The 57,671-nt window shown below is 32.0% G+C and carries 50 protein-coding genes and 1 pseudogene (2 of these 51 cut by a window edge); 24 read left to right on the forward strand and 27 right to left on the reverse strand.

All coding sequences use genetic code 11. The features are described from left to right. The 4 genes from LQ608_RS09540 to LQ608_RS09555 all read right to left on the reverse strand — a co-directional run. Window positions 1–161: the 5' end (the start) of a YfiT family bacillithiol transferase gene (locus LQ608_RS09540; RefSeq protein WP_208143477.1), read on the reverse strand. It extends 352 nt beyond the left edge of the window; the window shows 161 of its 513 coding nt (coding positions 1–161); the start codon lies at window positions 159–161; its stop codon lies off the left edge, out of view. 339 nt (window positions 162–500) lie between these two features. Further along, a complete protein-coding gene (locus LQ608_RS09545; protein ID WP_239751544.1) occupies window positions 501–2,849 on the reverse strand; it encodes an immune inhibitor A domain-containing protein in 2,349 nt (782 codons plus the stop codon). A 522-nt stretch (window positions 2,850–3,371) separates the two neighbouring features. After that, window positions 3,372–3,890, reverse strand: a complete 519-nt coding sequence (locus LQ608_RS09550; protein WP_239751546.1) for a transcription repressor NadR — start codon at window positions 3,888–3,890, stop codon at window positions 3,372–3,374. A gap of 1 nt (window position 3,891) precedes the next feature. Beyond that, entirely contained in the window at window positions 3,892–4,983 is a 1,092-nt protein-coding gene (locus LQ608_RS09555) for a cysteine desulfurase family protein (RefSeq protein ID WP_239751548.1), read from the reverse strand. Between the two features lie 87 nt (window positions 4,984–5,070). Here LQ608_RS09555 and LQ608_RS09560 point away from each other — a divergent pair, with 87 nt between their 5' ends. The 3 genes from LQ608_RS09560 to nadA are packed head-to-tail and all read left to right on the forward strand — an operon-like array spanning window position 5,071 to window position 8,530. Beyond that, window positions 5,071–6,645, forward strand: coding sequence for an L-aspartate oxidase (locus LQ608_RS09560; RefSeq protein ID WP_239751550.1), 1,575 nt, complete (start codon window positions 5,071–5,073; stop codon window positions 6,643–6,645). Continuing rightward, the gene (nadC, locus tag LQ608_RS09565; RefSeq protein ID WP_239751551.1) at window positions 6,596–7,429 is read left to right on the forward strand and encodes a carboxylating nicotinate-nucleotide diphosphorylase; all 834 of its coding nucleotides are present in this window, start codon (window positions 6,596–6,598) and stop codon (window positions 7,427–7,429) included. The genes LQ608_RS09560 and nadC overlap by 50 nt, the downstream gene beginning before the upstream one ends. Next, the gene (nadA, locus tag LQ608_RS09570) at window positions 7,430–8,530 is read left to right on the forward strand and encodes a quinolinate synthase NadA (RefSeq protein WP_239751554.1); all 1,101 of its coding nucleotides are present in this window, start codon (window positions 7,430–7,432) and stop codon (window positions 8,528–8,530) included. It begins immediately after the preceding gene. A gap of 127 nt (window positions 8,531–8,657) precedes the next feature. Here the strand turns inward: nadA and fadH are convergent, their stop codons facing one another. From fadH to LQ608_RS09600, 6 genes are all read right to left on the reverse strand, one after another. Next, complete coding sequence (fadH, locus tag LQ608_RS09575; protein WP_239751556.1) at window positions 8,658–9,422, reverse strand: 2,4-dienoyl-CoA reductase; 765 nt, start codon at window positions 9,420–9,422, stop codon at window positions 8,658–8,660. Between the two features lie 189 nt (window positions 9,423–9,611). Beyond that, entirely contained in the window at window positions 9,612–10,949 is a 1,338-nt protein-coding gene (locus LQ608_RS09580) for a hypothetical protein (protein WP_239751557.1), read from the reverse strand. 597 nt (window positions 10,950–11,546) lie between these two features. Continuing rightward, window positions 11,547–13,007 (reverse strand): D-xylose transporter XylE, encoded by a 1,461-nt coding sequence (gene xylE / locus LQ608_RS09585; RefSeq protein ID WP_239751559.1) that lies wholly within the window; start codon window positions 13,005–13,007, stop codon window positions 11,547–11,549. 20 nt (window positions 13,008–13,027) lie between these two features. After that, window positions 13,028–14,518, reverse strand: a complete 1,491-nt coding sequence (gene xylB, locus LQ608_RS09590) for a xylulokinase (protein ID WP_239751654.1) — start codon at window positions 14,516–14,518, stop codon at window positions 13,028–13,030. A gap of 5 nt (window positions 14,519–14,523) precedes the next feature. Continuing rightward, a complete protein-coding gene (xylA, locus tag LQ608_RS09595) occupies window positions 14,524–15,846 on the reverse strand; it encodes a xylose isomerase (protein ID WP_239751560.1) in 1,323 nt (440 codons plus the stop codon). A 211-nt stretch (window positions 15,847–16,057) separates the two neighbouring features. After that, a complete protein-coding gene (locus LQ608_RS09600; protein ID WP_275583079.1) occupies window positions 16,058–17,206 on the reverse strand; it encodes an ROK family transcriptional regulator in 1,149 nt (382 codons plus the stop codon). A gap of 319 nt (window positions 17,207–17,525) precedes the next feature. On the opposite strand from LQ608_RS09600, the gene psm-mec reads away from it, so the two are divergent. Further along, entirely contained in the window at window positions 17,526–17,594 is a 69-nt protein-coding gene (gene psm-mec, locus LQ608_RS09605; RefSeq protein WP_103323307.1) for a phenol-soluble modulin PSM-mec, read from the forward strand. Window positions 17,595–17,678: 84 nt separating this feature from the next. On the opposite strand, the gene mecI is transcribed toward psm-mec, so the two are convergent. Both mecI and mecR1 read right to left on the reverse strand, forming a co-directional pair. Further along, entirely contained in the window at window positions 17,679–18,050 is a 372-nt protein-coding gene (gene mecI, locus LQ608_RS09610) for a mecA-type methicillin resistance repressor MecI (RefSeq protein ID WP_000369214.1), read from the reverse strand. Continuing rightward, window positions 18,050–19,807: a beta-lactam sensor/signal transducer MecR1 gene (gene mecR1 / locus LQ608_RS09615; RefSeq protein WP_239751563.1), complete on the reverse strand. Its 1,758-nt coding sequence runs from the start codon at window positions 19,805–19,807 to the stop codon at window positions 18,050–18,052. The genes mecI and mecR1 overlap by 1 nt, the downstream gene beginning before the upstream one ends. Before the next feature lie 96 nt (window positions 19,808–19,903). On the opposite strand from mecR1, the gene mecA reads away from it, so the two are divergent. Continuing rightward, window positions 19,904–21,913, forward strand: a complete 2,010-nt coding sequence (gene mecA, locus LQ608_RS09620; RefSeq protein ID WP_239751567.1) for a PBP2a family beta-lactam-resistant peptidoglycan transpeptidase MecA — start codon at window positions 19,904–19,906, stop codon at window positions 21,911–21,913. Between the two features lie 45 nt (window positions 21,914–21,958). Here mecA and LQ608_RS09625 read toward each other — a convergent pair whose 3' ends face one another. The 3 genes from LQ608_RS09625 to LQ608_RS09635 form a co-directional block, all read right to left on the reverse strand. After that, the gene (locus LQ608_RS09625) at window positions 21,959–22,387 is read right to left on the reverse strand and encodes a MaoC family dehydratase (protein WP_078357488.1); all 429 of its coding nucleotides are present in this window, start codon (window positions 22,385–22,387) and stop codon (window positions 21,959–21,961) included. A gap of 96 nt (window positions 22,388–22,483) precedes the next feature. Further along, window positions 22,484–23,227 (reverse strand): glycerophosphoryl diester phosphodiesterase, encoded by a 744-nt coding sequence (locus LQ608_RS09630; protein WP_000958858.1) that lies wholly within the window; start codon window positions 23,225–23,227, stop codon window positions 22,484–22,486. A gap of 523 nt (window positions 23,228–23,750) precedes the next feature. Continuing rightward, entirely contained in the window at window positions 23,751–24,920 is a 1,170-nt protein-coding gene (locus LQ608_RS09635; RefSeq protein ID WP_239751570.1) for a hydroxymethylglutaryl-CoA synthase, read from the reverse strand. A gap of 101 nt (window positions 24,921–25,021) precedes the next feature. Between LQ608_RS09635 and LQ608_RS09640 the strand changes: the two genes are divergently transcribed. From LQ608_RS09640 to brnQ, 3 genes are all read left to right on the forward strand, one after another. Then, on the forward strand, window positions 25,022–26,179 hold the full coding sequence (locus LQ608_RS09640; RefSeq protein WP_078357491.1) for a thiolase family protein: 1,158 nt from the start codon (window positions 25,022–25,024) through the stop codon (window positions 26,177–26,179). Beyond that, entirely contained in the window at window positions 26,179–27,456 is a 1,278-nt protein-coding gene (locus tag LQ608_RS09645; protein WP_239751572.1) for a hydroxymethylglutaryl-CoA reductase, degradative, read from the forward strand. Before LQ608_RS09640 ends, LQ608_RS09645 begins: the two co-directional genes overlap by 1 nt. A gap of 108 nt (window positions 27,457–27,564) precedes the next feature. Further along, a complete protein-coding gene (gene brnQ / locus LQ608_RS09650) occupies window positions 27,565–28,923 on the forward strand; it encodes a branched-chain amino acid transport system II carrier protein (RefSeq protein WP_239751574.1) in 1,359 nt (452 codons plus the stop codon). 546 nt (window positions 28,924–29,469) lie between these two features. Here brnQ and LQ608_RS09655 read toward each other — a convergent pair. From LQ608_RS09655 to pgaC, 4 genes are read right to left on the reverse strand one after another with little or no spacing between them, the layout of a single operon-like run. Continuing rightward, entirely contained in the window at window positions 29,470–30,510 is a 1,041-nt protein-coding gene (locus LQ608_RS09655; protein WP_239751576.1) for an acyltransferase family protein, read from the reverse strand. Further along, window positions 30,503–31,354 carry an intercellular adhesin biosynthesis polysaccharide N-deacetylase gene (icaB, locus tag LQ608_RS09660; RefSeq protein WP_239751578.1) on the reverse strand — a complete coding sequence of 284 codons (852 nt, stop codon included), beginning with the start codon at window positions 31,352–31,354 and terminating at the stop codon, window positions 30,503–30,505. The genes LQ608_RS09655 and icaB overlap by 8 nt, the downstream gene beginning before the upstream one ends. Beyond that, on the reverse strand, window positions 31,341–31,658 hold the full coding sequence (gene icaD, locus LQ608_RS09665) for an intracellular adhesion protein IcaD (protein ID WP_239751580.1): 318 nt from the start codon (window positions 31,656–31,658) through the stop codon (window positions 31,341–31,343). Before icaD ends, icaB begins: the two co-directional genes overlap by 14 nt. Then, a complete protein-coding gene (gene pgaC, locus LQ608_RS09670; protein ID WP_239751582.1) occupies window positions 31,610–32,854 on the reverse strand; it encodes a poly-beta-1,6-N-acetyl-D-glucosamine synthase in 1,245 nt (414 codons plus the stop codon). Before pgaC ends, icaD begins: the two co-directional genes overlap by 49 nt. 164 nt (window positions 32,855–33,018) lie before the next feature. On the opposite strand from pgaC, the gene LQ608_RS09675 reads away from it, so the two are divergent. Next, window positions 33,019–33,591 carry a TetR/AcrR family transcriptional regulator gene (locus LQ608_RS09675; protein ID WP_239751584.1) on the forward strand — a complete coding sequence of 191 codons (573 nt, stop codon included), beginning with the start codon at window positions 33,019–33,021 and terminating at the stop codon, window positions 33,589–33,591. A gap of 380 nt (window positions 33,592–33,971) precedes the next feature. After that, a complete protein-coding gene (locus LQ608_RS09680; RefSeq protein WP_157946496.1) occupies window positions 33,972–34,136 on the forward strand; it encodes a hypothetical protein in 165 nt (54 codons plus the stop codon). A 77-nt stretch (window positions 34,137–34,213) separates the two neighbouring features. Here the strand turns inward: LQ608_RS09680 and LQ608_RS09685 are convergent, their stop codons facing one another. Beyond that, a complete protein-coding gene (locus tag LQ608_RS09685; protein ID WP_239751586.1) occupies window positions 34,214–35,251 on the reverse strand; it encodes a family 20 glycosylhydrolase in 1,038 nt (345 codons plus the stop codon). A 386-nt stretch (window positions 35,252–35,637) separates the two neighbouring features. Here LQ608_RS09685 and LQ608_RS09690 point away from each other — a divergent pair, with 386 nt between their 5' ends. From LQ608_RS09690 to LQ608_RS09725, 8 genes are all read left to right on the forward strand, one after another. Further along, on the forward strand, window positions 35,638–36,258 hold the full coding sequence (locus tag LQ608_RS09690; protein WP_239751588.1) for an NAD(P)-dependent oxidoreductase: 621 nt from the start codon (window positions 35,638–35,640) through the stop codon (window positions 36,256–36,258). A gap of 463 nt (window positions 36,259–36,721) precedes the next feature. Then, a complete protein-coding gene (locus tag LQ608_RS09695; RefSeq protein ID WP_239751590.1) occupies window positions 36,722–38,284 on the forward strand; it encodes an IucA/IucC family protein in 1,563 nt (520 codons plus the stop codon). Further along, window positions 38,285–39,970 carry an IucA/IucC family protein gene (locus LQ608_RS09700; RefSeq protein WP_239751591.1) on the forward strand — a complete coding sequence of 562 codons (1,686 nt, stop codon included), beginning with the start codon at window positions 38,285–38,287 and terminating at the stop codon, window positions 39,968–39,970. Further along, on the forward strand, window positions 39,951–41,123 hold the full coding sequence (locus tag LQ608_RS09705) for an MFS transporter (RefSeq protein ID WP_239751593.1): 1,173 nt from the start codon (window positions 39,951–39,953) through the stop codon (window positions 41,121–41,123). The genes LQ608_RS09700 and LQ608_RS09705 overlap by 20 nt, the downstream gene beginning before the upstream one ends. Next, window positions 41,107–42,231, forward strand: coding sequence for an alanine racemase (locus LQ608_RS09710; protein WP_239751595.1), 1,125 nt, complete (start codon window positions 41,107–41,109; stop codon window positions 42,229–42,231). Before LQ608_RS09705 ends, LQ608_RS09710 begins: the two co-directional genes overlap by 17 nt. Window positions 42,232–42,420: 189 nt before the next feature. Then, a complete protein-coding gene (locus LQ608_RS09715; RefSeq protein ID WP_239751597.1) occupies window positions 42,421–43,350 on the forward strand; it encodes an ABC transporter substrate-binding protein in 930 nt (309 codons plus the stop codon). Continuing rightward, entirely contained in the window at window positions 43,340–44,338 is a 999-nt protein-coding gene (locus tag LQ608_RS09720) for a FecCD family ABC transporter permease (protein WP_078357505.1), read from the forward strand. The genes LQ608_RS09715 and LQ608_RS09720 overlap by 11 nt, the downstream gene beginning before the upstream one ends. Continuing rightward, window positions 44,335–45,318, forward strand: coding sequence for a FecCD family ABC transporter permease (locus LQ608_RS09725; protein ID WP_239751599.1), 984 nt, complete (start codon window positions 44,335–44,337; stop codon window positions 45,316–45,318). The genes LQ608_RS09720 and LQ608_RS09725 overlap by 4 nt, the downstream gene beginning before the upstream one ends. A gap of 837 nt (window positions 45,319–46,155) precedes the next feature. On the opposite strand, the gene LQ608_RS09730 is transcribed toward LQ608_RS09725, so the two are convergent. Next, window positions 46,156–46,692, reverse strand: a complete 537-nt coding sequence (locus LQ608_RS09730; RefSeq protein WP_239751601.1) for a putative immunity protein — start codon at window positions 46,690–46,692, stop codon at window positions 46,156–46,158. Window positions 46,693–46,877: 185 nt separating this feature from the next. Between LQ608_RS09730 and LQ608_RS09735 the strand changes: the two genes are divergently transcribed. The 3 genes from LQ608_RS09735 to LQ608_RS09745 all read left to right on the forward strand — a co-directional run bounded on the left by LQ608_RS09735 (window position 46,878) and on the right by LQ608_RS09745 (window position 49,659). Further along, entirely contained in the window at window positions 46,878–48,935 is a 2,058-nt protein-coding gene (locus LQ608_RS09735) for a heavy metal translocating P-type ATPase (RefSeq protein WP_481817136.1), read from the forward strand. Between the two features lie 15 nt (window positions 48,936–48,950). Then, window positions 48,951–49,508, forward strand: a complete 558-nt coding sequence (locus LQ608_RS09740; RefSeq protein ID WP_239751605.1) for a YdhK family protein — start codon at window positions 48,951–48,953, stop codon at window positions 49,506–49,508. 73 nt (window positions 49,509–49,581) lie between these two features. After that, a complete protein-coding gene (locus LQ608_RS09745; protein WP_325883665.1) occupies window positions 49,582–49,659 on the forward strand; it encodes a type II toxin-antitoxin system YoeB family toxin in 78 nt (25 codons plus the stop codon). Between the two features lie 71 nt (window positions 49,660–49,730). Here LQ608_RS09745 and LQ608_RS09750 read toward each other — a convergent pair whose 3' ends face one another. Then, the gene (locus LQ608_RS09750; protein ID WP_119634432.1) at window positions 49,731–51,086 is read right to left on the reverse strand and encodes a GntP family permease; all 1,356 of its coding nucleotides are present in this window, start codon (window positions 51,084–51,086) and stop codon (window positions 49,731–49,733) included. Window positions 51,087–51,295: 209 nt separating this feature from the next. Here LQ608_RS09750 and LQ608_RS09755 point away from each other — a divergent pair, with 209 nt between their 5' ends. Both LQ608_RS09755 and LQ608_RS09760 read left to right on the forward strand, forming a co-directional pair. Continuing rightward, a complete protein-coding gene (locus tag LQ608_RS09755) occupies window positions 51,296–51,550 on the forward strand; it encodes a type II toxin-antitoxin system Phd/YefM family antitoxin (RefSeq protein ID WP_239751607.1) in 255 nt (84 codons plus the stop codon). Then, the gene (locus tag LQ608_RS09760) at window positions 51,543–51,809 is read left to right on the forward strand and encodes a Txe/YoeB family addiction module toxin (protein ID WP_239751610.1); all 267 of its coding nucleotides are present in this window, start codon (window positions 51,543–51,545) and stop codon (window positions 51,807–51,809) included. The genes LQ608_RS09755 and LQ608_RS09760 overlap by 8 nt, the downstream gene beginning before the upstream one ends. Window positions 51,810–51,948: 139 nt before the next feature. On the opposite strand, the gene LQ608_RS09765 is transcribed toward LQ608_RS09760, so the two are convergent. The 4 genes from LQ608_RS09765 to dcuS all read right to left on the reverse strand — a co-directional run bounded on the left by LQ608_RS09765 (window position 51,949) and on the right by dcuS (window position 56,894). Further along, window positions 51,949–53,133 carry an NAD(P)-dependent malic enzyme gene (locus LQ608_RS09765; RefSeq protein ID WP_239751612.1) on the reverse strand — a complete coding sequence of 395 codons (1,185 nt, stop codon included), beginning with the start codon at window positions 53,131–53,133 and terminating at the stop codon, window positions 51,949–51,951. A 28-nt stretch (window positions 53,134–53,161) separates the two neighbouring features. Continuing rightward, on the reverse strand, window positions 53,162–54,511 hold the full coding sequence (locus LQ608_RS09770; RefSeq protein WP_239751615.1) for a 2-hydroxycarboxylate transporter family protein: 1,350 nt from the start codon (window positions 54,509–54,511) through the stop codon (window positions 53,162–53,164). A gap of 122 nt (window positions 54,512–54,633) precedes the next feature. Next, the gene (locus tag LQ608_RS09775; RefSeq protein WP_239751617.1) at window positions 54,634–55,347 is read right to left on the reverse strand and encodes a response regulator; all 714 of its coding nucleotides are present in this window, start codon (window positions 55,345–55,347) and stop codon (window positions 54,634–54,636) included. Beyond that, window positions 55,341–56,894 (reverse strand): DcuS/MalK family sensor histidine kinase, encoded by a 1,554-nt coding sequence (gene dcuS, locus LQ608_RS09780; protein ID WP_239751619.1) that lies wholly within the window; start codon window positions 56,892–56,894, stop codon window positions 55,341–55,343. The genes LQ608_RS09775 and dcuS overlap by 7 nt, the downstream gene beginning before the upstream one ends. A gap of 140 nt (window positions 56,895–57,034) precedes the next feature. Here dcuS and LQ608_RS09785 point away from each other — a divergent pair. Then, window positions 57,035–57,130 (forward strand): annotated as a pseudogene (locus LQ608_RS09785) (type II toxin-antitoxin system YoeB family toxin); the annotation flags it as partial. Between the two features lie 104 nt (window positions 57,131–57,234). Here LQ608_RS09785 and lhgO read toward each other — a convergent pair. Beyond that, on the reverse strand, window positions 57,235–57,671 hold the 3' end of the coding sequence (gene lhgO, locus LQ608_RS09790; RefSeq protein WP_239751621.1) for an L-2-hydroxyglutarate oxidase. 754 nt of this gene lie beyond the right edge of the window; 437 of the gene's 1,191 nt are visible here — the last part of the coding sequence; its start codon lies beyond the right edge, outside the window — the gene reads right to left on this strand; its stop codon occupies window positions 57,235–57,237.

Genomic DNA, 57,671 nt, shown 5'->3' on the forward strand with positions numbered 1-57,671 from the left:
CCTTCTCGATATGTCTTATTTAACTCTTCACTATCTAATCCATCTACAACTTTTCTTAACCGATTAGAGTAATTCCCAATTTCATCTAACCATTGCTGTATATGGTCCATTGTTACTTTTTCAGGTAATTCCAATTCTCCAATAGGAAATCTTGCATCCATGTTAATCACCCTTTTTAGTTATTTTAAATTCATCTTCATTATATGACATATTCTCTCTTTCTAGAAATTTAAACATAGAAGCGACTATGTGGCTGGGCAAAGTTGTACTAGAAAATCAAAAATTATTCTCTATTTCTTTTATCTTGTGTGAATATAACTACCCTTGCACACACTTCCCTCTACTTGTGTGAATATGGCTATCCTTGCTTACACTTCTCCCAACTTGTGTGAATTTGGATACTCTTGCTTACACTCCCCTCTACTTGTGTGAATATGGCTATCCTATGACTAAGAGGCTGAGACAAATTTGTCTCAGCCTCTTCTAGTCTTCTTAATTTATTATTTTGTAATTTTAACTTTGCCAACTGTATTATCTTTACTTTTTGCTGTTACTTCAAATTTCAAACCGTGATTTGGTAATAATACGCCTGCATCTTTTTGCCCTTTGTTTGAGTAATCTTTGCTGTCGTCGAACAGTGGGTTTTTCTTAATTTTTTTATCATGTAATTCATAGCCTTCTGCATTTTTAAGTTTCATTTGAGGCTGATGGTCTAAACTGAATGCTGCATCTCTTATTTGGAATTGTGTTGTTGCAGGATCATCTGCTACACCTTTTTTCTCCCAGTTTAATGCATTTTGATCTGCATCAACAATACTAATGAAACCTTGTCCTGGATGATTACTTACATTGTTATCAGAGAAACTCTTGTCTACATACCAAACTGTCAAACCTTTGTTATAAGACATTGTTCCGCCACCGCGTTTAATGTTTTGTAAGCCTTTATCTGGACCTGTGAAGTTTCTCCATTGTAATAAGTAATAGTTCTCGTCATATCTATTACCATCACTTTGTTCAAAGCCTTGTAATTCAAATTTAGAATCCGCTTCTGCATCATCACTTAAAATTTCTTTACCGTCATTTGATGATACTTTGATTTGGTCGATGAACCAACCTGGATTAGATTCATATTTATCAGTTACATATAAGAATCTTAGTTTTACTTTTTTACCGTCGTATTTAGATAAATCGAATTTCGCATCAACATAGCCGTTAGACTTACCGTCTATACCATTACCTTGGTTTTGTCCACTTCCTGCTGGGTCATCGTTATTTGTGATACTTCCTTTAACGTTTTCCCAATTTTCACCGTCATCTGTAGATACTTGTACGTATCCGTAATCAAATCCTTGTTCGATGTCATACCAAGTTTTGAAATTTAATTCACTCGTCTTAGCTGATGTTAAATCTAAAGAAGAAGTCATAGAGTATTGAGAATCATCATCTGCTCCGCTCCAGTAAGCCTTCTTACCTTGTGCTGGTTTTTGTATTAATGTAGATTTTTCAGGTAAATTAACTTTCAGAGCATCACTGTTTGTACCTTTAGTTGTTGCTTCATCAATTAATTCAGAAGTTTCGCCATTAAATTCAGTTGCATCAAGCTCATTACCTGTTTGCCAGTTACCACCATGTTGTTGTTGAAGCATTTCTTTCATGTATGGATCAAATCCAGTTGGTTCAGTACCTGGAATTGCACCTGCCCAACTTCCTGAAGACATAATTGACCAGAATGATACCGGTTCGCCTTTACCTGAATATTCCGTGTCGTACTCATCTGGTAAACCTAAATCATGTCCGTATTCATGTGAGAACACGCCTGCAGCACCATCTTCTGGTTGAACAGTATAATCAATAGCTGCTAATTTACCATCGAATTGGTCAAGACCTGAATCTGTACCAGGAATTGTGTACGGTTCTCCTTGCTCATCGAAATCAAGAGACCATCTATGAGACCAAATTGCATCAGTACCTAATTTACCACCACCAGCTTCTTCACCTGGACCAGAATGTACAATCATAATGTGGTCAACGATACCATCTTTTTCATCATAGACACCGTCACCATCTATATCATCACGATCCCATTGATCATAGTCACTTAAATTAATACTTGAATCTTTAGCAGCTTGTTCCAAAGCTTCTTTAATTAATTCTTTCGGCTTACCATCACTACCGCTATCATCTGGAACGTTACCACCATAATAACTTGCATCATGTTTTGCTTTATACCAACCATGTACTTGGCCGTCTACATCATAACTGCCACCAGATTGATTTTTATAATATTGTTTCATACTCATTAAGTTCTCATCGTTTGGACCTTTATAACCATTTTCTCCAAACACCATATCTTGAAAATGAGAAATCGGGTATTCGTCATAATACATATCCGTTTCGTCTTTCGTAATCGAACTGTTTGGATAGTCTGGAAATTCCATAGCAAGTACTAGTACTTTATCTTTACGCACTTTGCCATTATATTTTTCTTCTTGAACTTTATCTACACGTTTACCGTTATTTTGTTTCTTATACATTTCTTTTTTATTTTTTTCTAATTTACCAAGACGCTTACCATTATTCCCCTTGTTATATCGCTTATCAAAAAGTCCTTTATTAGGTATGTATTTTTGACGATATTGTTCACCTTTGTCATCCATATATTGCTTTAATTTTTCATCCTTTTGTTCAGGTGTATTCGAAGATTCAATCACACCTTCTTTTTCCAGCGTTTCAAGCAAACGATCTTCATTAGGCGCGACATTATTTGCAGATGCTTGAGAAGCAAAAGCAGGTAATGCAATCAGAGCACTCAACGAAGCAATTGATAATTTCTTTAAAAATAAACTCACTTTAGAAAATCCCCCTTTTTATCTAATATAAATATATTATATACAATTATCCATAAAATAGTAGAAAGAATTCAAAAAATTCTAAATTTTATTATTTAGTATATCAAAATAATACACCCCATATTAATTCGATAAGCCGAATAATATGGGGGTGCTAAGTTTAGAAATGTTGTGAGCTTGGGATGAGCTGAATCGCACGATATCTTTGGAGTCTTCGTGCGTTTTTACCAGTTTTCGCCTGAATCGCACGATATCTCTGGAGTCTTCGTGCGTTTTCACCGATTTGCACCTGAATCGCACGATATCTTTGAAGTCTTCGTGCGTTTAAACCAGTTTTCGCCTGAATCGCACGATATCTTTGGAGTCTTCGTGCGTTTTTACCGATTTTCACCTGAATCGCACGATATCTTTGGAGTCTTCGTGCGTTTTGGCTCGATTTTGTCCGAATCGCACGATATCTTCACAGTCTTCGTGCGTTTTTACCGGATTTCACCTAAATCGCACGAAGTCTTTCTCACATCGTTATTCTACTATATACTGATTTTGCTTTAAGTCTCTTACAGCATTGTCTAATATTTTTTCTGTATGTGCTGAGATTGTATGTAAATGCAGATTATCTGTAAGGTGTGCTAACATTTGGCCTTCGAATTTTTCCATTTCACTTATAAATTTATCTAAGTCTTCTTGGGTTTCAATCATGAGGTCTGCTTTTATACTGCCATAAACTGGATGATCGATTGCGACATCATTTATCATTGCGCCATTGTCTATAATGATTTGCAGTTCTTCTTCCATTTGCTCGCTATCATGTTGGCAAACGATTACGCGTTTATATGCTTTTCCTTGTGGTTCATTATTGATAACATAACCTCTGCTAGTAGAAGTTATCATATGATTTTGTGATTTGAGTATAGATATATCTTTCACAATAATTTGTCTTGATACATCAAATTGTTGGCTAAGTTGCTTCCCACTAATTGGTTCGTTTGATGTCTCAAGTAATTCCAGAATTTGTTCTCTTCGTTTAAAAGGGTTATTCATTTCACTGATCTCCTCTTACAATTGTTTTTAAGTGATCAAAACATTTATCAATATCTTCTATTGTCGTAAATTTACTAATGGATAAACGTATATATTGATCGTATGTTTTTTTCGGTATTGAGTCTATTTTAACTTGTAAACCTCTACTTAACAACGCACCATGACCGCAAGCTGTTCCTGTCGATATACATATATTTCTATTTGATAGATATTGCATTATATATTGTCCTTCATATTTTGGAGACAACAATGCAACTATATGTGGTGCACACTCTCTGTAAACTATTTGTGTAAACTCTAACTCTGTCGATTTCTTTATCATATATTGGTGCATAGATTTCATATGTTGTATGTTACTTGATAAAGATAATGCTTTTGTCATTGCTATAATACTTGGTGAATCTATTGTACCATTTTGTGTATACATTTCATGAAAGTAATATTCATTTAATGGCTTCACATATTCATGATTCATTAATAATCCACCTGAACCTTTAGTTCCATGAAACTTATGTCCCGAAAATGCATATGAACTAAATGATTGTACATCGGCAGTTTCTATTTTATGTACAGCTTGCACACCATCAACATGTATTGGAACATTATGATGTCTTGCGATCTCACTTAATGCCATTACTGGCAATATGTAACCAGTCTCTGAATTCACATGTTGAGCTATGATTAGAAGGACTTCATCTGACATCATTTCTTTAGTTTTTTCTAAATAAATCTCCCCCGTACCCTCTAAAGGTAAGTCTAAAATTTCGAATTCTGTTTTGAAATTTTCCAATGCTGCATGTACTGAAGGATGTTCATATGGAGATACAAGTATCGTCCCTCCATTTTGTCCTTTTAAATAACTATGTATCGCAATTTCATTTGCATGTGAACCACTTCGTGTAAAAATAACTTCTTTGTTTGTTGAAAAGTGTTGCTTAATATAGTGTTTACATTCATCCAACAGTTGTCTTGTATGCAGACCTCCGATATGTAAACTTTCACTATTATAATATGCTTCTCTTTGTGTATCTTGATAAACATCTAGTACTTCACTATCAACCATCGTAGTTGATGCGTTATCTAAATAAATCATTTATAATCCCCCACTTGTTATTTATCTTTTAATGTGTCAATATATTGTATATAAAATGATAACATATATGTAAAGTAAGGTGTAAACTTGAAAAAAGTTATAATTATTGGTTCTGGAATTGCTGCATTGTCTGCTATTCGCTCACTTAATGAACATACCGAGATTTATTGCATTACGAAAGATAAATTGAATACTCATAACAGTTCACTCGCACAAGGTGGTATTTGCTTTTCTAAATTTGAGGATGATGATGGACTTTCTCATATACAAGATACTTATAAAGCCGGTAATAAGCTCGGCGATATGACTGTTATTGAACCGATCATCCAACATAGTCATGAGATTATCCAGCAGATGATAGAAGAAGGTTTAACCTTTGATAAACAAGTCGATAAACATAATTTAGACTTTGCAATGGAAGGCGCTCATTCTAAGCCACGTATTCTACATATAGGCGGTGATCAAACTGGCGCATACATCACAAAATATTTAATCGAGCAGTTATCATCAAAAGACTTAACAATTTATGAAGAAACTGAAGTTGTTAATTTATTAAGAGACGATTCAAACGAAATATGTGGTGTTCTTGCTCTCGATAAACATGGAAATAAGACAGAATTTTTAGCGCATGATGTCATTTTAGCAACAGGTGGTTATAGCAATCTCTACCCAACTAACTCAAATGCATCAACAACGATAAGTTCAGGTCATATTATTGCTTATCACCATCAACTTCCGTTACGACATATGGAAATGATTCAATTTCATCCAACTTTACTAGGGACTAAAAGCAATACATACGGTCTCGTTTCAGAAGCTGTGAGAGGTCATGGAGGCTTTTTAGTGAACGATTTTGGTGAGGCATTTATGAAAAATATTCATCCTTTAGGTAGTCTAGCACCTCGAGATGTTACGAGTAGAGCCATTTTCCAACAACAAACAGAAGGTCATCAATGTTTTATAAACATAGAGCATATCGAACATTTCTCTTCACGATTTCCAACAATATACCAAAATGTCATAAGCCATTTTCCAAATGAATATCACAATCATCTTATACCTGTTACACCTGGTGCACATTACACAATGGGTGGCGTAGAAACTGATATTTATGGAAGAACGGATGAACAACATTTTTATGTAATTGGTGAGGCAAGTAACACAAACTTCCATGGTGCAAATCGTTTAGCAAGCAACTCACTTTTAGAAGGACTCGTTATGGGACACCTTTGTAGTCAAGCTATTAACCAATCTACCATTAGAGATATTTATATGACTAATTCACAATCTTTGAGCATACCTATAATGAATACTCAAGAAGTTGAAAGAATACGTCAGTTAAGCTCTGAAGTACTAGGCATTGAACGAAATGGTCATGATATGACGCAATATTTAAGTGACTTACAGATATGTTTAAAAAATTCTACAGTTACAACTCAATGGTCGAAAGATGATTGGCAAAGATATGTTGCCATTAAGACATTAGAGATGGTTTGTCTATCAGCCTTAAATCGCAATGAATCAAGAGGTGTTCACTTTAGAACGGATTACCCAAATGTTCAACAAACATTACAACATACAGATATAGAAATTTTAATGGAGGATATATTTCATGCTAAACAAGTTGCACGTACAAGAAAAACTCAAACAATTTTACCTTGAAGATAATCATTATGGTGATTTGTCGTCGAGCATTTTTGATATAAATCAACAAGGAACATTAACGCTGTTAAGTAAAGATGAAGGTATTTTTTGTGGAGAAATCATTCTTCAAGAAAGTTTCAAAATCATCGAAAGTGATATTCAAACTGATATTGCAGTTAAAGATGGAGATTCAGTTAAAAAAGGACAAGTACTTGCAGTGGTTAAAGGAAGTGTTACTACTTTACTCACTATGGAACGCATCACTTTAAATTTAATTCAACGTATGTCAGGTATCGCCACGTCTACCCATCAAATCGTTCAAAAAGTACAACATACTAACGTTAAAATTGTGGATACGAGAAAGACGACGCCAGGATTAGGTATGTTTGAAAAGCACGCTGTTCATGTAGGTGGAGGTTACAATCACCGTCGAACATTAAATGACGGATTAATGTTGAAAGACAATCATATTAGCTTTAGTAAATCAATTGATGATCTAGTATCAAAAGCTAAAAGTCATATTGGACCTATGGATAAAATTGAAATCGAAATAGAAGACGAGCAAACATTGACTAACGCTATTCAAGCAGATGTAGATATTATTATGTTCGATAATTGTACACCTGAATGGATTAAAGAACATATCACTAAAGTACCGAATCATATTCAAACAGAAGCTTCAGGAAATATTAACATAAACAATGTCGTTCAATATGCAGAAACAGGTGTTGATTACATTTCTATCGGTTCATTATTTTATGATCAACATGCATTAGATATCTCAGCAAAGGTGGTTATTTAAATGTTCAATCCTACAATAGAAAAAGCACAATCTATACCTGAAAAATACTTAAATATGACAACAGAACAACTAGAAAATAAAATTACAACCATTAAAGAAGCGCTTGGAGAGCGACTATTTATGCCGACACATCATTATCAAAAAGATGAAGTAGCACAATTCGCTGATATAATGGGAGATTCTCTTGAATTAGCACGAATTTGTAAAGAAAATACTCAAGCTCAATACTTTGTTTTTAATGGTGTGCATTTTATGGCAGAAACTGCTGATATCCTTACGAACGACAATCAAAACATCTATTTACCCGATTTATCAGCAGGTTGCTCTATGGCAGATATGGCAAATATTGATCAAGCGTTACACGGATATGATGTCTTAACGAATCGATTAGGCGATAACATACTTCCTCTTACATACGTAAACTCAACAGCAGCTATTAAAAAATTCGTCGGCGAAAATGGCGGTTCATGTGTCACAAGTGGAAATGCAGATAGTGTGATTCAATGGGCACTAGATCAAGACAAACGCATACTGTTTCTGCCCGACCAACATTTAGGGCGCAATACTGCTTTTAAATTAGGTATTAAACTAGAAGAAATGGCCGTATGGGATCCTATTCAAAAAACATTAGATTTTGACGGAAATGATGAAGATATTAGAATTATTTTGTGGAAAGGACACTGCTCTGTTCATGAAAAGTTCTATCCAATTCATATAAAGCAAGCACGTAAAAAAGACCCTAACGTCAATGTCATCGTCCATCCTGAATGTCAATTTGACATCGTACAAATGGCAGACTACGCGGGGTCTACAAAATATATTATAGATATGATAAAAAACGCACCAAAAGGCTCACATTGGGTGATTGGGACAGAGATGAATCTCGTTAATCGATTAAAAACAACATACACAGATGTTACTATAGAATCACTCAATCCACTTATGTGTTCATGTCTCACAATGAACAGAATAGACTTACCACATTTAGCGTGGTGTCTAGATAAAATTCAAGACGGACATAAAGAGAACATCATCAAAGTAGATAAAGAAACTGCATATTATGCCAAGCAATCATTAGAACGCATGTTGAGTATCGTATAAACTATCTTATGACTAAGAGGTGCAGTGAAAATAGAATTGCTTACAAAATGGAGGCTGAGACAATTAATTTGTCCCAGCCTCTAATTTGCTTTTTACAGTGAAATTTTATCATGCTCTCCACTGATATCTAAAATGGGTTTCTATTTAGCCATTGTCCACCATCCATCGTGATACAATCTCCATTTATATATTCCGCTTCTTTTGAAAATAGGAATCTAGCTAATCCTGCGATTTCTTCTGGTTGTCCCATTCTTCCTAATGGCACGCTATCTAATGTTTGTTGTTTTGCTTCTTCTGATAATGATAACTTTTTAGCTCCACCTGTATTATCTATTGGTCCTGGTGCAATGGCATTAACTGTTATACCGTATTTACTTCCCCATTCAACTGCAAGTGTTCTCGTCATTGCAAGTACACCTGCCTTAGCACTTGCTGAATGTATCACACCTGCTCCTGCAGTCCATGAATATGTTGCTACTATATTTAATATGCGCCCTTTGTGTCCACTTTTAATCCATTCTTTACCTACTGCTTGTGAACAATAAAATGTGCCATTTAAGACGATATCAATTACAGAGTTCCAACCATTTATAGATAAATCTTCTGCTGCACATAAAAAGTTTCCTGCTGCATTATTAACAAGTCCATCTATTTTACCAAATGTTTTAATCGTTTCATCTACAGTATATTGTACTCTTTCAGTATCTCGAACATCCATATCTATACAAAGAACTTGACCATCATATTGTTCCATTTCTTTTTTAGCTTCTTCAAGACGGTCTAGAGTGCGACCAGTTATAACAACTTTAGCACCATCAGCAGCAAATCGTTTAGCCATTGCTTTTCCCATTCCACTACTGCCACCTGTTACGATTATCACTTTATCTTTCATATATATTCTCCTTAATGTTACTATATTTGAATAACTAAATTTAGTAAGCGCTTACATATAGTGTACAATAAGTTAGAATAAAGAACAATTGAACAGCTGTTACTAATCAATAAGACTAGCGTCACTCTATATCACTATAATATAAAGAACCATCCAAGCTATTTAGCCTAGATGGTTCTTTGTTCTATTTTAATATCCAGATCCTACTTTATCTCCATCTTCATCGTACTCAGTTACTTCACCATCATCATCAATAATATATGATCCGGCTAAGTTACCCTCTTTATCTTCAAATGAGAATCCCCATTTACCATCGTCTGTTTTTTCAGGTTCTTTATACGTATAAGTGTCTGTATCTAAAGTTGACCCTTCATATGATTCAACTTTATCTATTACATTTTCGCGTGTTACTTTTTCAGAACTATCATCTGAATCAGAATCATCATTTGAATTTGACCCATCAAACATTTCGACAGTTTGTTCCATCTCATCATTCGATGCATTATAAAGTTTAACCACTTTAGGATTATTTATAATATCTTCAGATTTTCGCTGTGAGTAGTCATCATCTTCCAACCATCTTTCATCATGAAAATGAGATGGTACATCATAAATTGATATTGTGCCGTCTCCATTATTCTTATAAACAACTTGTCCAGCAGCTGTTGGTGTACCTGCTAGTCTTTGTACACCTTTAGGATATTTAACTGTATTTTCTTCGTTATAAGGATTTAATAGATCACCTTCTATATTTTGATGCTCAAGTTCTGCATCCATTTCACTATCTCCAGAATCTCGATAACTTGGTAAAGCTGTTAACCATACTTTGGCGTAATATTCATTACTATTTGTATCTACATTAGAAGTGTCTTCATTATTTGATGGCATTGGATCACCATACTCTATTTTATTAGCTATATTTGCTACTTTACGATTGTCTTTATATTTACTGTATAAATCAGAAATATTTAATGTTTTAGAAGTTTCACTATTCTTAACTTCATTAAAGTCAAAGATTGCACTTTGGGTCATAATATAAACAACCTCTTCTTTATTCACTCCGATAATCGTCGCATAACTCCCTTTAGATTCACTCAAACCATAGAACTTCATACCATCTGGTTTATTTTTCATCTTATTGAGTTCAGGACTTTCAGAAAGCTCTAAAGTATCAACTTGTTGTTCTTGTTTCTCACCTGCACCAGAAGTTCTAGTATATTTCCCAGATAATAATTCATCACCCGTTACAATATCAGACTCTATGCTAGGTTCAAGCATCGCCATCGCAATACTTTGTTGTTCAGTTATATTAGATTCATCCTTAATACCACTTTCATTACCATTATCTTTAGTATCTCCAGATTGCTCATTATTTGAATCACGATTGGATTTATTACTCGTTGATTCACTTTTACTATCGCTATTTGATGATTTCGTATCATCAGAATTTCCACCAATACTAAAGCTACATCCCGCAATAGTTAATGATGAAACAAGTACAATCCCAGCCAAAAACTGCTTCTTCAAAAGAACCACCCCTTAAATTTTATAATATATTTTCTAAATAAAATTATATTCGATCATTATATATTTATTACTATTGTAACAAACACTTCGTAAATTGAAATGATTATCAAATTTTGTGATAAGATATCTATGAATTATGAATATTGAAAGGAATGAAGAGAATGGGATTTAGTATTATGATTATTTCAATAATTTTAGGTATTTACTTAACTATTCAAGGAATATCTCGTAGAAGGCAAAATTTTCTATATAAGAGTTTTATTGTGATAGGCATTGCACTAATTATTTTCGCTATATATTTAGCTTTGCCCCACTAACTTTTTAAAAAATGAGGTAAGTTGTAGATTAAGTCTGGAGTTAATCGAAGAGTTCGACCATGTTGTAGATTAAGTACCTAGTTAATCGAAGAGTTCAACCATGTTGTAGATTAAGTACTGAGTTAATCGAAGAGTTTAACCATGTTGTAGATTAAGTACTGAGTTAATCGAAGAGTTTGACCATGTTGTAGATTAAGTACTGAGTTAATCTAAGACATTCTCAAAATCATCTCCATACAATGAAAGGCTGAGACAAATTAATTTGTCTCAGCCTTATTATTTAACTTCTATCTTGTATTGATTCTGTGAATACTGGTGGTTCAACATTGTCTGATGTTGTTTTGACTTTTTTATCTTTTTGCCATATTGTTTCTAACTCTTCTAATGTCTTACCTTTTGTTTCAGGGATGAATTTCCAAACGAATATTCCTGATAGTATACTCATTGCTGCGTAGAATCCGTATGTCATTGTTCCACTGATATCCATCATAAATGGATATGTTGATGTAATTGTAAAGTTTGCTAACCACTGTACGGCTACGGCTATAGCCATTGCCCCGCTTCTTATTCTATTAGGGAATATTTCTGATAATAATACCCATATAATTGGTCCCCAACTCATCATAAATGAAGCTGTATAAATAACCATGAAGATTAATGTAATGATTCCGAAGACCCCATTAGCTGTTAATACACTCATACCTATCATACCGATTGCCATTCCTGTTGATCCAATTATAAGTAATGGTTTACGTCCAAATTTATCTACATAGATTATAGCAATTAATGTAAAGATTACATTTACTAATCCCATTACTACTGTTTGCATCATTGATGTATTGCTTCCTACACCTAAATTTTCAAATATTCTTGGTGCGTAATAAAGTGCAACGTTTATACCGATAAATTGTTGGAATATTGATAGTAATATCCCGATAATAATAACTGTCTTACCGAAACTAAATAATGGTGCTTTTATTTCTTTAGTTTTACTTTTTGTAGATAATATATCATTTAATACTTTCTTAGCATGTTCACTTGATGAATATATTTTATTAAGTACATTTAATGCATCTTTATCTTTATTAACTAAAATTAAATACCTTGGTGTTTCAGGTACTAAGAATAATAATACGAAAAAGACAACTGCTGGTATTGCTTCTGTCATAAACATGTAACGCCAACCGATTAAATCAACCCATTTTTGTGGTTGACCGAATGTAATTCCATAGTTCACGAAGTATACGACTAACATACCAAATATAATTGCAAACTGATTCCAAGACACAAGTCTACCTCTTATTGAGGATGGTGAAATCTCACTAATATACATTGGTGAAATTGCAGATGCTAATCCTACACCAATACCACCTATAATACGATAGATGTTAAACATAATAAGTAATCCAAGTGATGATTCTCCAGTATCAAAAAATAGAAATTCTGGATAACCTGATAAAATAGCAGAAATTGTAAATAAAACTGCTGCTACTTGTAAAGATTTCTTACGTCCTAAACTTTTTGAAATATTTGAAGATAATATTCCACCTATGATACACCCTATTAATGCACTTGATACGGTTATACCATGTACGAAACTCCCATAATCAGCTGTAATATATTTTTGTAATGATTGTTCTGCACCAGAAATTACTGCTGTATCGTAACCAAATAATAGTCCACCAAGAGTTGCTATTAACGCAATCTTAAAGATAAACTTCTTATTATCATAACTACTCATTACCCCATCTCCCCAGTTTTTTATTTAAATTGAGTTAAATCTTTCGTTATTGGCTGAGTTGCAGTATAAATTAATTTATAGATGTTAAATAGTTTTTCATATGATTCTGTATGACTCGAAACAGGTGATACATGCTCACGATAATTAATCCAAGTTTCGTTCATATCATTGAATGAATTAAACCATTGTTCACCCATTGCTGCTAACATAGCTGCACCATATGCAGGGCCTTGTTCTTCTGTTCTTGTTGTAATTGGTACATTAAAGACATCTGCTTGAATTTGTAGCCATTCTGCATTTTTAGCACCGCCACCGATAGATACAATTTCTTTAATATCTATATCTTTACTTCTCATAATTTCAATACTTTCATTTATAGAATATGTAATGCCTTCAAGAACAGAACGTTTCATATCCAATTGAGTTGTATTTGCATCTAAGCCTATAAAGCTACCCCTAATAGATGCATCGTTATACGGTGTACGTTCACCTAATAAATATGGTGTATACATCAAACCATTTGATCCTAATTTTGATTTTGAAATATCTTGTAAAAATGTATTAAAGTCTTCAGACGGCTCAATCAATTGTTTGAGCCACTCTAAACTATAACCTGCAGAAAGTGTTACACCCATTACGTATTTTTGATTTGGTACACAATGACTGAAATAATGCATATTACCATCATTCTCGTAATTTGCACTATTCTCAATAGATAGTGCCACACCTGAAGTTCCAATACTTACAAGTTGTTTTGTTTCATCTGTAATTCCTGAACCGAGTGCTCCACAAGCATTGTCAGCTCCACCTTGATAAACATTTATTTCCCAGTCAATATTTATCTTCTCTTTAATGTCTTTTGTTAAAGTACCGCTTCTATCATGGGAAGCTATTACCTCTGGACAAATATTAGAATCAACATTTAATTGATTTAATATTTCTTTAGACCATTTTTCAGATTTAATGTTATACATAATTGTTCCAGCAGCATCTGATGGTTCTGTATAAATATTGCCAGTCAATTTATAAACAACATAGTCTTTAGGTAACATAAACTTATGAATTTTATTATAATTTTCTGGTTCATATGATTTTAACCACATTAATTTAGGAAGTGTAAATCCTTCGAGGACTGTATTTTGTGTATGTTTAAGTAACGTTTCTATACCAATAGCTTGTTTAATGTCTTCAACTTCTTGAGATGTTCGAGTATCATTCCATAAAATAGCTGGTCTTATACTATTACCATCTTCATCAACGACAACTAAACCATGCATTTGTCCTGAAAAACTAATACCTGAAATCGTTTCTTTATCAAACTTACTTAATAAGTGATTTAAACTATCTAATGTTGCTTTGTACCAAATATTTGGATCCATTTCGCTGTAACCAGATTGTGGATGCTCAGTCTTATAGCTAATACTGTGTGAATCAACTACTTTACCTTTTTTATTAACTACTATCGATTTCAATCCACTTGTACCGATATCAATTCCAATTACGAAGTTCATCATTATCAGTCTCCATTATTAATATTTAAAATATATTGATTAATTTGAGTTTTAATAACTTCTAAATGATCAGATTCATTCTCGATTTTTTTAATATTATGTGCATATTCTTCAAGTTCTTTAAATGAAGTAGTACCTTCAACAATTTGTTTGCCTATACCTTCATTAAATGATTGGTATTTTTTATTAATAATATTTTCAAAGAAATTATCTTCTATCATTTTGTAAGCTACTTTTAAACCTAATGCAAATGTATCCATACCTGCAATATGTGTTAATAATAAATCTTCTTGTTTAAATGAAGTTCTTCTAGGTTTAGCATCAAAGTTTAAACCACCTGGATTTAAGCCACCATTCTTAAGAATTTCGTACATAGCTAATGTAGTATCATACACATCAGTTGGAAATTCATCCGTATCCCAACCTAGTTGTGGATGTCCCTGGTTAGCATCAACTGAACCTAACAATTGATTATCACGTGCATATCTCAACTCGTGTTGGAAAGTATGTCCAGCTAAAGTTGCATGGTTTGCTTCAATATTAAATTTGAAGATTTTATCTAAACCATATTTTTGTAAAAATGCATGTCCAGTAGCAACATCTGTGTCATATTGATGAGAAGTTGGTTCTTTCGGTTTAGGTTCAATTAAAAATTGTCCTTCATAACCAATTTCTTCAGCATAACTCTTCGCCATTTTGAAGAAATTAGCTAAGTTATCTAATTCTAATTTCATATCAGTATTTAATAAGCTTTCGTAACCTTCACGACCTCCCCAGAATACAAAGTTTTCAGAACCTAACTTTTTAGCAATTTCTAAAGACTTTTTAACTTTTGCTGCTGCATATGCGTATACTTCAGCATTAGAAGAAGTTGCTGCACCATGAACAAAACGCTCGTGAGTGAAGTTGTTAGTTGTATTCCATAATAATTTCTTACCAGTCTGTTTCATCTTCTCTTGAATTAAATCTACAATCACATCTAAATTTTCATTAGATTCTTTTAAAGTTTTACCTTCTGGAGCAATATCTACATCGTGGAAACAGAAATATTCGATACTTAATTTTTCCATGAATTCAAAAATTGCTTCAACACGAGCCTTCGCTTTACCCATTTCATCTAAATTATCCCAATCACGCTCAGCCGTACCAACACCGAATGGATCTGAAAGGTCAGCTGTGAACGTATGCCAGTATGCAACACTAAATCTTAAATGCTCCGCCATCGTTTTGTCGCCAAGTTTTTCTTCTGGATTATAATATTTAAAACTAAATATATTATTTGAATTAGAACCTTCGTATTTTATTTTATCAACGTTAAAATATGTCATGATAATCCCCCTAGTTTTAGTTGGTTAGTTTATTAAACAAACTAACTTTAAAAACAATATAGCATAACGAAATAAATATGTAAACGCTTACTCATATAAAAATCTTTCATAACCTCCAAGACTCGTGTAAATAATTAACCTCATAAATTCAAACATCAAAAAACTGGCTACAAAGTATGTGCTTTGTAGCCAGTTTGAATTAATATGTGCTTCATGATTTTATATCTAAGTAAATATCATTAATCTGCAGTACTTTTTGGATAATTGCTAATGTTCCACCTAACAAAGTTGCAAATTTTACATTTGATGTTAATTTTATTTGAATTTCGTTACGTGAATATTGTTTGAACTGGTTCTTAATTGCTTCTAATATTTCAGGCATTTCATTGAACAATGGACAATTAATGTAAATTGCATTCGGATTAAACTGGGTGTTTAAATTATGTATTAAAACAGCAATTTTATTTATAAATTGTTCCATTTCTTCAACTACGATTGGATTTTTTTCATTATAAAATTGAATTAATTTGCTAAGCGTCATCTTCTCATTTAATTGATTACTTAAATTATGCAGTAAAGCTTCTTGTGAAAAAATATCTTCAATCTTATGAAAGATCTCCACATTATCACTAACTTTTGAGACAAGTGTTTTTCCAATTTCACCCGCTTCTCCATTTGCACCACGATACAATTGATTATTAATTATGAGCCCAGCACCTATGCCCTTATGTATACTTAAAGCAATAAGATTATTGTAGGATAAATTATGATTAAAATTACGTTCATATAACGCTGAAAGATTCGCTTCATTTTCAACTACGACCGGCACATTAGTAATCCTTCTTATCTCTTTAGCAATAGATATTCCTTCAGTTTCATGGAATGGTAAATATGTCACATGCTGCTCATTATCCACAACTCCATGTATGGAAACAGACACACCTAATAGTCCGTTATAAGTATCAAGTTTCTCCTGAATATCTATATGGTTTTTTATTATGCTTAATATACTACTAACCTTCTCATCAGGTAAATCATAAGATTCATGCTTAATGATATTACCATCAAAATAATTGTACATCACTTCAACAGAACTATAAGTTAAATCCAAAGAAATAAAATAACCATAAAGATGATTAACCTTCAGAAGAATAGGTTTTCTACCACCACTCTTCGTGCTATCACCCTCACCAACCTCATTAACAAGAGATTTATACTTTAACTTATTCAAAATACTAGAAATCGTTGCCTTATTAATCTCAAGATTTTTAGATATTTGAGTACGCGAAATATTATGATGGTTATAAATTTCCCTTAGCACTCTTTTTTCATTATCATTTATATTTAAAATATTTTCCATAATTGCCTACCCCATAAGTTATTTTGAATTTAGTTTATAGTTTATCATGTATTTTTATACCAACTATTTTAACATAAATTAAATTAAACCTTAGAACAACTTAAAACCTCACTTAGGTTATCTACTTTGTTCTTTTAATTTGATTATTATTTCAATAAATTACTTATTTCCAAAATGACGATTTTTTATGCAAAGTCGTTATATGTTTTTCAAATTTTTGACATTTATGCAATCTAAATAGCCAATTAGGGAATTTTTAACATTTTTTATATGTTTGATTTTATACTTAATGTATCTTAAATAGAAAGAGGGTATGCATATGGATTTCACTGGTGTTATTACAAGCATTATTGATTTAATCAAGACTTGCATTCAGACTTTCGGTTAATTTTTTCAACTAAAAAACAGAGGAAATATTCAACGACTTGATTGTTTCCTCTGTTTTCTATGTATTGTTGTAAACCCAACAATTTTATTTTTTATTCAATATATTTCTCAATTCTTCTATTTCATCTTGTGATAGATCTTCTTTTTCTACAAAGTTTAAGACAAGTGAATTGAAACCGCCTTTGTATACTTTGTTGATAAAGTTTTTAGATGTTTTATATTTTATATCACTTTCTTCTACAAGAGAGTAATATTGAAAAATTTTATTGTCTTTTTTACGATCTATAAATCCCTTTTTATACAATCTCGTTATAAGTGTACGAATGGTTTTTGGACTCCAGTCCTTTTGCATTTGTATTTCTTCTATTATATTATTCGCACTTGCATATTTTTTCATCCAAATAATATTCATAACTTCCCATTCTGCAGATGATATTTCATACGTTTTATTATCCATTATATTAACTCCATTTCTTTTAAAATACGCTCAGAAATTTGTTGTGCTTTTTCGCCATTCGCATTGTCTTCGCCTTTTAAATGTGTAGCAAAATAATACGTATTATCTTTCGTTTCAACATAACCTACGAACCATCCATTTGCTTCTTTGTGATTCACGATTCCTGTTCCAGTTTTACCTACATATTTATAAGTATCTTTTTGTTTCAATGTCATACTATTTTCAACTTTTTCAATAGCCTTATTATCAAAATGCATATTATGTTGTTTCATATTTTTCAACAATTTAACCTGTTCTATTGCAGAAATTTTTAATGAAGATTCATTCCAATAATTTTCATTCCCTGATATTTCTTCATTACCATATTCAATTTGATCTAAATAAGATTTAACCTCATCTTGTTTTAAATGTTTGTTTAAATTTTCGTAATACCAATTTACTGAATATTTCATTGAAGAATTTAAATTTTGATCTTGATTCCATTCTTTAAATGGATATTGATGTTTATCCCATTGTTGTTCTGTATGATTTAATGAGAGTAAATTTTGGTCGAATGCCATTAACGCTAAATAAATTTTGTAAGTAGAATTAGGTGAATATCGTTGTTTACTTTCTGGTTCATTATAAATAGAATAAGCTTGCTCCCGTTCATTATAAAGCACAAAACTTCCATCAAATCCTTTGAAATACGGAGCTAGTTGATTTAATTTTTTATATGATACATTTGTTTCATATTTGTCTTGTTGAACATGCGCAGATAGTAACGGCGCTTGTATTAAAAGCGATATACTACATACAATATACGCAACAATACGCTTGTTTCGATTAGGTTTAGGCATTGAATCATAAAGTGCAATATACTTAACACGTTCTTTAATATTTGAATTAAAACCTAGTAAATATTGTGCTGCCACATTATTTATGTGATGAGATTTTAAAATAGAGCATTTTAATATCGATTCACCATAATGTATCTGTTCATGTCGATTCAAAATTTTTAAAACGTTTCTATCACATACTTTTTCACAGTCATTGTCCATCATTGTTTTACTTATATATAGTGCAGGATTAAACCAGAATATCATTTTAAAAACAACATAAATCTGGTTGAATATTAAGTCATGACTTTTCACATGTGATAGTTCATGTAGAATAATATATTCAATTTCTTTGTCATTCATGGTTTCGACTACAACAGTTGGTAGTACAATTTGAGATTTCACTATACCAAATACCATCGGATTATCAATGTTTGAACTATAACTAATTGTTATATGCTTTTTGTAGAACTGCATCTTACTTTGACATACTTTAAGTCGTTCATTAAGATATGGCGATTCCAATGACGAACTTTTAATAATATCAATTTGTCGGAATGCCTTAATCATATAAAATAAGCACAACAAACTACCAAATACCCATATCAAAAGAATCATATACGTTATATTTGAGGTCTCAAACTGATTAACATTAATTGCTAAGTCTTTCGTAACAGATGATTGTTGACCATCTAACATATGACTAACCGAAGAAGTCGTGTCAGATACATTTCGATTCATCATATCTTTTGAAAATGTAAAATTCGATATTTTGTAAAATGGTATTAATGGAATTAACGTTGAGACGAGCACTAATAACCAAATCTTATGTGACATAATATTTTGAGTATATTTTATATAGAGCATTCTCACTAAAAAAATTACACATATCGTGAGCAATGAACTGATTATACTTAACATTAAAAATGATGATAACACCTGATACACCTCCATATCACAAAAATTATAACATTATTTTGACATAAATACTACACTTGTAATATACTACAAATGTAGTCCTATATGAGGAGGATATTGATGAAGAAGATAAAAATTGTTCCACTTATTTTAATAGTTGTAGTTGTCGGGTTTGGTATATATTTGTATGCTTCAAAAGATAAAGAAATTAATAAAACTATTGATGCAATTGAAGATAAAAATTTCAAACAAGTTTATAAAGATAGCAGTTATATTTCTAAAAGCGATAATGGCGAAGTAGAAATGACTGAACGTCCGATAAAAATATATAAAAGTTTAGGCGTTAAAGATATAAACATTCAGGACCGCAAAATAAAAAAAATATCTAAAAATAAAAAAAGAGTAGATGCTCAATATAAAATTAAAACAAACTACGGTAACATTGATCGCAACGTTCAATTTAATTTTGTTAAAGAAGATGGCATGTGGAAATTAGATTGGGATCATAGCGTCATTATTCCAGGAATGCAGAAAGACCAAAGCATACATATTGAAAATTTAAAATCAGAACGTGGTAAAATTTTAGACCGAAACAATGTGGAATTGGCCAATACAGGAACAGCATATGAGATAGGCATCGTTCCAAAGAGTGTATCTAAAAAAGATTATAAAGCAATCGCTAAAGAACTAAGTATTTCTGAAGACTATATCAAACAACAAATGGATCAAAATTGGGTACAAGATGATACCTTCGTTCCACTTAAAACCGTTAAAAAAATGGATGAAGATTTAAGTGATTTCGCAAAAAAATTTCATCTTACAACTAACGAAACAGAAAGTCGTAACTATCCTCTAGAAGAAGCGACTTCACATCTATTAGGTTATGTTGGTCCCATTAACTCTGAAGAATTAAAACAAAAAGAATATAAAGGTTATAAAGATGATGCAGTTGTTGGTAAAAAGGGACTCGAAAAACTTTACGATAAAAAGCTCCAACATGAAGATGGCTATCGTGTCACAATCTTTGACGATAATAGCAATACAATCGCACATACATTAATAGAGAAAAAGAAAAAAGATGGCAAAGATATTCAACTAACTATTGATGCTAAAGTTCAAAAGAGTATTTATAACAACATGAAAAATGATTATGGCTCAGGTACTGCTATTCACCCTCAAACAGGTGAATTGTTAGCACTTGTAAGCACACCTTCATATGACGTGTACCCATTTATGTATGGCATGAGTAACGAAGAATATAATAAATTAACCGAAGATAAAAAAGAACCACTGCTCAACAAGTTCCAGATTACAACTTCACCAGGTTCAACTCAAAAAATATTAACAGCAATGATTGGGTTAAATAACAAAACATTAGACGATAAAACAAGTTATAAAATCGAAGGTAAAGGTTGGCAAAAAGATAAATCTTGGGGTGGTTACAACGTTACAAGATATGAAGTGGTAAATGGTAATATCGACTTAAAACAAGCAATAGAATCATCAGATAACATTTTCTTTGCTAGAGTAGCACTCGAATTAGGCAGTAAGAAGTTTGAAAAAGGCATGAAAAAACTAGGTGTTGGTGAAGATATACCAAGTGATTATCCATTTTATAATGCTCAAATTTCAAACAAAAATTTAGATAATGAAATATTATTAGCTGATTCAGGTTACGGACAAGGTGAAATACTGATTAACCCAGTACAGATCCTTTCAATCTATAGCGCATTAGAAAACAATGGCAATATCAATGCACCTCACTTATTAAAAGACACGAAAAACAAAGTTTGGAAGAAAAATATTATTTCCAAAGAAAATATCAATCTATTAACTGATGGTATGCAACAAGTCGTAAATAAAACACATAAAGAAGATATTTATAGACCTTACGCAAACTTAATTGGCAAATCCGGTACTGCAGAACTCAAAATGAAACAAGGAGAAACTGGGAGACAAATTGGGTGGTTTATATCATATGATAAAGATAATCCAAACATGATGATGGCTATTAATGTTAAAGATGTACAAGATAAAGGAATGGCTAGCTACAATGCCAAAATCTCAGGTAAAGTGTATGATGAGCTATATGAGAACGGTAATAAAAAATACGATATAGATAAATAACAAAACAGTGAAGCAATCCGTAACGATGGTTGCTTCACTGTTTTATTATGAATTATTAATAAGTGCTGTTACTTCTCCTTGAAATACAATTTCTTCATTTTCATTGTATGTTGAAAGTGACACTGTAACGAGTCCATTTTCTTTTTTTATGGATTTCTTATTTGTAATTTCAGCGATAACGTACAATGTATTACCTGGGTATACAGGTTTAATAAATTTAACGTTATTCATTTGTGTTCCTGCTACAACTTCTTCTCCATATTTACCTTCTTCTACCCATAATTTAAATGATATTGAAAGTGTATGCATGCCAGATGCAATGATACCTTTAAATCTACTTTGTTCTGCTTTTTCTTTATCTATATGCATATATTGAGGATCAAAAGTTGTTGCAAATTGGATAATTTCTTCTTCTGTAATATGAAGGCTTTTTGTTTTGAATGTTTCTCCTACTATAAAATCATCGTATTTCATATATGTCTCTCTTTCTTATTCAAATTACTTTTTTAGTATGTAACATGTTAAAGGTAAGTCTACCGTCACTGAAACGTAAGACTCACCTCTAACTTTCTATTGAGACAAATGCACCATTTTATCTGCATTGTCTGTAAAGATACCATCAACACCCCAATTAGCAAGTTGGTTTGCACGTGCTGGTTTGTTTACAGTCCATACGTTCAATTCATAACCCGCTTCTTTTACCATTTTTACTTTTGCTTTAGTAAGTTTGGCATCTTCAGTGTTTACTATTTTAGCATTACAGTAATCTAAAAGTGTTCGCCAGTCTTCGCGAAACGAAGTTGTATGGAATATAACTGCTCTGTTATATTGTGGCATGATTTCTTCCGCAAGTTTAACAAGCACAACATTAAAGCTTGAAATGAGCACTTCTTGATTCTGATTTAAGTTTGTTAATTGTTCTTCCACTTGCTTAACCATACTTTTAGAAAGTGCTAGTCCATTCGGTCCAGTAATACCTTTTAATTCTACATTTAAATTCATATTATATTCATTTGCTATTTTTACTACATCATCGAAAGTTGGCAAGTGTTCATCTTTGAATTTTTCACCAAACCAAGATCCTGCAGAAGCATCTTTAATTTCATCATAATTCAATTCAGTTATTTCCCCGGACATATTTGTAGTCCGTTCTAAATAATCATCATGAATGATAATCAGTTGTTCATCTTTTGTAATTGCAACATCTAACTCCAACCAGTTTATACCTTCTACTTCTGAAGCAGCTTTAAATGATGCAATTGTATTTTCCGGAGCTTTACTAGGTAATCCTCTATGTCCATATACAGTTAGCATATTACCTCTCCTTGCATTTTTATTTTTTTAATTAACGTAACTGTATTATCACATTAATCCCACTTTTATTTCCATTAAAAAGAGATGAATATCATAAATAAAGGAGTCCATAGATTCGGATTGATTATGGAGTTAATCTACGTCTTGGTCAAACTCTTCGATTAACTCATAAATTAATCTACGTCTCATCTCATTTTTAAAAAAATATTTATGTCCCAAGCTCCATTTTGTAATCAAGTCTAGTTTTTCTGTACTCCTTATCAGTATAATCTCAGTAAGAATGCGTATAAAAATGAATATTACCAACGATTTTGTATAGTGCTGACGCCTGAGGGAATAGTATGTGTGAGAGACTACAGGCTCGAGCCATACCCCTAGGCAAGCATGCACTATACAAAATCGTAAGATAAAAAAATAAGCATATCACTGTAAACTTTAAAAAATCAGTTTAGTGATATGCTTATTTATTTTGAGTTAGGAAATATGCTCCAAGCTCATCAACCATAATCGGCCATACTCTAGTTTATTTCTCTATCTTATATGTTCTGATATGGTCTTCTATGCTGTGTAAGTACACTTTTGAATATGGATCTTGTGTCAATTCACGTTCGAAATCAAATTCTTGATTATCAAATCTGTTAAAGAATGTTTCGTATTCTTCGACTGATAATTGCTCTCTAGATTCTAGCATATTTAAGTGTTTCTCTTTATCTAATGCTTTGTCATATCCTTCAACGATTGAACCACTAAAGATTTCTCCTACTGCTCCTGAACCATAACTAAATAGACATACTTTCTCTTCTGGTTGGAATGTGTGGTTTTGTAATAACGAAATTAAACTTAAATATAATGATCCTGTATAAATGTTACCAACATCTCTATTCCATAATACTGATTCTTGGTAAGCATCCATTAATCTATTTTTGATTGAATCTTCTACGTTTTCGTTTAAAATAGTCTTGAAAGTCTTTTCCCCCATTTTAGTAAATGGTACGTGGAAACAGAATGATTCAAAGTCGTTTACAGTATATCCAGTACGTTTAGAGTATTCATTCCAAACTGTATTAAATGATTCGATATATGCGTCTTTAGATAAAGCGCCATCTACGACAGGATATTTTTCAGAAGTTGGTCTCCAAAAATCGTATACATTATTCGTATATGCTACGCTATCATCATTTAATTCTAAAATTCTAGGATTATGACTTAGTAATAACGCAACTGCTCCTGCACCTTGTGTAGGTTCGCCACCTGAATTTAATCCGTAACGTGCGATATCTGATGCGATAACAAGAACTTTTTTACCAGGATGGTTGGATAAGAAATCTTTTGCAAGTTGTATCGCTGCAGTAGCAGAGTAACATGCTTCTTTCATTTCTATACAACGCGCGAAAGGTTGAATATTTAATTGATTGTGTATTTCAACAGATGCTGCTTTTGAGTGATCAATTCCCGATTCAGTAGCTACGATTACCATATCGATATCTTTTTTGTCTTGCTCAGATAAAATATCTTGAGCTGCATTAATACCCATTGATATAATATCTTGGCTCACTGGATTAACAGCCATTTTTGTTTGGCCAATACCAATCTTGAATTTATTTGGGTCTACTTCACGAGCTTTTGCCAAATCATCCATGCTAACATAGAAATTTGGGATGTAAAAATCTAATTTATCAATACCTATTGCCATAATAATTTCCTCTCAATATGTTATTTTATAGTTAAATCATATCAAAATAACATATTTAATGACAATTATTAATAAATAAATTTTTTAAGGAGAACATAAACATGAACAAAGTTGTAATAGTTAGTGCTCAAAGAACACCTGTAGGAAAATTTAGAGGAAAGTTGAGTAACTACTCTGCAGTAGAATTAGGGACTGCTGCATTAAAATCTGCAATTAACAAAATTCAACTAGATCCTAATCATATAGAAAACGTTATTTTCGGGAATGTCATTCAAGCAGGAACTGGTCAAAACCCAGCACGTCAAATAGCAGTTAACGCTGGGTTACCTTATTCAACACCTGGTATGACTGTGAATGAAGTTTGCGGTTCAGGTCTTAAATCTATTATTTTAGGTAAACAACTGATCCAACTTGGAGAAGCAAATGTTGTTGCTGTAGGTGGTGTTGAAAGTATGACGAATACACCAGACCTTATTCTTAAAAAAGGTGATTCACCAGTAAAAAGCTTTATGCATGATGGATTAACTGATGTGTTTCATCAAATAGCTATGGGCTTAACTGCTGAAGAAATAGCAACTAAATACGAAGTTACTCGTACACAACAAGATGAATTTGCTATGAACTCTCATTTGAAATCTGACAAAGCAACAAAAGCAGGTAAATTTAACGAAGAGATAGTACCTCTAGAAGATCTAAATGGTGAAACTATGACTTCTGATGAATTAATTAGACCTGAAAGCAATATGGAAGACTTAGCAACTTTAAAAACAATTTTCAAAGAAGATGGTTCTGTTACAGCTGGTAACGCATCAGCTTTAAGTGATGGCGGTTCTGCTTTAATTCTTATGAGCGAAGCGTATGCTAAAGAAAATGGTTATACAATTTTAGCTACTTTAGGACAACATGCCGAAATAGGTTGTGATCCATTATACATGGGTTACGCACCTTTTTATGCAGTAGAAGCATTGTTAAATAAAACTGAAAAAAGTATTGAAGATATTGATTTAGTGGAAATGACGGAAGCTTTTTCAGCACAAAGTATTCCTGTGAAAAAGAATCTCAACATACCCGATGAGAAATTCAACATATACGGTGGCGCGATTGCTTTAGGACATCCACTAGGTTCAACAGGATCTAGACTTGTTACGACACTTACTCATGCGTTGAAGCAAGAAGATAAACATACTGGCATAGCGACTGCTTGTATTGGTGGTGGCCTAGGTATCGCATTAATGATAGAAAAAGGAGCAGGACTTTAATGAAACCTTTAACTAAAGATTTCAGACACTTATCCAGACCAGAAAAAATTAATCAATTAAAAGAACATGGTTGGATTAAAGAACAATCTGAACAAATATTACTAAACAATTCAGAAATAGATAAAGAATTATTAGAGAACTTAATCGAAAATGTAATCGGTCAAGGGACTTTACCAGTTGGCGTATTGCCTGAAATTATTGTGAATGGTAAATCGTATGCTGTTCCAATGATGGTTGAAGAGCCTTCAGTTGTAGCTGCAGCAAGTTACGGTTCTAAACTATTTAACAAGTCCGGTGGTCTAAAAATCATTCAAAGCGACAACATTAAATTAGGTCAAATTGTATTTGATAATGTAACAGACACTACACAATTATCTAAAGACATCCTTGAATTAGAACAAGAAATACACCAAATGGCTGATCAAGTCTATCCATCTATTTTAAAAAGAGGTGGCGGATATCAAAAAATCGAAACTGATGAATTCCCAGAAGAAGGTATGCTGTCATTAAAAGTATATATCGATACTCGTGATGCAATGGGTGCTAATATCATCAATACAATTCTTGAAGGTATTGCACATTATTTAGAAGAACAATTAGACGACGCTGATATATTGATGAGTATTTTATCAAATTATTCAACAACTTCAGTTATAAGCATTCAAGGTGAAATCGCTGTATCTGATTTAGAAAAAAGTAATATGAGTGGCGAAGAAGTTGCACATCGTATGGAAAGAGCTTCTGTATTAGCTCATATCGACCCATATAGAGCTGTAACACACAATAAAGGCGTAATGAATGGTATTAGTTCTGTCGTGCTCGCTTCAGGTAATGATACAAGAAGCGTTGAAGCTGGTGCGCATGCTTATGCTAGTAAAGATGGTCAGTATAGAAGTTTAACTACTTGGAAATATGATAGAGAAGGACAATGTCTTGTAGGGACAATAGAGCTACCTTTAACGCTTGGTATTATAGGAGGTAGCATTGATCTCTTACCGATGTCTAAAGTTACTTTAGATATATTAAACGTTGAATCAGCACAAGAGTTAGCTCATATTGTAGCAGCAGTCGGTTTAGCACAGAATTTCTCTGCATGTCGTGCACTCGTTTCTGAAGGTATACAACATGGTCATATGAACTTACACTACAAATCTTTAGCTATTAAAATCGGTGCAAAAGGTGTCGAAATAAATCTCATAACTGAAGCGCTTAAAAATATGGACAAACCAAATTTAGAAACCGCGCAAGCATTGCTCTATGAAATGAGAAATAATTAAATATAGTATATAGATACACTATTTATTTCTTAGTACTTATTGACTTTCCGCTCTTGTAAAATATAAGATAGTGGAAGCGAAAAAAGACTAGGAGAACACATCATTATTATGAAAAACAAACTAAGTTTCAAAGAAAATCTATATATAGGGTCATTATTATTTGGCTTATTTTTCGGTGCAGGAAATTTAATATTTCCAATACATTTAGGTCAAACAGCTGGTGCAAATGTTTTTACAGCTAACTTAGGTTTCTTAATTACTGCGATTGGATTACCTTTCTTAGGTATTATTGCAATTGGCATTTCTAAGACGAATGGCATTTTCGAAATAGCAACAAGAGTAAATACTAAATATGCTTATATTTTTACGATTTTGCTTTATTTAGTCATTGGTCCATTTTATGCATTACCAAGACTTGCGACTACATCATTTGAAATTGCTTTTACGCCATTTATTTCAAAATCATCTATCACGTTATATTTATCAATATTTAGTATTTTATTCTTTTTAGTTGCTTGGTTCTTCTCGAAGAAACCATCCAAAATTTTAGAATATATCGGCAAATTCTTAAACCCGATATTTTTAGTATTGTTAGGTGTACTTATTTTATTAGCTTTCATTAATCCAATTGGCAATATTTCTAGTGCTTCAATTAGTCCTGATTATGAAAACAGCGCATTGTTAAAAGGATTTATAGACGGTTACAATACGTTAGATGCATTAGCAGCACTTGCTTTCGGCATCATTGTTGTTTCAACTATTAAAAAGCTTGGTGTTACAAATCCAAATCACATTGCGAAAGAAACTTTTAAATCTGGTACTATCAGCATCGTGTTAATGGGTGTTATTTACAGTTTGTTAGCATTTATGGGTACAATGAGTTTAGGTCATTTCAAAGCTAGTGAAAACGGTGGTATTGCATTAGCGCAAATTGCTCAATATTACCTAGGTGATTATGGAATAATCCTATTATCATTAATTATTATTGTTGCTTGTTTAAAGACAGCAATTGGCTTAATCACAGCTTTTTCAGAAACATTTACAGACCTATTCCCTAAGCAAAACTACTTAATGTTCGCGACAGTAGTCAGCATTATATCATGTGTATTTGCTAACGTCGGTTTAACAAAAATTATCGAATATTCAACACCAGTATTGATGTTCTTGTATCCATTAGCGATTACAATTATATTGCTAACACTATTTAGTTCATTATTTAATCACTCAACAATCGTTTACCAATTTACAACTTATTTCACAATGATTGCTTCATTTGTAGACGGTATAAAAGCTAGCCCAGAATTCATTGCGAATACTAAATTTGCACATGTAGTCATTACATTTGGAGAAAAATGCTTGCCATTCTTCACTATCGGTATGGGTTGGGTACTACCAGCTGTAATAGGCTTTATTATAGGGTTCATCGTATACAAATTTAAAAAAGAACGTTATACAGCAGCTAAATAATAACTATTTTTATAAAATCTTACGATTTTGTAGTGCATGCTTGCCTAGGGTATGGTTCGAGCCTGTAGTCTCTCACGCATACTTTTCCCTCAGGCGTCAGCACTTACAAAATCGTTAACAATATCTATTTATATAAAATCTTACGATTTTGTTCGTGCATGCTTGCCTAGGGATATGGTTCGAGCCCGTAGTCTCTCACTCATACTATTCCCTCAGGCGTCAGCACTTTACAAAATCATTACCAATAACTATTTATATAAAATCTTACGATTTTGTAGTGCATGCTTGCCTAGGGGTATGACTCGAGCCTGTAGTCTCTCACTCATACTATTCCCTCAGGCGTCAGCACTTACAAAATCGTACAAATATTCATTTTTATACAAAAATAAGAGCAGAAATTCAATTTTAATAATGAATTTCTGCTCTTAATATTATTCTAGGATATATATATCTTAAGCTCTATTTTGTAATCAAATCTACTTTTATAGATACCCTTATCAGCAATTTTGCCTAGTACTGCTTTTAACGCACTTCTTATCAGCAATTTTATTTACTATAAGGTTGTCTTCCCATTACAAACTTGAATACATGGAATTCTTTTAATAATATGCCAACGCCTAAACAACATCCTACGATAAAGAGTAAGGATACTGGTATGAATATAATTGTTTTTTCTTGGAATATGCTTGTGTATTGGAATATATATTCAAGTATGATTGGATGTAATAAATATATAAAGAATGAATACATACTTAGGATCTCGACTGAGTTATACATAAATGTTTCAAATTGTGAACTGAAATTGATCAGTAGTAAAAATGCAAAACTAATATATAGTAAAATGCGATAATCCATACTACTTACCATCCAGTAATCGTGATCTCCTACTAATTCAAAAGTTAAATATGCTGCTATCGTTAAAAATATAATTAATGCGATGTTTTTACTTACAAAGTATTTTATTTTAGCGTAATTATGCCCTAAATATGAGCCTAAGAAGTAGTAGAATATCCAACCAACTATAAATGTTTCGGGACTAAATGGATAATATGCATCCACAAATTTCGTTACGCTGTCTATATTTTGATGACTATACAAATAGACTGTGTTGATGATAAATGCAATGATGAGACTCCATTTTGAATACAATATTTTAGAGTTAATTCGATAAATCAACCAGTTTAATAAGAAGAACTGAATAATGATAATAATGAAATAACCATACCAATTACCTTGAATAACATTCTCTAAAAATTGTTTTAGAAATGAATTATTTAATTTAAGACTTTCAGAATAACTATAAAAAGCACCCATAATAAGATACGGTAGTAAAATGAATTTTAAGCGTGCTTTTAAATATCCTGGCTTTAGTTTCTCGTTATAATTTAAAGTTGTTAATAGCTGAGATAATATAATAAATGAAGGTGTCCCGATGATTAATATCATTCTAATCCAATATAATACTTGGATTTGATTATCATCTGGTTCGTTTGTATTACTAAATTCTGTCAGGACATGCGTTAACACGATCAATAAACAGAGAAATGTTCTTAAATATATAAATTCTATGCGTCTTCCTTTATTCATGATTAAATCCTTTCCAGTTTTTAACGAGTTTGTTAAAGGCATCATCACTTACCATAACTCTTGGAATAATATAGTTGTCATTGTCTGCAACTACTGCTTTTTCTTTCAAAGTAAACCCATATTTGATTGAAGTGTCTGCTTTAAGTTGATCAACTACTTCATCACTCATTTGACCATATGGATATGCAATAGCGCGTGTATTACCATCTAATTCGTCTTTAATATATTGTGTGCTTTTATTCATATCTTTCTTAATACCTGTTGTTTCAGCTGATTTAATAAGTGTTGATGTCTTCTTTTTCATTGAATGCATTTTATGTGTATGTGATGCAAAATCCCACAATCCACTGCGTTTCATTTTTAACAATTCTTTTTTAGACGAAAGACTAATATTGTGAAAATCATTAGACCCTACTTTACCTGTTATGACAAATCCTGTAGCGTGTACATCGTATTTTTTCATAATTGGGAAAGCATTGTCGTATATACTTTCATCCATATCATCAAAGTTGATCCAAACACAATTTTTAGGGAATTTGCCATTTTCTTTATATTTTATAAATTCATCTAAAGTGACAAAGTGAGCTTTATGTTCTTTCAACCACTTTATATGTGATTCAAATTCTGTATCTGTAACGCTATAAATTTTCAATTCTTTACTATTTGAGAAAGCGGATAATAATTTATCAGTCCATGTATCTTCTCTAACTCTATGATAATTTAATGCTAGACAGCCATTCTCTTCTCCACCCAATGATTTCTTTTTAGCAAAAGTAACGTCATCATGTGGATACAAAAATATACACAACAAAAAAACGATCATAAATCGTTTACATTTCATCATAAGGTAAAACTCTCTTTCTTTTAACATTAAAGATAAAAGTACACATTAAATAAATAACGATGATTGCTGACCCTATAATGAAATAGCTAAAGATTGTAAAGATATCACCTTTGTCAATATTTAAAATCACTCTTACCATTTGGATAAAATGATTATTGTAAGGTAATAACGACCCAACCATTACAAATAAAACTGTTACACAATATAACCAAAGTATTGTTGATGCTATAAATACGATTGTTTCTCTATAAATATTTAATCTTGATTTGACTCTTTTAAGTTCCCTCTGTCTGGACTTGTCCATGTAGCAAACTCTCCTTTTTTACGTTTTAGTGCTTTTGGAAAAGCAACAATCACAACTAACGCATTGATTATCCAATAAAATGTTGGATACCAACTTAAGAAAATAACAAACAAATTATTTTTGCGCTCATACCTACTATCAATCATTAATGAAAGTGTAAATTGTATAATGTTAACGAAAGTAAGTAAGAAGGCAGAAAGTAGAAAAATGTTTAATTGATAATCGTAAAAATAATAATCCAAGAAGTTTAACTGGAGAAGTGTGTACGCTAGCATGGCAACTATTCCATACACCCAAACTACAGAGAGAATTTGTTCAAGAAATAGTAACCATAATGAAACATTACGTACTTTCAGCATGTTTTTTAAATCTCTTAATATAACTTCGTGTCCTCCTTGAGACCACCTTATTCTTTGTTTCCAAAGTCCTTTAAATGTCTCCGGTACAAGCATCCAACATAACGCTCTTGGTTCATATTTAATTTTGTAACCTGATAAATGAAACTTCCATGACACAGCAATATCTTCTGTAATCATATCTGTATCCCAGAAATCATTTTTCTGTAATGCTTTTTTGTTAAATAACGAGAATACACCAGATATTGTATTAACATATCCATTAATTGTTTGTGCCCTTTTAATACTTCCAATCATACTTGCATATTCAATCGTTTGAATCTTGCCTAACAATGTAGACTTATTACGAATACGCGGATTACCTGTCACTGCACCGATTGAAGCGTCATTAACTAAACTTTCAATCATATAATAAGGTGCATCGTCATCGATAATGGTATCTGCATCCACACACATCAAATATGGATATTTCGCAAGTTTAGCTGCAACATTTAAAGCATTTGCTTTCCCCTTATTCTCTTCTAAATTGATGAATTTGATGTGATATTCATCTTCTAGCTTTAACAGTTCTTCTTTCGTGTGATCCGAACTACCATCATTAACGGCGATAATTTCTTTCAGTGGAAAAGATAATCCATCTAAATTCTTAATCGTGTCCGCTATTGTCTCGGCCTCGTTATAACAAGCTATAATAAACGAGATACCTTCTGACGGATGGTAGTTAATATTTTTACGCTTTAAACGCCTTTCGATAAAAATATAATAAATTAATGTCCCAATTATCCAAAAAATCGACATAGTAATGGGATAAGCAATAAAAAACATCAATAATGATTCCATAATTTTCCTCCTAACTAACGACCGGTAGTTTGTCAGATAATTATATCATCTTATTTTAAAAAGGCAATGCGTAATTTATTGAGTGAAATGTAAACGCTATACCAGATGATTTTTACCTAATTTTGATGTATAGTTATCCATATGAAATAAAGGAGGCAATGGCAGTGAATAATACATCTGAGAAACTTATCCAAATAAGTATGAGAACCTTTTCTGAGAAAGGTTACTATGGAACATCACTAAATAATATTGCCAATGATTTAGGTGTCAAAAAATCAAGTTTATATAACTATATTAAAAGTAAAGACGACCTTTATGGGATATGTTTAGAAAAGTGTATGAAAAAAGGACTAAGCTTAATTGAAAACATTAATACACAAACAGATAATTTACATGAAGAACTTCTCTCCTTTCTTCGAAAATATATATATGATTCTGATTATATGGTGAAATTCTATTTACAATTATCATTTGCGCCATGTAACTTCACAAAAGATATAGAAGAATATAACGATAAATTTGCTGTCGTCTTTAGTGATAAATTAAGACAAATACATTCGTATAATCAACTAAAAATAGATCAAGACGATTTCGTGCTATTTGTTAATATGTTTGTAAACGGTTGGCTTTATAAAAAAGCCTTCGTACAATCAGCGACAACCCCGAAAAAAATTATAAAAGAATTCGAACAACAAGCTAATTTGTTGCTAGATAGTATCCAAAATAAAGAAAAATAAATACATTTTTTTATTACCGCATTCACAACCAAATAAACACATGATTTAAGTTTTAATTATTTGATGTGTAAAGAGGCTGGGACAAATTAATTTGTCTCAGCCTCTTGTCATTATATTTACTCTTAACTGATGAAGAACAAACTAACAACCCGCTTATATATAATTATTTTATATAAATAAGATAATTTAAATGATGAATTTAAATACACTTGTGGTTAAATTTGTTTTCAAAACCTTTTGAATTATGTATAATTTGATTTAAAAAGAAAAGATGAAATAACTTTTTAAAAATTTTTAAAGTTTTTATTTACAGTTTTTGTTAGAAGTCTATAATTTTCGGGTATTACAATTATAGAATTTGTAGAGGAAGAGGTTTAACAATGGTCATGAAACATGGGAAAGACTATTACGAAGATATTAGTGATGATTTATTATATGTGTCTCAAGAAATTAATCAAAAAATTTCTGATGATGTATACAACTTGTCAGAAGAATTAGACACAATAAAAGAAATCATAGAAAGGTTGGAATCCCCATCAGATTAATTTATGAAAATTTTTTACTATAACTATTCCCATCATTTTTGGGAGTAGTTATTTTTTTATATACATTTCAACTCACTTTACGAACTGAGATAAGCTTTTATTAACGGTATTTCTTGGTTAATCAATTCTGTTTGTGACATATTCAATGCATCTTCTCCCCAAAATGATAAGGCTGATCCTTTCACGTTGTCACTGTCTACTTCTTGATAAGGTTCATTAGTATAGAAAAACTTATTATATGCATATGCCCAACTTATGTAATCTGCTTGTTCTTCGATATCTGCATTAGTAAATTGATTCGATGGTAAAAAGTATAATGAATAAAAGTTATAATTATATATTTTGAAATCATATTCCGCGAAATCTTCTACAGTTAAATCTGATTTACTGTTTTCATTTTGTTTCCAATATAAAATTGAGAATGTATCACTTAAAGATTTAATCCCTTCATGCGATATCATATCGTTCCACATTTGAGGCTCATAACCTTGCCCTGTAGCGTAACTTCCAATGTGATTCATATAACTTATAAAATCACTTTGGTAAGCACCCCCGCCTGGCACTTCATCTCCACCTAATACCATTCTTTGCTGGCCATTATATTTTGGCTGATTAAATAATGTTGTTATTTCACCTATCTGTCGCTTACTTATTGATAAAGCTTTATCATTTGAGAAAAAATCAAACGTATTATCACTATAGTCACTAATAATTTGATTATACAAATCTTTATCCTCATTCTGTATCAATGATAAAAGTGCTTTTGAATGGGAAGGAAAATCAATATCTGGAACTACCATTACATCCAACTCATTGCTGTATGCTATAAGTGATTTTATTTCTGCCTTTGTTAAATAATTTTCATTTGGAATACCTTGATGCGAGAAATAATCTGACTCGATTGCATAATTTTCATCATCAGAAAAATGCAATTGAAGATATTGTCCGTTATTTTCATGAATAGTATCGACTATTTGTTTTAAGGACTCTAATGAGTATTCTTTTCTAGCAATGTCTACCGAAACACCTTCTTGAATACTTTCTGCACTTACATCTTTAAATGAAAAAGCAATGCTAAATAAAAAAGTTATAACAAGTGCAAAAATAAATTTCATATAGCCACCTATTTTCTATAGTTTGTAGAGACTGCGTTGAATATGAAACATATAATAAATGAAATAAACTGTTTTTAAAAAAATCAGTAAACTAAATATAATACTAGTATAATGTTTTTACAATAATCAAAAAATGCAAAATAATGTTCTTGGTATAGGAGTTCCCCGCTAATCCTAAAATAAACATATATAATAGAAGAAATTTGTATAAAATAACCGAATTTCGTTAGCATATTAACTTTTAAATAAAGTAATTTGTTTTTCCGATAAAATATAAATCATAGATTAACTACAGCTTGTATATTTTATAAGTTTGTTATGTAGCATATATAAGTGATTTTTAATAACATGAATATGAGAAACTACTGACAAGGGAGATAAAGAACATGAAGATATCAATTTTTGGTGCAACAGGGAGAGTTGGTCATGAAATATTGGATCATGCACTTAACGATGGACATGACGTGACAATATTAGTTAGAAATAAAGAAAAAATAACAAACACACATAAACACTTAAATATTATAGAAGGAAATGCCTTAAATAAACGTGATGTGGAAGAAGCAATACAAGGAAATGAAGTAGTGATAAGCGCGCTAGGTACAGATGGTTCAACAACATTAACAGAGGTTATGCCGATGATTATTGAAGAAATGGAACAAGAAGGCATCCGTCGCATCATCACAATAGGAACTGCAGGAATATTACAAAGTAAAACAGAAAGTAACTTGTTACGCTATCAATCAAACGAGTCAAAAAGAAAAACTACACGCGCTGCAGCTGAACACCATAAAGTGTATGAGCTGTTAAATCAATCTTCACTAGATTGGACAATTGTGTGCCCAACCTATTTACCAGACGGAGAACGGATTGGTAAATACCGAGTAGAACGAAATTATTTACCAGATAATGCTGTGAAAATATCCGTACCAGATACAGCAGACTTCGCTTATGCTCTAATATCGTCAGAAGAATATATTAAAGCACGCGTTGGCATTGCATATTGATCATAGATTTTAATTAGAATATCGCATTTCGCGTTTTCGGGTCGCTAATTTATTTTATCGGCCTGTATTTTACATTTTCGGGTCGCTAATTTTATTTATCGGCCTGTATTTCGCATTTTCGGGTCGCTAATTTTATTTATCGGCCTGTATTTTGCATTTTCGGGTCGCTAATTTTATTTATCGGCCTGTATTTTGCGTTTTCGGGTCGCTAATTTTATTTATCGGCCTGTATTTCATGTTTCACTTCCATCCCACTAGAATGTTTCATATGAAACAGTTCTAGTGGGATTTCCTTATTCTAATTTAATTAAATATGACTAATAATAATACAAAAAGAATACTCAATATAATAGCTTGCAATTATTTATTATTATTACCTTTCATTGACAAAATACTCAAACATTTTATAATTGAGAATGTTTCTCACTATAAAATATATAAATTATAAAGGAAGTTGATTTTTTTGGAAATTGTTGCTAACGATTACATTCAAGATATACATAATTATTTTCAAGATTTCACTGTGGAAGATATAGAAATTCTATACAAGAAGGCTTACGACGAAGTTATTGGTCGTGTTAATCAACTTGCTAAATTTGAACATATTGATCAAGACTCTATTTTTAAAGATGCTCGTATTGTGAATGAAATTCGCAATTCTATTCGCAATTTAATGTTGAGTTATATTCAATTTGAACAAGATCATAATCAATATGCTAAGAAATATCATAATATTTTTGAATTTGTTGAGAATGAAGCACTAACTGATGTCTTTTTTGAACAGAGTGTAACTGAGGGACATCCTTTTCACCCTATGACTAAGACCAAATTAGGTTTAGATATAAATGAGGTAATTAAATATTCTCCTGAATTTCGAAATTCAGTAAAAGTTATTCCTGTATTATGTGATGCGACAATCGTTAATGAAGTCCATACGACTCAAACTCATGAATTAGATAAATTTAAGCAGAGGGTTCATGAATACTGTCAGTCTCATCAAATACAGCTTATAGATTATTCGTTACTGTTTATTCACGAATGGCAACTCGAATATTTCATGGGTCCACAGTTTGAAGACTTGTTCACGAATCAATTTATGATACCTTTATACGATTTAGCTGTTGAAAGTAGTCCGCTATTATCATTTAGAACTTTAGATGTTGCAGAGCTGAATTGTATTGTTAAGACGGCAGTCAATGTACAAGCTACAAGTGCTGTTAGAAATGTCTCTCCCGCTTCTATCCACAATGGCATTGTACTTAGTGAAGCTGTTGAACGTATATACCGTGCAAATGGATATCATAAGAGCTATATCCAACGAGACTTATCTGGCGCTTATTTAAATGTTAATCAAGAGCATGCCAATAAATGTAGTTATATGTTGAGAGAACGTATACCCCATGATACTAATAGCCATCATTTAGTATGCGGTAGCCTTATTACTAAAAGTTTCATTACTAAGCAGCATATATTGATTGAATGCATTGAAACGATAATGAACGCTCAAAATGTATCATTCGAATCTGCTGCTGAGCTATTCTTAACTGAATACGCACATATTTTGTTAGAAGCTACTTATCGATTAATTTTAGAAGAAGGCATTAGTTTAGAGGCACATATGCAAAACAGTACGGTTGTAATAAAAGACGGCATGCCTATCTCTATTTATGTTAGAGACTTTGGTGGTGTAAGACTATTTGATCGAGATATAGACATTGATTCTTCTACTGGATTAATCACTGATTCATTTGAAGATTTATTATCTGTATTCTCTCACGCAGTACTTTATAATCACCTATTCCAACTGATACAAGTATTGGAATCTTACGGTTATAAAAGTGAAGAAGGCTATACAATTATTCGAAGTAAAATTGCTGAACATCACGAACATTGTGCACCTGAAATAAATATTTTAGAACAATCCGCTTTCAATATTAAATCATTATTAAAAATGAGAATTTTCTCTGAAGGTTACGACTATCAATATACAAAAATTAATAATCCGTTATTCATGGAGGACAAATAAATGCGTTGGACTAACGAGGTATATGCAAATACAGAAAAATACGAGCGCCATTACATCGAACAATGTATACAAGATAGCATTACGATCACATTCAAGAAATTATTAACATGTTTGTATGAAGAAGTCACACATCCCATTACACGTGTAGAAATAGTAGATGATATCTCAGTATTATATATTAGCAATCGTATATACATCACTTACGATTCACGCAATCATCATATTCAAATAATTGAAGGTGATACTACACTTAATATTCATGATCCACTTGAATTGATTCATTGGCTTAATCATCACAGCGATGACGCATTTAACTATCATAAATTACTTGTTGAAATAGAAAATCACCTTATCAATCAAGCAATGAGTTTCATTCACTGTTCGCATACACCTAAAAGTGATCATCCATTATTACACAGTGAACAGTATGTCATTACAGGACATAATATACATCCATGTGCTAAGACGAAATTAGGACTATCTTTCAAAGAAGTCATGCAATATTCACCCGAATATAATCAAGCTTTCAAACTTAACTGGTTATTCGTTAAAAAAGGACTACTTTATAACAATTTAGAAACATCAGAAATGAATACAATAGCTGAATTTAGTGGCTATACGGGATTAATTCCGGATGGTTATGACTTAATACCTGTTCATCCTTATCAATACGAACATGTTATACCTAATGTTTATCATGAAGAAATTCAATCCAAAGAAATTATCCCATTACAACATAAAGGTGGTTTAGTTAAAAGTACTTCATCATTCCGAACTGTCTGTCCATTAGATGCCGTTACACCCATTATTAAACTGCCAGTAAATTCACAAATGACTTCAACGATACGTTCGATAAGCAATAATAGTATTATTAATTCTAAAAATATCGGAGAATATTTTAAATTTATATATAAGACTGACAAACGTCTAAATGATATTAGTTTGCCTGTTTTAGAATATGGCGGTATGACTTACATTCACGAACAAGAAGATAAACAACGTAATTTATCATTTATTCTACGAGAAAATAACACGCAATACTTACAAACACAATCATTGCTTTATACTGCCACATGTTTATTTGAATTTAACGAAAATAACAAAAAAGTTTACATCGATGTTATTGAATCAGCTCGTGAAACGCAAACACCAATCGATTGGTTCGATCAATATACTTCGATATTAGTTGAGACTGCCCTCACACTTATGACGAAATATGGCATTGGCTTAGAAGCACATCTGCAAAATATGTCATTTGAATTTATGCACGGTGTCCCTACTCGTTTACATGTAAGAGACTTTGGCGGTCTACGTATTGATACGAGTCGCGTTCCCGAATGGCTAAAATTAAGCGATGCTTTAACAAACGCTACAACGGATAGCATGTACGAAAAAGTGCAAAACACTTTAATTAGCAATCATTTAAACACACTCGTTCATCATTTTAGCGAAGATTTTCATTATGATAAGAAACAATTATGGCATCGTATTAATCGTAAATTCAAAGCTGTATTTGAAATGTTAAAAACTCAAAACAGAGAACATACTGAAGCAGATATAAAAGCATTCTACACAGAGACTATAAACGAAAAAGCATTGTTAACGATGCGCATATCAAATGATAAACAAGATATTTATGTACAAAGAGCAAACCCGCTCTTAATGAATGATGAAGTTAAAATTTAATCCTTATCATCGTTTTATAAGTTCTCAGTGTATCGCTCGAACGATTGATTGGGTAGATATTATTGCGTTAAATTGGATTACGTTGCAGCTAACGGGAAGTGCCATCTATATCGCTTATATTAACTTTGCAAGATTAATGCCACAGTTAGCCTTTGCGTTTATCATTGGTAAACTCATCGATACCGTTAGCTCAACAAAGTTAATGTATATCATCCATTTATTTAATATGTTGTTAACGGTAAGTGTAGTTTGTGCATTTTGGCAAAAATGGAATATTTATATCATTCTATTTATCATTATGGTGCGTTCCTTCTTCCAAGCAATTGATACGATTCAAAGGAATGCATTGATTCAAAGTTTCGTGTCACCTGACCGCTTGCATAAAGCTATCAGTTTAAATGCATTAATATTAAATCTTGCGAGATTGATTGGCCCATTTCTTGGTGGTTTATTATTAGCACAGTTTAACTCGAACGTCGTCTTATCATTGCCGATACTAGGAAGTTTAATGGTCATATTACTCAACCAAACTTTACCTAAAGTACATCATCAAAAGAAAGCAAAACATAAAATATGGTCATACTTAAGATCTCAACCAGTTATCATACTGCTGATGTTATCGAGTGTGTTCTCAATGTTGTTTGGCTTTTCTTATACGATTATTCTACCTAGTATTGTAGACGAACAATTTGGCAGTCGCACGATGATCTATTCACTCTTTACAGCAATGATTGCAGCAGGTTCTATTATCATATTGCTGATTTTTATGCATTCAAAAGACATGAACAGTATAAAAAGTTTAAAACTATGGACTGTTATATTTATCATCACGATTGTATTACTCATGTTCATAAAAAATATTTATTTATATGCTGCGGTCCTATTATTAATGGGCTTCGCATCACAAGCATTTAGAACAACTAATAGAATTCTTGTACAACAACATGTAGAAGCTAAATATAGAGGCTCTGTATTATCTATTTCCATGATGGATAAAGGATTCATCCCGCTCGGTGGTATTTTACTAAGCTTTATATTCGAACAGTTCAATATACAAATTGTTTATATCACAATGATTTCTGGACTGCTCTTAACACTCATTTGCGTCATGCTCATGATAAATAAGGAGAATCAATATGAACAGAATAGCTAAGACACTCGAAGACCCAAATCATGATTATTATATTTACGATTTAACAGAATTAAAAAATAGAATCAATTGGATAAAGTCAGTTACTAAACATGATATTTATTATGCCGTAAAGGCGAACTCAAATCTCAAAATATTAGAAACGCTTTTACCTTTTGTTTCAGGATTTGAGGTTGCCTCTTCAGGTGAAATTGAAAAAGTAAGATCGCTTTCTTCAAACATTCCCATTATATATGGTGGTCCAGTGAAGACTAAGAGACACTTAGAATATGCATTAGAAGAACACGTAAAGTCTATTCAAGTAGAAAGTCTATTTGAACTAGATTATTTAATAGATTTACTTAAAAATTCTAACCAAACTATTGAAGTGATGATCCGAATTAATTTAAGCAATATTAAATCTACAGCAAAATTGAAAATGGCAGGTGTTCCAACACAATTTGGCATGCCTTACAGTGATATCAATGAAGCCATTCAAATCTGCAAAGAAACGAAGGGTATCAAATTCACTGGTTTTCATTTTCATTCAATGAGCAATAATTTAGATGAAGATGCACATGTAACATTCATAGAAAGTGCAGTCGAATTTACAAATCAATATAAAGCACATTTACCTGAAGATTATTCCATCAATGTAGGTGGAGGTATTGGTATAGATTATGATGAACAAAAGCTGTTTGACTTTGACTACTTTGCAACACGTATTCACCACTTACCTCGCTTAACATTTGAATTAGGTCGTTTTGTTACGGGACCAATTGGTTATTATGCAGCAAATGTATTTGATATTAAATCCATGCATGACAAGACATTTGTATTATTAAATGGTGGTACAAATCATTTCAGATTTCCTAAAGCATGGAACCATAATCAACCTTATGAAATTTTAGAATCCAAAGATACAATTGGTAGAACTAAATCAATCATTGATGATACAGTCGTATTTGCAGGTAAATTATGTACCCCTAATGACGTATTCGGCCAACCTTATAAAATTAACCATATAAAAACAGGAGATTGGGTCGTGTTTAAATACGCTGGTAGCTATGGATACGACATCAGTCATTTACAATTTTTATCTCATGAACTACCTAACATCCGCTATATTTAAGCACAACTATACACAGATTTCGTATATCCGAGTTTTATGGTATATTTATCACCATGTTCAGTATTTTAGTTCGAATATATACAAAGGTTATAATCACAATCAAATTTTGTATTGACAAAAAAAGGAAATATTTTATAATTGATAATGAATATCATTATCATAAATTTGACTTAGAAAGAGGTAAAGCAAATGAAAAGACTTTTATCATTATTATTAGTTTTAGTTGTAATGCTTGCAGCTTGTGGTAGTAAGCAAGAAGAATCTTCAAGTAAAGATACGCATGAAGTTAAACATGCTATGGGTACAACTAAAGTACCTAAAGATCCTAAACGTGTTGTTGTCTTAACAAATGAAGGTACTGAAGCTGTTGTTTCAATGGGCGTTAAACCAGTTGGAGCTGCAAATTCATATACAGGTAATCCTTGGTATAAACATTTAGAAAAGAAATACAAAGGTATTGAGCCAGTTGGTGGAGAAAGTGAAATCAACTTAGAAAAAATCGCTAAATTAAAACCAGATTTAATTATCGGTAATAAATTCAGACAAGAAGCTCAATACAAGAAGCTTTCCGAAATTGCTCCGACAGTATTTTCAAATGAATTACGTGGAGATTGGAAAGATAACTTCAGTTTATATGCAAAAGCTTTAAATAAAGAAGATAAAGGTAAAGAAGTTCTAAGCAATTATGATAAACATGTAGAAAAAGCTAAAAAAGAAATTGGTGATAAAGCAAATTCAGAAGTTTCAATGGTTCGCTTTATGCCTGGAGACGTTAGAATATACCATAAAGATACATTCTCTGGTGTAATCTTAGATGAGTTAGGAATTAAACGTCCTAAAGGTCAAGATAAAGATGACTTTGCTGAAAAAGGTGTTACGAAAGAACGAATGAAAGCAATGGATGGAGACTATATCTTCTACTTCACTTTCCAAGAAGATGATAAGAAAGTATCTCAGTTAGAAAAAGAATGGATAAATGATCCAGCATTTAAAGACTTAGAAGCATCTAAGAAAGGTCATGTCTATAAAGTAGATGACGCTGTTTGGAACACTTCAGGTGGTGTGTTATCTGCCAATATGATGATTGACGATTTAAAGGAAAAGCTAAGTGAAAAATAAATACCTTTGGTGGTTTCTCCTATTCACAGGATTGTTTATCTTACTATTCATCTTAAGTATGATGCTAGGTTATAAACATTTCAGCTTTTTAGATATATGGCATCATTATATCAACGGAGAAACAATTAAAGATCAACGTGTACTCACACATTTAAGACTACCTCGCGCAATTTTGGGCGGGGTTGTCGGTGTTTTAATGGGTATTAGTGGTGTAATGATCCAAACCATTACCCGTAACCCATTTGCAAGCCCTGGCATCATGGGGGTTAACAGTGGTGCGAGTTTAATGGTAGTAATTGCTACTGTTGGATTCGGTATGAACGGTGGATTTCAATTAGCATTTATGGCTTTCATCGGTACAATCATTATTGCAACACTAATCATTTTAGCAACAACCTTACCTTACAAACCGTTTAATGCAATGGAATTAACTTTATTCGGCGCGAGCATTAGTGCATTTTGTATGGCAATTACACAAGGTTTGCTTATTTATAATGAATCAGCAATAGAAGAATTGATATATTGGTTAAATGGTTCTGTTGCTAATAAAAATATCAATATTTTAATCTATATTTGGCCATTCATTGTTGGCGGATTAATCATTGCTTTATACATGGCTAAACCACTCAATTTATATATGTTGAGTGATGATGCACTGAAAGGTCTTGGAGCTAAAATATTAACCATTAAAATATTTACAATGATTGCAGTTGTCCTTTTAAGTGGTACGGCAGTTGCATTAGCAGGACCGATTTCATTTATAGGTCTTATTACACCACACGTTGCAAAATTGATATGCAAGTCACATAACCACTTTATCGTCATACCATTATCAGGTATATTAGGTGGCTGTCTTCTATTACTAAGTGATATTTTGAGTCGATATTTACTCATGCCGAGAGAACTTCCTGTAGGTATTACAACAGCATTGATCGGTACACCAATATTCATTTATTTAATTCTTAAACGTAAGGAGTTAACAGAATGAAGAAATTAATCACACTAATCATAACGCTCATGTTAACTACTATACTTACGCTCATGTTAGGAGATAGCTTTATCGCGCCACAAAATGTATTAAGCGGCCTCTTTAAATTAGGAGATCCTTATACAAATCTTGTTATTAATACATTAAGACTGCCAAGAGTCTTACTCGCAATCGTAACTGGTGCAGCCCTTGGTATCGCAGGGTGTGTCTTACAATTCATCACTAAGAATCCTTTAGCATCACCAGATGTCATTGGTATATCACAAGGTGCAAATGTAGGGTCTTTAATGTTTTTAATTGTGTTAACAACAAGTACAGAAGCGTTATTATTACCAATTACATATCAACCGATATTCTCTATGCTAGGAGCTGTCATTATTACAGCACTATTGTACTTTTTAGCTTTAAGAAAAAGTTACAAACGAGACCGTTTAATCTTGATAGGTATTAGTTTTAATATACTTTGTCAGGCAATTGTTATGTTCTTAATTTTGACTTCAAATAAACGTAGTGCCCAAGCACAAATATGGATTACAGGTTCAGTGCATCAAGCAGAATATAATCAAGTTATGATAGTAGGAAGTATATTACTCATCGTGACGTTTATACTGTTGTACTATGCAAGGTCATTTGATGTACATTATTTAGGAAGAAACTTGTCATTTGCATTAGGTAATCCTTATCAATACATAACCGTCATTGCCCTCATTTCAATGAGCATCTTAATTGGTATATCAATGAGTTACGTAGGCGGCATACAATTTGTTGGACTCATCGCACCACATATTGCAATGAGAATCGGAGGACATCAATTTAGAAATCGCTTGTTATATAGCGCAATCATTGGTGCAATCATTATTTTATTGAGTGACTTAATAGGAAGAACCATCTTCTTACCAAAAGAAATCCCAGCAGGAATATTCACCGCACTCATCGGTTCACCATTCTTTATGTATTTGTTAATCAAAAGCAGAAAATAATATAAAAACGAAGAGAATGAGACAAAATAGTTGTCTCAGCCTCTTCGTTTTTTGTTGTATATGGATAGGATGCTATGAATCTAGGTGAATCTAGGTAAATCTAGGCGAATCGCACGAAGACTTCTAAGATATCGTGCGTTTTAGTTCAAATCCAGACGAATCGCACGAAGACTTCTGAGATATCGTGCGTTTTTGCTCAAATCCATCCGAATCGCACGAAGACTCCTAAGATATCGTGCGTTTTTGCTCAAATCTACCCGAATCGCACGAAGACTCCTGAGATATCGTGCGTTTTTACTCAAATCTACCCGAATCGCACGAAGACTCTATTTACTAACTAGAATCCTGAGACATTGACTTGTCATAATAGTGTTTAATAAGTATAGAAATAATATATGCCCAAATATCCAAATAACATGTTCATTTAAGCTATATTCAAACATATCCCTTACTGACAATTTTATAAGAAATGGATACAAAATAGTGAAAGTGATTAATAATATTATAAAAAATAGCGGTTTTAAATTAATGTAATTAACATAAATAACAATAGTGATGATTACTATGATTAAAGTAGTTAAGTAATGGTAGCTCAACTCTTCTATCAAAGTTATATTTTCATAATTCCTAATAAAATCTACGTTTAATAACACGTCAGAAGTATGATAATTTGTTATTAAATCAATAATTAAAAATAAAAAATATATAATAAGTGTAAGTATTAAACTTATAATTAATGGCGTTATGATTAAACGTATTTTACTCATTCACACATCTCCGATACACAAAACAAATTTTTAAGTCATTACATATTTATCCTCTCACCACTACACTTTTTTAGTCTCTTTCTATTTCATTCAAAATTTCTATTTGTTTGTCTCTTTCTTTTATAATTGAAGAAAGATTATTGTCATTTTTTAAATTGATTACGCGTATTGCATAATCTGAAGATACAATAGCATGGCCTCTCATATGTCCGGTAGCAATTGCTTGTGCAAAGACTCTCGCTGCATATTTGCTGATTTCTGTCTTAGATTTTTGTGCTAGTTTATTAGCTGAAAATCCTGCTTGTCTTACATTATAAGCATTAGTCTCTCCATTTATTCTCTCTTTTAAAGTTTGTTCTGCTTTTGTAATAATTTCATTTTGTAATTTGCTATCTCCAATATCTATATCATTTATATACCTTCTAGCATTTGCTATTGCCCACTTTGCTAATTCTTTTTGTGTAAGTGTTTCTAAAATTTCTTCTAAGTTTATTCTTTTATCAATATCATCAATTATTTTAATTTTATATTTTGATGGGATTATTATTTCATTTTGTAATTTCAAAGCTCTTTCATGTTCGTTCCAAGCATAATCTTGTATCTCCATATTTTCAGCTCCAATTTGTATCTACTTTTCTTATTTATAAAGTTCTTGGAAGGCTCGTTATCACTATTTATTGTAAACCATGATTGTTGTTATTGAACAATAAAATCACTAATAATTCATTCCGCTGTATACCTACAGGGGGTATATGATATACTATGATTATTAACTAGTTGTTTTAAAATTTTATAAATAGGAGGTTTACTATCTTGAATAAAGAAAACGAGCATAATCATGAACACCATAGCCATCAAGATCATGAAACCCATGGTGACCACAGTGATCAAGCTCATCACCATGGTGATTTTAAAAGTAAATTCTTTATTTCATTAATTTTCGCAATACCTATTATTATTCTATCACCGATGATGGGGATAACATTGCCGTTTCAATTTTCATTTAAAGGTTCAGATTGGATTGTATTAGTTCTTGCTACAACATTATTCTTTTATGGTGGAAAACCATTTATTACTGGTGCTAAATATGAAATTTTAAGTAAAAAACCTGGAATGATGACATTAGTCACGCTAGGTATTTCTGTTGCATATATTTATAGTTTATATGCATTCTATATGAATAACTTTACTAACGCAGCACATACTATGGACTTTTTCTGGGAGTTAGCTACTTTAATTGTCATTATGTTATTAGGACATTGGATTGAAATGAATGCCGTTGGTAATGCCAGTAATGCTTTGAAGAAAATGGCAGAGCTCTTACCTAAGACAGCTATAAAAATAATTAGTGAAGACGAGCGCCAAGAAGTAAAAATATCTGAAATTGATATTGATGATATCGTTGAAGTTAAAGCTGGTGAAAGCATACCCGTTGACGGTATCATCATACAAGGTGAGACATCTATTGACGAAGCATTAGTAACGGGTGAATCGAAGCTCGTTCCTAAAGCATTTGAAGATGAAGTTATTGGTGGTTCTATCAATGGTTCAGGTACGATACGAGTAAAAGTTACTGCTACTGGTGAAAATAGCTATCTCTCTCAAGTAATGGGACTTGTAAATCAAGCACAAAATGATAAGTCCAAAGCTGAGTTATTATCAGATAAAGTAGCTGGTTATTTATTCTACTTTGCATTTAGTATCGGTTTAATTTCATTTATAGTATGGATGCTTATCCATAATGATGTTGATTTTGCACTTGAACGTCTTGTAACAGTACTCGTCATTGCTTGTCCACATGCTTTAGGATTAGCAATTCCTTTAGTTACTGCCCGTTCTACATCTATTGGTGCTCACAATGGTTTAATTATCAAAAATAGAGAATCAGTAGAAACTGCCCGACATTTAAGTTATATCATGATGGATAAAACAGGTACATTAACTGAAGGGAAATTCTCAGTTAATCATTATGAAAGTTTTGATAAACAGTTAAAAGATGAAGATGTATTGAGTTTATTTGCTTCCTTAGAAAGTAATTCAAATCACCCTCTTGCTACTGGTATCGTCAATTACGTTAAAAGTAAAAACATTTCCTATTCTAGCCCTAAGGAAGTCAACAACTTACCAGGTGTCGGACTAGAAGGTACTGTTAATAATAGAAAATTAAAAATAACAAATATCACTTATTTAGAGCAAAATAAATTTGATTACAATAAAGACCAATTTACTAACCTTGCTAAAGAAGGCAACTCTGTTAGTTATTTAATTGATGACAAGCAAGTTATTGGTGTTATCGCACAAGGTGATAACATTAAAGAAACTTCAAAACAAATGGTTTCAGATCTATTATCTAGAAACATCACACCTGTCATGCTTACAGGTGATAATAACGAAGTAGCCCAAGCAGTTGCTGAAGAATTAGGTATTGATGATGTCCATTCACAATTAATGCCCGAAGATAAAGAAAAAATTATTAAAGATTATCAATCAAAAGGTAGTAAAGTGATGATGGTTGGCGATGGTATTAATGATGCGCCAAGTCTTATTAGAGCCGATATTGGCATGGCTATAGGTGCAGGTACAGATGTTGCCGTTGAATCTGGTGACGTCATACTCGTTAAAAGCAATCCATCAGACATTATAAGTTTCTTAGATCTTTCTCAAAATACAATGAAGAAAATGGTTCAAAACCTTTGGTGGGGAGCTGGATACAACATTATCGCTGTACCTTTAGCAGCCGGAATACTAGCTTCTATCGGAATAATCTTATCCCCTGCTGTAGGAGCTATACTCATGTCATTCAGTACGATTATCGTAGCAATTAACGCTTTCATACTAAAATTAAATTAATAAGGAGATTTAAAAATGATTAAAAAATTAAGCTTTATTTTATTAGCATCAGGATTGGTATTATCAGCTTGTTCATCAGATAAAGAGGACGAAAACAAAAAAGATAAAAATCACAAACAAGAAGAAAATATGGAGCATATGGATCATAAAAGCGATAGTAAAGTTCCTAAAGGTATGAAAACTACAGAAGACAGTAAATTTAAAAAAGATGATAAAGTTACGATTACAGAAGGTCATATGCCTGGTATGAAAAATGCTAAAGGTACGGTTAAAGGTGCTTATAAAACTTATGCTTATGAAGTAACATATACACCTAAAGATGGTGGAGAAAAAGTTAAAAATCATAAATGGGTCGTTAATGAAGAAGTAGCAGATGCACCTAAAGAAGGCTTCAAAAAAGGAGACACTGTTAAATTAGAAGCAGACCACATGAAAGGTATGAAAGGCTCAGAAGCAAAAATAGATGATGTAAACAAAACAACTGTTTATGTAGTTGATTATAAATCAACTGAAGATGACAAAATGGTTAAAAATCATAAATGGATGACAAGCGATGAACTAAAAGCACGTTAAATATAAGTTTATTAATTTTATCAAACAAAAACCTAGTATTTTCAAGAAAAAGATAAGAAATTGGTAAAAAAGAATTAATCATGAACATAGATTAGTATATACAATAAAAGATTCATCTATCTTAATTATTTCTTGTAGGTATCATTACTGACTATATAATGATTTGAGGCTGTGACAAATTAATTGTCTCAGCCTCAATTTTTTCCTATATTTCTTAATTTCCTACTTTATAAACAAACTTAATATCATCACAACAGCAAATCCAACAAATCCAATTATTGTTTCCATTACTGTCCATGTCTTGAGTGTTTGCTTTTCTGTCATTCCGAAGAACCTATTTACTAACCAGAATCCTGAATCATTTACGTGTGATACTGCTGTGGATCCTGCCGCGATTGCGATTGTTATAAGTCCCAAGACTGGCTGTGATACTGACATATCAGCAATTATTGGTGAGACGAGTCCTGCTCCTGTTACCATTGCTACTGTTGCAGAACCTTGTGCTACACGAACGAACAATGAGATTAAGAATGCTACCATTACTATTGGTAAGCTCGTTTGTGCCATAAATTCACCCATTACTTTACCAACACCACTATCAATTAAAGTTTGTTTAAATACACCACCCGCACCGGTAATCAAGATAATAATACCTGCTGGTTCCAATGCTTTAGTTGCAATTTCTTGTAATTCATCTTTAGTGTAACCTCTTCTAGTACCTAATAACCAAAATGTTAATAATACTGTAATGATCAATGCTATAAAAGGATGACCAACAAATGTAAGAACATCTTTAACCATACCGTCTGACAAAACGACACCTGATACGGTATTAATTAATATTAAAATTAAAGGAATTAAAATCAGACTCACTACTAAAGCAAAGCTAGGTAGATCTTTTTCTGATTTAATACCTTTTACTTCTCCATGCAGTTTTGCGATATCTGGCATTTCGATATGTACTTTCTTACTGATAAATGTTCCGAAAATTGGACCAGCTATAATCATTGCAGGTATACCAGCAATTACACCAAATAGTATAACCCACCCTAAGTCTACCCCTAACATTTTAGCTACTGTAATCGGTCCAGGTGTTGGCGGAACAAATGCATGTGTTACAGCTAAACCTGCTAATAAAGGAATACCATAAAAAAGTATAGGCTTCTTAGACTTTTGAGCTAAACTATAAACTATTGGGATTAAAATAACTAAGGCCACATCTAGAAATACAGGTATAGATACAATGAAACCAGTTATACCAAGTGCCCATTGCGCCTTATTGTCACCAAATTTATTAACCATTGTCAAAGCTAATCTCTCTGCACCACCAGAAACTTTTAACACTTCACCAAACATGGCACCAAGACCAACAACAACAGCTATAAATCCTAAAGTACCGCCCATTCCACTTTCAACAGTTTCAACTATTTTGTTTAAGTCCATACCTGAAGCTAAGCCAATAAGAACACTTGAAATAAGTAGCGCAACAAAGGCTTGTAATTTAGATACCATAACTAAATAAAGTAATACACCGATACCTATTACTGCAATCAATATTAAGTATAAATCACTATTCATGTTGCCCCTCCTCAGTTTATCTATCTCTTAAAATAAATTAAAGCGCTTACATGTATTATTACAATTTTATCTTTTAACATTACATATTTCAATACATTTGTTATGTATTATAAAATCATGAGCATAACTAGCTATTTTTAATTTAAAAGGCATTGCTACATTGTACAATTTCTTGTACAATAATGATCAAATAAGTAAGGAGGGATATTATGACCGTTAGAACGTATTCTTATGCCCGTAATAATTTTCGAGAATTAATTGATAAAGTAAATAACGATAATGATCCTATTACAATTACTACAAATGAACATAATGCCGTCTTAATCTCTGAAAGTGATTATAACGTTATAATGGAAACTTTATATTTACAACAAAATCCTTCTAATGCAAGACACTTATCAGAGTCAATTGCAGATGTAGAAAGTGGTAATACCGTTAATAAAGTAATTGATGTTGATGAGTAAATTAGATATTACATTCTCACCTCAAGCATTTGAAGATTATGAGTATTTCCAAGAAAAAGATAAACAGTTAGTAAAAAGAATCAATCAACTTTTAAAAAGTATCTCCCGAGATGGCGTTTTATGTGGAATAGGAAAACCTGAAAAACTAATAGGCAATTATTCTGGTTATTATAGTAGAAGAATTAATCATGAACATAGATTAGTATATACAATAAAAGATTCATCTATCTTAATTATTTCTTGTAGGTATCATTACTGACTATATAATGATTTGAGGCTGAGACAAATTAATTGTCTCAGCCTCAGTTTTTTATCTATATTTCTTTATTTCCTGGGTAATCTCAATGTGTTTATCTCTTTTTTGAATAAAGACACGTGCTGCAAAGTTACATATTCATTTACTTAACTAATACTTCTTCCTGATTTCTTACACATTTCTTAACGGATTCTGAGACTTGTTCTACGACTCTTTTGTCTAATGAGTTTGGTATGACATAGTTTGTATTGAGTTCGTCGTCTTCTATTGTTGAAGCGATTGCTTTGGCTGCGGCAATTTTCATGGCTGTTGTTATGTGTTGTGTTTGTGCGTCTAATACACCTCTAAATATACCTGGAAATGCTAATAAGTTGTTGATTTGGTTAGGATAATCTGAGCGCCCTGTTCCAACAACTGATGCACCTGCTTCATATGCTTCTTCTGGATATATTTCCGGTATTGGATTTGCTAATGCAAATATGATTGGATTATCGTTCATTATTTTTATATGTTCTTTTGTTAATGCTTTTGGTCCAGATACGCCAATGAATACATCTGCATTTTGTATAACGTCATCTAGTGTGCCTCTTTGATTATCAATGTTAGTATATTCCGCAATTTCTCGTTGAGTACTGTTTAGCCATGTTTCAGATTTGCTTAATACACCTTCTAGACTAACCAATGTAATGTTTTTATAACCCGCTTCTAACAATAATTTAGCTATAGCAATACCTGCGGACCCTGCTCCATTTATAATGATTTTTGCATTGATATCTTCGTTTTCTACAACTTTAAGTGCATTGATTAGTGCTGCTAGTACTACAATTGCTGTTCCATGTTGATCGTCATGAAATACTGGGATATCTAATTCTTCGATTAATCTCTTCTCTATTTCAAAGCAACGTGGTGCGGATATGTCTTCTAAGTTTATTCCAGAAAAATTAGGTTGTAATGCTTTAATTATGGAAATGATTTCTTCTGTATCTTTTGTATCTAAAGAAATTGGAAAAGCATCAACGTTTGCTAATTGCTTAAATAGAATACTCTTACCTTCCATTACAGGGATTGCCGCTTTTGGACCAATATCTCCTAAACCTAGTACAGCAGTTCCATCTGTAATAACAGCTATCATATTGCCTCGCGCTGTTAATGTATTAGCTCTTGTTTCATCATCAGCAATTGCTCTACAAACTTCTGAAACACCTGGTGTATAAACAACACTTAAATCTTCTACTGTATTCACTTCAACTTTACTTGTAATTTCTATTTTACCTGTATGTTCATTGTGTAAATTAATAGATTCGCTATATTCGCTTCTATCTGTCATTTTAAATTCTCCTTATATTTTTTATTTTTTAACTCAATAATTTTAATAGTAGTGATGCTAAAATAACTGTAGACACTCCCCCGATTCTCGTTGCAACTTGTGCAAATGGCATGAGTGCCATACGTTTAGAAGCTGATAATATCGCAACATCTCCTGTACCACCTAATCCACTATGACAACCTGTAACAATAGCTGAATCAACTGGATACATTTTCATTAATTTACCTACGAAATATCCAGAAGCGATCATTGTTAATACGACTGAAGCACATACGACTACATATGCTGGCGTAACAATTTTCACGACATCTTCTAAAGGAATATAAAGCATGCCAAGACCTACCATTAATGGCCAAGTTAAACTTGTAGATATGAATTTATATAAATTGTGTGCACCATCTTCCATTTTATGTGGCATCACTTTTAAACATTTAATTAGCGTTGCAAATAAAATCATAATTACAGGTCCAGGTATACCGATGAACTTTTGGCCTAGCGTACCCACAATAAAGAAACTACATGCTATAAGTAACCCTGCGCCCATAAGTGAGAAATCAATAACTTTTTCTTTCTCTTGCTCTTCAAGAATTTCATCACCATTTTTTGATCTTACTAACTTTCCGTTTCCAGAAAGGTGAGTTTTCTTTTCACCTAAGCGCATCATTAATCCAGCGCAAATTACTGCGAAAATATTACCGATAACTGCTGCTGGAATCATTTGAGAAACGAATGACTCTGCAGAACCACCTAATATAGATGAATATGCAATTGATAAAGGTAAAATACCTTCGCCAATTCCACCACCGATAATAGGAACAACAATATAAAATAAAGTATGTTGAATATCATAACCAAGTAGAAGGCCAACTAGTAGACCTGCAGATACTGCTAAAATAGTACCAACGACTAAAGGTACAAACATACGTGTAAATCCTTGAATCAATACTTTACTATTCATACCTAAAATACTTCCTACAACAAGACAAGAAATATAAAAATACAAAAAGTTAGACGTCTTCATTAAAGTCGTAACCGCTTCCATTGAAGACGTATTAATTACATCTAAGAACACTAAAATAGAAGGTACTAACAAAGCTAAAATCGCTGGACCTCCAATTTCCTTTAAAATTGGAATTCTTTGGCCAAGATCACCTAGCAATATTCCTAAAATCATAATGACAGCAAACCCGCCTATCATGTCTGCTGGTAATGTATTATATATGGATGCAGTTAATATAATTGCTGCTAAAATAACGTAAAGTGGTAATGGTAATACACCGACTTTAGCTTTTAATAACTTATCCCCAATGTTTTTAAAATTATTTTCAAGCGGCATCTCACTTTGAGTAAGCGCTTTCAAACTTGTCTTCGTGTTCATAAATATCCCCCTTAATTGATATAAGCTTATTTTATGTAAAGCTTATAAAAATTTATAGGTTATGAAATTTTAATTATCTTTTTGTAATTAAAAAAACCAAACTAAAAGTGATGTAGTTTGGTTTATACTATATACGATTTTAAATATTTCAAGTTATCTTTTTTAAATCTATAGAAATAAATTGGGCGACCGATACCATATGTTAAGGATTCTTCTAATACATCGATATCAGTTAGAAATTTTAAATATTTTCGGACGGATACTCTTGAAATATTTGTGATTTTTGATATTTCATCCGTTGAAAATTCATTTTCTTCAAAGTAATTCATTTTCTCAATTATTATTTGTAGTGTCTCTTTTGTTACACCTTTTGGTAATTTAAGATCTGACTCCAATTGGAACGTAGTTTTATTTAAAAGGGCTGCATCTATATCTGCTTGTTTAATATGGCGATTTTCATTATAAAAATTTCGCCCTTGCTTGTATTTTAACAATGATTTTTTGAATCGCCCAAATTCAAATGGTTTTATTAAATAATCTACTGCTCCATAACGAAATGCTGTCTGTATATCTTCTACATCTGAGGCTGCAGTAATTAATATAGCATCTATTTTATAACCTTGTTCTCTTACGTATTTCAAAAATGTTAAGCCATTTTCTTCTGGCATATAAATATCGAGCAATAATAAATCTATTTCTTTAGTTTTTATAACGCTCATTGCTTCTGTAACATTTTGTGCAATATCTACTAATGCGTGAGGATCTATTTTTTCAATAAATTGTCGATTGATTTGAGCAACCATAGGGTCATCTTCTACAATAAGTATGTTTAACATTTATCTTCTTCCTTTTTTGGATAGTTTATAACGACTGAAAATTGTACATTACTTGCTTCATTAGAATCAATTTTAATATTACCTTTAAGCTTTTCAACGCTTTGTTGAACTAAATGTAAACCATATCCTCTATTTTCTCCTTTAGAAGAAACACCTTTTTCAAAAATTTGATCATCTAATTTATTTTCAAATATTAATCCTGAATCAATAACATCAATCATTAATTGTTCATTTTCGTATTTCAAATGTACATCAATCGTTTTCTTTTTAACAGAAGAAGTCACTAGGGAGTCTATACTATTATCAATTAAATTGCCTATAATCGTAATCATTTCATGTGTGATGTATGAATAATTTGGTTCAGGAATTGTTGTGTGATTCATAATAGATAGTTTAATATTCTGTTCTCTCGCTAAGCTTAATTTACCAATTAAGAAACCAGCTAACACTGCGTCTTTAATTTTAGACGTAATATCTCCACTTTCTTGGCTGCCGAGTTCAACTATTTCATGTATGTATTGCTTCAAATCATCATAATGTTCCATCTGTAGCATACCAGAAATAACATGTAGCCTATTACTAAACTCATGGGATTGTGCTCGTAAAGTATCAGCGTATGTCTTAACACCAACTAATTGTTCCGATAATTTATTCACTTCAGTCTTATCTCTAAAAGTCGAAATCGCACCGACTGTTTCATCCTTAACAATAAGCGGCACTCTGTTCACTAATATCTTTAAACCATTAATGTTCTGTTCTTTATCACGTTCAGGTTTACCAAGCTCAACAACTTTTGGTAATTGTGTAGAAGCCATATAATCATTAATCTGCATACCAATAGGATTATCCTTTAGACCAGCCTTTTTAAAAATATCCATTGCAGACTTATTTACTAAATTAATTTTACCTTCCTTATCAACAGCTACAATGCCTTCATGAACAGACTGTAACATTGTATTTCTTTCTCCCAGTATTTTCGCAATATGGGAAGGCTCTAATCCAAGTAAAATTCTCTTAATATATCTAGACAACAAATATGCACCAATGGCACCGACAAACAATCCAATAATCGATCCAATAATAATTTGCTTATTACCATCCGCTAGAGCATCAGACACACTTTTCATAGGCACACCAACAGCAACAACACCAACTTGTTTACCATCAGAATAAACAGGTGTAAAAGACCTCAAAGACTTTCCAAGTGTCCCCTTAGAAATCGAAGAACTCACATGACCATTGAGAGCATCCTTCTCATCCCCACCTTTAAAATGCTTTCCAATCAAATCCTCATTAGGATGAGATTTTCTAACACCATTCATATCCATAACAACAATAAAACTCACATCCGTCGACCGTTGAATATCAGAAGCATACTCTTGTACCTTCTTGCTACCATCATTATCCACTAAAGCCGACTGAACAACCTCAGATCTTGCAACCGTCTTACCAATAACCTCAGCCTTCTCCTCAGTCGTCTTATGAATTGTGTCCTTAATCGTATTGCTAATCAATATACCAGTTATCAACAAAGAAAACAGAACCACAATACAGACCACAATAATAACTAATGTACTTAACTTTAATCTCTGTTTCCTCAAAACCCAAAACCGCCTTTAGTTATAGTTAGTAAACATTTAACATATGTAATTAATTAGTAAAAATATATCATACTATCAGTTATTTTGGTTATTATTGTAGAAGAATTAATTATGAACATAGAATGGTATATACAATAAAAGATTCATCTATCTTAATTATTTCTTGTAGGTATCATTACTGACTATATAATGATTTGAGGCTGAGACAAGTTAATTGTCTCAGCCTCGATTTACGTAAAATATTTGAAATTAATGATAATACTTCTGCTTTTTCAACAATTTATTTTCACAGTTTTTTATACTCTTTTGCAATTTCTTTTCCAATTTCTATTGAACAAGTGGCTGCTGGTGATGGTGCATTTAATACATGTAATGAATGCTTACCTTTTTCAAAAACAAAATCATCTAATAATGTACCATCATTTAACATTGCTTGTGCTCTTACACCCGCTTCTATTGGTTTGATATCTTTATTTTTTATTGAGGGAATGAGTTTTTGTGCATTTTTAACAAAGGCTTTTTTATTAAAGGATCGATAATATTCTCCTAATGCTTCTTTGATATTTTTTAATCCCATCTTATATAATCCAGGAAATTTTAAAATTTCTAGTGTTTCATTTTTATGAAAATCTATTTTTCCATATGCTTCTTTTTTTAATCCAAGTACCGCATTTGGTCCGACATCAACCCCTCCATCAATCATGTTTGTAAAGTGTACTCCTA

This window comes from Mammaliicoccus sp. H-M34 (assembly GCF_022386495.1).
GTDB lineage: Bacteria > Bacillota > Bacilli > Staphylococcales > Staphylococcaceae > Mammaliicoccus > Mammaliicoccus fleurettii.

Excerpts from the sequence above, each read along its gene's own strand:
- mecI (WP_000369214.1), bottom strand. The coding sequence starts at position 18,050 with ATGGATAATAAAACGTATGAAATATCATCTGCAGAATGGGAAGTTATG.
- pgaC (WP_239751582.1), bottom strand. The coding sequence starts at position 32,854 with ATGGAATCATTATTGATGTTTTTTATTGCTTATCCCATTACTATGTCG.
- LQ608_RS09775 (WP_239751617.1), bottom strand. The coding sequence starts at position 55,347 with ATGTTAAACATACTTATTGTAGAAGATGACCCTATGGTTGCTCAAATC.
- LQ608_RS09730 (WP_239751601.1), bottom strand. The coding sequence starts at position 46,692 with ATGGAGATACAAGATTATGCTTGGAACGAACATGAAAGAGCTTTGAAA.
- LQ608_RS09680 (WP_157946496.1), top strand. The coding sequence starts at position 33,972 with ATGGTCATGAAACATGGGAAAGACTATTACGAAGATATTAGTGATGAT.
- LQ608_RS09725 (WP_239751599.1), top strand. The coding sequence starts at position 44,335 with ATGAAGAAATTAATCACACTAATCATAACGCTCATGTTAACTACTATA.
- LQ608_RS09645 (WP_239751572.1), top strand. The coding sequence starts at position 26,179 with ATGAAACCTTTAACTAAAGATTTCAGACACTTATCCAGACCAGAAAAA.
- LQ608_RS09760 (WP_239751610.1), top strand. The coding sequence starts at position 51,543 with ATGAGTAAATTAGATATTACATTCTCACCTCAAGCATTTGAAGATTAT.
- LQ608_RS09710 (WP_239751595.1), top strand. The coding sequence starts at position 41,107 with ATGAACAGAATAGCTAAGACACTCGAAGACCCAAATCATGATTATTAT.
- LQ608_RS09690 (WP_239751588.1), top strand. The coding sequence starts at position 35,638 with ATGAAGATATCAATTTTTGGTGCAACAGGGAGAGTTGGTCATGAAATA.
- LQ608_RS09755 (WP_239751607.1), top strand. The coding sequence starts at position 51,296 with ATGACCGTTAGAACGTATTCTTATGCCCGTAATAATTTTCGAGAATTA.
- LQ608_RS09640 (WP_078357491.1), top strand. The coding sequence starts at position 25,022 with ATGAACAAAGTTGTAATAGTTAGTGCTCAAAGAACACCTGTAGGAAAA.
- LQ608_RS09555 (WP_239751548.1), bottom strand. The coding sequence starts at position 4,983 with ATGATTTATTTAGATAACGCATCAACTACGATGGTTGATAGTGAAGTA.
- nadA (WP_239751554.1), top strand. The coding sequence starts at position 7,430 with ATGTTCAATCCTACAATAGAAAAAGCACAATCTATACCTGAAAAATAC.
- LQ608_RS09750 (WP_119634432.1), bottom strand. The coding sequence starts at position 51,086 with ATGAATAGTGATTTATACTTAATATTGATTGCAGTAATAGGTATCGGT.
- xylA (WP_239751560.1), bottom strand. The coding sequence starts at position 15,846 with ATGACATATTTTAACGTTGATAAAATAAAATACGAAGGTTCTAATTCA.
- LQ608_RS09705 (WP_239751593.1), top strand. The coding sequence starts at position 39,951 with ATGATGAAGTTAAAATTTAATCCTTATCATCGTTTTATAAGTTCTCAG.
- LQ608_RS09550 (WP_239751546.1), bottom strand. The coding sequence starts at position 3,890 with ATGAATAACCCTTTTAAACGAAGAGAACAAATTCTGGAATTACTTGAG.
- nadC (WP_239751551.1), top strand. The coding sequence starts at position 6,596 with ATGCTAAACAAGTTGCACGTACAAGAAAAACTCAAACAATTTTACCTT.
- LQ608_RS09600 (WP_275583079.1), bottom strand. The coding sequence starts at position 17,206 with ATGGAAAATATTTTAAATATAAATGATAATGAAAAAAGAGTGCTAAGG.
- LQ608_RS09765 (WP_239751612.1), bottom strand. The coding sequence starts at position 53,133 with ATGACAGATAGAAGCGAATATAGCGAATCTATTAATTTACACAATGAA.
- xylB (WP_239751654.1), bottom strand. The coding sequence starts at position 14,518 with ATGAACTTCGTAATTGGAATTGATATCGGTACAAGTGGATTGAAATCG.
- fadH (WP_239751556.1), bottom strand. The coding sequence starts at position 9,422 with ATGAAAGATAAAGTGATAATCGTAACAGGTGGCAGTAGTGGAATGGGA.
- LQ608_RS09770 (WP_239751615.1), bottom strand. The coding sequence starts at position 54,511 with ATGAACACGAAGACAAGTTTGAAAGCGCTTACTCAAAGTGAGATGCCG.
- xylE (WP_239751559.1), bottom strand. The coding sequence starts at position 13,007 with ATGAGTAGTTATGATAATAAGAAGTTTATCTTTAAGATTGCGTTAATA.
- LQ608_RS09655 (WP_239751576.1), bottom strand. The coding sequence starts at position 30,510 with ATGAATAAAGGAAGACGCATAGAATTTATATATTTAAGAACATTTCTC.
- icaB (WP_239751578.1), bottom strand. The coding sequence starts at position 31,354 with ATGATGAAATGTAAACGATTTATGATCGTTTTTTTGTTGTGTATATTT.
- LQ608_RS09715 (WP_239751597.1), top strand. The coding sequence starts at position 42,421 with ATGAAAAGACTTTTATCATTATTATTAGTTTTAGTTGTAATGCTTGCA.
- LQ608_RS09630 (WP_000958858.1), bottom strand. The coding sequence starts at position 23,227 with ATGCTAACTGTATATGGACATAGAGGATTACCTAGTAAAGCTCCGGAA.
- brnQ (WP_239751574.1), top strand. The coding sequence starts at position 27,565 with ATGAAAAACAAACTAAGTTTCAAAGAAAATCTATATATAGGGTCATTA.
- LQ608_RS09625 (WP_078357488.1), bottom strand. The coding sequence starts at position 22,387 with ATGAAATACGATGATTTTATAGTAGGAGAAACATTCAAAACAAAAAGC.
- LQ608_RS09740 (WP_239751605.1), top strand. The coding sequence starts at position 48,951 with ATGATTAAAAAATTAAGCTTTATTTTATTAGCATCAGGATTGGTATTA.
- LQ608_RS09685 (WP_239751586.1), bottom strand. The coding sequence starts at position 35,251 with ATGAAATTTATTTTTGCACTTGTTATAACTTTTTTATTTAGCATTGCT.
- icaD (WP_239751580.1), bottom strand. The coding sequence starts at position 31,658 with ATGGACAAGTCCAGACAGAGGGAACTTAAAAGAGTCAAATCAAGATTA.
- LQ608_RS09700 (WP_239751591.1), top strand. The coding sequence starts at position 38,285 with ATGCGTTGGACTAACGAGGTATATGCAAATACAGAAAAATACGAGCGC.
- LQ608_RS09635 (WP_239751570.1), bottom strand. The coding sequence starts at position 24,920 with ATGGCAATAGGTATTGATAAATTAGATTTTTACATCCCAAATTTCTAT.